Source organism: Raineyella antarctica, assembly GCF_900092135.1.
In the GTDB taxonomy this organism is placed as follows: Bacteria; Actinomycetota; Actinomycetes; order Propionibacteriales; family Propionibacteriaceae; genus Raineyella; species Raineyella antarctica.
The window spans coordinates 56,026-113,212 of record NZ_FMYF01000002.1 but is presented as its reverse complement, the minus strand read 5'-3'; the positions used below and the strand labels follow the sequence as shown (position 1 = coordinate 113,212).

Sequence of the window (57,187 nt, the reverse complement as noted above, 5' to 3'; positions counted from 1 at the left end):
CCCTGCTGCAGGCCCGGCCCGACCTGTGCACCCCGCCGCCGCGGACGGTGGCCGACCTGGTCACCCGGATGTCCACCGGCGGCTCGACGCTGCACGCCCTGCACCGGCTGAACGCCTGGCAGCACGTCGTCGCCGAGGCGCTCGCCGCGCTGCCCGACGGGGCGACGCGCAAGGACGTGGCGACGCTGCTGGGGGCCACCGACGAGCTCGCGGTCCGCCGGGGCATCGCCGACCTGCGCGCCCGGGGGCTGGTCTGGGGCGCCGAGGGGTCCCTGCACCTGGTCGCCCAGGCCCGGACCGCGTTCGGGCCCTGGCCCGGCGGCCTGCCGGAGGAGTCCGCCCACCCGCTGACGGAGCGGCAGATCGGGGCGGCGCTGCAGGCGGCCGGCGAGACCGTCCGCCCGCTGCTGGACCAGCTGGTCTGGGGCCCGCCGACCGGCCGGGTCCGCAACGCCGACCGCCAGGTCACCCCCGAGTCCGCGAACACGCCGATGGAGGTCGCCCTGGCGTATGGCCTGCTGCGCCCCCTGGACCCGGACACCGTGGTAATGCCGCGGGAGGTCGCCCTGCACCTGCGCGGACACCGGCTGGTGCGTACGCTGCCCGCCCCGACCGCGCCCGACCTGGGGACCGGGCACCGCCGCCGCGCCGACCTGATCGACCGGGCCGGCGTCGGAGCCGCGATCACCGTGCTGCGGGACATCGAACAACTGGTCTCCTCGATCGACGACCTGGACGTCCGGCTGTTGCGCGACGGTGGGCTGGGCGCCAAGGACCTGAACGCGGTCGTCACGCTGCTGCGGCTGCCGGGCGTGCATCCTGAGCGCTCCCAGGCGTACGCCGCCCTGCTGGTGGAGCTGGCGTGGGCCGCGGGACTGGTCAACCAGGTGAACGCGGAGACCTTGCTGCCGACCGCCGCGTTCGACCAGTGGCTGGAACGACCGGCGGTCGAGCGCTGGAGCGGACTGGTCCGCACCTGGATCGCCACCCCGCGCTGGTTCGCCTGGTCGGTCCGCCCCAAGGCGCACGCGCTCGGCCCGGACGCCGACTGGCGCGGCGCGGTCGACCTGCGCCACGGCCTGCTCGCGGTGTGCGCCGAGGTGGAGCCCGGCACGGTCGTCGGCGCGGAGGCGCTCGGACGGGCGTACGCCTGGCACCGCCCGGCGCTGGCCTCCCAGCTGGACCTGGCCGAGATGACGGCGCAGTGGTGGGAGGAGGCCGCCGCGCTGGGGCTGCAGGCGCTGGACGCGGTCACCGGCCTGATGGTCGTCGCCGCGGCCGACGCCGAGGTCCCGGCCGTGCTGGCCGAGGAGTTCCCCGAACCGATCGACGAGCTGATCCTGCAGTCCGATCTGACAGCGGTGGCGCCGGGGCCGCTGGCGCACGAGGTGGGCCGGACGATCCGGCTGCTGGCCGCGCAGGAGTCCCGGGGTGCCGGGGGCGTGTTCCGCTTCTCGGCCGCCTCGCTGCGCCGCGCCTTCGATGCCGGCTGGAACGCCGACCGGGTGCTGGCCTGGCTGGCCGAGCACTCGAGCACCGGTGTGCCGCAACCGCTGGAGTACCTGGTCGGCGACGTCGCCCGCCGGCACGGCCGGATCCGGGTCGGCACCGTCGGCTCCTGGATCCAGACCGACGACGACGCGGTGGTCAGCCAGCTGCTGGCCCACCCCGAGGCCGGACCGCTCGGCCTGCGCCGACTCGCCCCGAGCGTGATCGTCGCCGACGCGGAGGCCGACGAGGTGGTCGGGCTGCTGCACCGGCTCGGCCTCTCCCCGGCCGCCGAGGACTCCGCCGGCCGGCTGGTCACCGCGCCCACCCGTCCCCGGGCCCGTCCGCGGCCCGTCGAGCTGCCGCCCGGCCCGCCCGGTCCGGAGGCGATCGCCGAGCTCGCCGAGGAACTGGCCGGCTCGCTGTCCTGACGCGCTGTCCCGACCCCCCGCTGGACCCCGGTGCCACAATGGACCCCATGCCGTCATCCCTGGACCCGACCCGCCCCCCGCGGGGACACCGATGAGGGGCGAGCCCGGCCCGCTGGTGGTCCAGTCGGACCGGACGCTCCTGCTCGAGGTCGACCACCCGCTGGCCGACGAGTGCCGCCTGGCGATCGCCCCGTTCGCCGAGCTCGAGCGTGCCCCCGAGCACATCCACACCTACCGGCTGACCCCGCTGGGGCTGTGGAACGCCCGCGCCGCCGGCCACGATGCCGAGCAGGTCGTCGACGTGCTGCTGACCTACTCGCGCTACCCGGTGCCCAGTTCGCTGCTGGTCGACGTGGCCGAGACGATGGACCGCTACGGCCGGCTGCGGATCGAGAAGCACCCGGTGCACGGGCTGGTGCTGGTCTCCTCCGATCCGGCGGTGCTGACCGAGGTGGTCCTCGCCAAGCAGGTCGCGGGCATGCTCGGCCAGGTGATCGACGCCGAGACCGTCGTCGTCCACCCCTCCGAGCGCGGCCACCTCAAGCAGGTGCTGCTCAAGCTGGGCTGGCCGGCCGAGGACCTGGCCGGCTACGTCAACGGCGAGCGGCACGCGATCGAGCTGGAGCAGGACGACTGGACGCTGCGGACCTACCAGCAGCAGGCCGTCGACTCGTTCTGGCAGGGCGGCTCGGGCGTGGTGGTGCTGCCCTGTGGCGCCGGCAAGACGATCGTCGGGGCCGCCTCGATGGCCCGGGCGGGGGCGACCACGCTGATCCTGGTCACCAACACGGTCTCGGCCCGGCAGTGGCGTGACGAGCTGCTGCGGCGTACGTCGCTGACCCCCGACGAGATCGGCGAGTACTCCGGTGCCCGCAAGGAGATCCGGCCGGTGACGATCGCGACGTACCAGGTGATCACCACCAAGCGCAACGGCGTGCACCCGCACCTGGAGCTGTTCAGCGCCCGCGACTGGGGACTGGTGGTGTACGACGAGGTGCACCTGCTGCCGGCCCCGGTGTTCCGGATGACCGCCGACCTGCAGGCCCGCCGCCGGCTGGGGCTGACCGCGACGCTGGTCCGCGAGGACGGGCACGAGGGCGACGTGTTCTCCCTGATCGGGCCCAAGCGCTTCGACGCGCCGTGGAAGGACCTGGAGAACCAGGGCTGGATCGCGCCCGCCGAGTGCATCGAGGTCCGGGTCACGCTGCGCGACGACGAGCGGCTGGCGTACGCGATGGCCGACGCGGACATGAAGTATCGGCTCGCCGCGACGGCGGAGACCAAGCAGCGGGCGATCCTGGAGCTGGTCGAGCGCCACCGCGGCACGCCGACGCTGGTGATCGGGCAGTACGTCGACCAGCTGGACGAGCTCGCCGAGCAGCTCGGCGCGCCGCTGATCAAGGGATCCACCCCGACGCCACGGCGCGAGGAGCTGTACGCGGCCTTCCGCTCCGGCGAGATCGACCTGCTGGTGGTCTCCAAGGTCGCCAACTTCTCGATCGACCTGCCGACCGCGGAGGTGGCGATCCAGGTCTCGGGTGCGTTCGGGTCCCGGCAGGAGGAGGCCCAGCGCCTCGGCCGGCTGCTGCGACCCTCGGGCGACAAGACCGCGCGCTTCTACGCGGTGGTGTCCCGGGACACCTCGGACGCCGACTTCGCCCAGCACCGCCAGCGGTTCCTGGCCGAGCAGGGCTACAGCTACCGGATCATCGACTCCGAGGACATCGACCAGCTCGACCGGCAGTGAGGGCGGCCCCTCGCGGGGCAGCCCCCACCGGTGCGCTCAGGACTCGATCAGCTCCGCGGCCTGGCGGGCGATCGACAGCTCCTCGTTGGTCGGGACGACCAGCACGGTCACCTTCGACGCCGGGGTGCTGATCGCACGGATGCCGTCGGTGCGCTGGGCGTTGCTCTCCCGGTCCAGCTCGATGCCGAGGAAGCTGAGGCCCTCGAGCACCTCGCGGCGCAGGTCGGAGTCGTTCTCGCCGACGCCGGCGGTGAACGTGATCACGTCCAGGCCGTTCAGGGCCGCGGCGTACGAGCCGATGTACTTGCGGATCCGGTGGCCGTAGATGTCGAGGGCCAGCCGGGCGTCGGCCTGGCCGGCGGCGGCCAGCTCGCGGACCTCGCGCATGTCGTTGTGGCCGCAGACCCCCTTCAGGCCGGAGCGCTCGTTGAACAGCGAGTCGATCTCGCCGACCCGCATGTGCCCGACGCGGGCCAGGTGGAAGGCGATCGCCGGGTCGATGTCACCGGTGCGGGTGCCCATCATCAGGCCCTCCAGCGGGGTCATGCCCATCGAGGTGTCGATCGGGTGGCCCGAGTCGATCGCCGAGGCGGAGGCGCCGTTGCCCAGGTGCAGCACGATCTGCTTGAGGTCGTCGCGGCCGAGGTGGCGGGCCACCTCCCTGGACACGAAGGCGTGCGAGGTGCCATGGAAGCCGTAGCGGCGGATCTTGTAGCGCTCGGCGACGTCCTTGTCGAGGGCGTACGTGGAGGCGTAGGCCGGCATGTCGCTGAAGAACGCGGTGTCGAAGATGGCCACGTGCGGGATGTCGGGGAACACCTCCAGCGCGGTCCGGATGCCGGTCACGTTGGCCGGGTTGTGCAGCGGCGCCAGCGGGATCAGCTCGGCGATCTCGCGGGTCGAGGCCTCGTCCAGCACGATCGCCTTGTCGAAGCGGCTGCCGCCCTGGACCACCCGGTGGCCGACCGCGACGACGCCGGCGGCGGCCAGGTCGGGACCGAACTTCCCGCAGGCCGCGATGACCTGGCGCAGGCCCACCTCGTGGTCGGGGACCGGCGCCTCGAGGGTGTGCTTCTCGCCCGCGTACTTGTGCGTGATCCGGCCCGACTCCTCACCGATCCGCTCGACCACTCCGGAGGACAGGGACTCCCCGGAGTCCGGGTCGATCAGCTGGTACTTGATCGACGACGAACCGGAGTTGATCACGAGAACGGTGCGGGACATGCGAATCCTTACTCGGGTTGGGGTGGGGCTTCGATGACTCAGGCGCCGGCCGCGAGGACCTGGGCCTGGACGGCGGTGATGGCGACGGTGTTCACGATGTCATGCACCAGAGCGCCGCGCGAGAGGTCATTGACCGGCTTGTTGAGTCCCTGCAGCACCGGACCGACGGCGACGGCACCGGCGGAGCGCTGCACCGCCTTGTAGGTGTTGTTGCCGGTGTTCAGGTCGGGGAAGATCAGCACGGTCGCCCGGCCCGCCACGTCGGAGTCCGGCAGCTTGGCCAGCGCCACCGTCGGGTCGACGGCCGCGTCGTACTGGATCGGCCCCTCGACGGCCAGCTGCGGGGCACGCTCGCGGACCAGTCGGGTGGCCTCCCGGACCCGGTCGACGTCCGCACCGCTACCGGAGGAGCCGGTGGAGTAGGACAGCATCGCCACCCGCGGCTCCACCCCGAACCCGGCGGCGGTCTGGGCCGAGGAGATCGCGATGTCGGCCAGCTGCTCGGCGGTCGGCGCAGGGTTGACCGCGCAGTCGCCGAAGACCAGTACCCGGTCCGACATCAGCATCAGGAACACCGAGGAGACGATCGACGTGCCCGGCTGGGTGCGGATGATCTCGAAGGAGGGCCGGATGGTGTGCGCGGTGGTGTGTGTCGCGCCCGAGACCATGCCGTCGGCCAGGCCCAGGTGGACCATCATCGTGCCGAAGTAGGAGCAGTCCTCCATCAGCGGACGGGCCTGCTCGGGGGTCATGCCCTTGTGCGAGCGCATGTGGGCGTACTCGTCGGCGAACCGGTCCAGCAGCTCGGGGTCGTGCAGCGACAGGACCTGGGCGCCGGACAGGTCCAGGCCGAGCTCGGCGGCGCGGGCCAGGATGCTCGCCTCCTCCCCGAGGATGGTCAGGTCGGCGACGTCACGCTCCAGCAGGAGCGCGGCGGCCTTCAGGATCCGGTCGTCCTCGCCCTCGGGCAGCACGATCCGCTTGCGATCGGTGCGGGCGCGTTCCAGCAGCTCGGCCTCGAACATCAGCGGGGTCACCACCGGGGCGTGGTCGGTCGCCAGCAACGCCTGCAGCTGGTCGATCGGGACGTGCGTACGGAAGGTCTGCGAGGCGACCTCGATCTTGCGACGCGACGCGGTGGTCAGTGCGGGACGGACCCGGGAGGCGATCGAGGCGGTCGCGAAGCTGTCCCGGGGCGTGGCCAGGACGGGCAGGTGCTGGCCGAAGCCGCCGACGAGGCGCTCCACCACCTCGGGGGTCTCGTACCCGCCGTACAGGACGACCCCGGAAAGGGAGGGGAAGGACTCCGCGGCGTGCGCGGCGACCAGGGCGACAAGCATCTCCTGGCGGTCGGAGGCCGAGATCACCAGCTGGCCCTCGCGCAGCCGCTCCAGCACGTGCGGGACGTTCATGCCGGCCACCAGCATCGACTCGGCCTCGCGCGCGAACAGCTCCGGATCGCCGGAGACGACCTCGGCGCCGAGCTCGGTGAGGATCTCACCGACCGTCGGAGAGGCCAGCAGCGTCACCTCGGGCAAGGTCCAGACCGGGGTCGAACCGTCGAGGGAGGGGGTGTACGCATCGAGGTGGTCGGGGGCGACCCGGTTGACCACCAGCCCGGCCACCCGGCCGTGCCGGCGGGTCGCGTCGGCGACGGCCAGTTCGATGGTGCGGTTGGTCTCGGCGACCTCGCGGCCGAGGGCGCTGACGACCAGGACGATGGCGGCGCCGATGTTGGCGGCCACGTCGACGTTGAGGTCGAACTCGGACGTGTCGGCGGGTCCGGTGTAGTCGGAACCGAGCACGACGACGCTGTCTGCCCGTCCCGCGAGGCGGCGGTAGCGCTCGATGATGCGCGTGTGTGCCGTCTCGGGATCTGTGTGCACCTCGTCGTACGTGACGCCGATGCATTCTTCATAGCTGAAGCCGGAGGTCTGCTCGAGGAGCACCTCCAGCACGGTGTCGGGTTCGGTGTGGGAGGCCACCACCGGCCGGAAGGGGGCCACCCGGCCCTGGCCGGCGAGACCTTCCATCAGTCCGATCGCCACTGTCGACTTGCCGCTGTCCGCCTCGAGCGACGTGACGTAGACCGACTGCACCATGCTGTGCCCCTTTGCTACCCGACTGGATCTCCCGGGCACGGGAGGCGGAGCGTGTTGCTCCACCTCCCGCGCCGGGTCCGTCGACGGGCTGGCCCCGTCGCCGGCTACTTACTCGTTGTCCCCACCGGTGGCTACAGTAGCGTCGGTCTGGTCGCCGACGACTCCGGCCCAGGTCCACTGCTGGACCTCGGGCAGATCCTCGCCATGGGCGTACGCGTACTCCCTGGCCTCGGTGCGCTGGTCCAGCATCTCCTGCCGGAGGTTCGCATAGCGGGCTCCGAGCGAAGGAACTCGGTCGATCACGTCCATGACCAGGTGGTAGCGGTCCAGGTCGTTGCGCATCAGCATGTCGAAGGGCGTCGTGGTGGTGCCCTCCTCCTTGAAGCCGCGGACGTGGAACTGGCTGCCGAAGTCGTGGCGGTAGACCAGGCGGTGGATCAGCCACGGGTAGCCGTGGTAGGCGAACAGCACCGGCTTGTCGGACGTGAAGTAGTTGTCGAACTCGCGCAGCGACAGGCCGTGCGGGTGCTCCTTCTCGTCCTGCAGGCGCATCAGGTCGACGACGTTCACCACGCGGACCTTCAGCCCGGGGATCCGCTCGCGCAGGATCTTGGCCGCGGCCAGGGTCTCGATGGTCGGGACGTCACCGGCGCAACCCAGCACGACGTCGGGCTCCTCGCCGGCGACCTCGGTGCCGGCCCACTCCCAGATGCCGATGCCACGGGTGACGTGCTTGACGGCCTGGTCCATGGACAGCCAGTTCGGGTTCGGCTGCTTGCCGGCCACGACGACGTTCACCAGCTGGCGCGAGCGCAGGACGTTGTCCCAGGTCGCGAGCAGCGTGTTGGTGTCGCACGGCAGGTAGACCCGGATGACCTCGGACTTCTTGTTCACGACGTGGTCGATGAAGCCCGGGTCCTGGTGCGAGAAGCCGTTGTGGTCCTGGCGCCACACGTGCGAGGACAGCAGGTAGTTCAGCGAGGCGATCGGGCGGCGCCAACCGATGTGGTTGGTGACCTTCAGCCACTTGGCGTGCTGGTTGAACATCGAGTCGACGATGTGGATGAACGCCTCGTAGGAGGACATCATGCCGTGGCGGCCGGTGAGCAGGTAGCCCTCCAGCCAGCCCTCGCACTGGTGCTCGGACAGCATCTCCATCACGCGGCCGGCGCGGACCAGGTGGTCGTCGGAGTCGGTGTCCAGGTACTCGGCGTCCCACTGCTTGCCGGTGACCTCGTACACGTCCTGCAGGCGGTTGGAGGCGGTCTCGTCCGGGCCGAAGATCCGGAAGTTCTCCGGGTTCTTGGCGATCACGTCGCGGAACCAGGTGCCCAGGCGGCGGGTCGCCTCGCTGGTGACGGCGCCCGGGGTGGTGACGTCCACGGCGTAGTCGCGGAAGTCGGGCAGGTCCAGGTCGCGCAGGACCAGGCCGCCGTTGGTGATCGGGTTGGCCGACATGCGCTGCTCGCCGGTCGGGGCCAGCTCGGCGATCTCGGGCCTGAGGGCGCCGGTCTCGTCGAACAGCTCCTCGGGGCGGTAGGACTTCAGCCAGGTCTCGAGGTTGGCCAGGTGCTCGTCGGTGTCGCGGGCGTTGGCCAGCGGCACCTGGTGGGCGCGCCAGGAGTCCTCGGTGCGCTTGCCGTCGATCTCCTTGGGGCCGGTCCAGCCCTTCGGCGTACGGAAGACGATCATCGGCCACGCCGGACGCGGGGCGTCCTCGGGCAGGGCCTTGATCTCGGCGATCATGTCGAGGGCCTGGTCGAGCACCGCGGCGAACCGCTTGTGGGTCTCGATGACGTCCTCGTCGCCGAAGCCGCCGGTGAAGAACAGCGGGGTGTGGCCGTAGCCACGCATCAGCTCGGCCAGCTCCTCCTCCGGGATGCGGGCCAGCACGGTGGGGTTGGCGATCTTGTAGCCGTTGAGGTGCAGGACGGGAAGGACCACGCCGTCCTGCTGCACGTTCACGAACTTGTTCGAGTGCCAGGAGGTGGCCAGCGGGCCGGTCTCGGCCTCGCCGTCACCGATCACCGTGAAGGCGATCTGGTCGGCGTTGTCGAACATGGCGCCGTACGCGTGCGAGAGGGCGTAGCCGAGCTCGCCACCCTCGTGGATCGAGCCGGGGGTCTCGGGCGCGACGTGGGAGGGGATGCCACCCGGGAACGAGAACTGCTTGAAGAGCCGCTGCAGGCCCTCCTCGGTCTTCGTGATGTTCGGGTAGGTCTCGGTGTAGGTGCCCTCGAGGTAGGTGCTCGCCACCAGGCCGGGACCGCCGTGGCCGGGGCCGGTGATGTAGAGGGCGTTCAGGCCGCGCTGCTTGATCGCGCGGTTGAAGTGGGCGTAGAGGAAGGTCAGGCCCGGGGTGGTGCCCCAGTGGCCGAGCAGGCGCGGCTTGACGTCCTCGCGGGTCAGCGGCTTGCGGAGCAGCGGGTTGTCGAGCAGGTAGATCTGTCCCACCGACAGGTAGTTGGCGGCTCGCCACCACGCATCGACGAGGCGGGCCTCGTCATCGCTCAGCGGGCTCGCGGAGCCGGTAGGCCACGAATGTCCCTCGTGCATGCTGTTTCTCCTCGATCGGACGATCTGCTTTCGGTCCGACCATAGCGAGGGGCCTGCCGCGTTCCTATCCTGTTGCCGCGTCTTGCGCAGGCGGGGCGGCGTCCGGGCGCACCGGGACGGTGGACTCGGCGTCGACCAGGCCCAGCTCCAGCGGCCACTCGGCGGGCCGGTCCGCGACTGCGACCAACTCCAGCAGTTCGGCCGGCCAGACCCATTCGTCGGTCCGGGCCAAGGCGCTCAGCGGCCACCACTGCGAGCCGAGCATCGTACGTTGCTCGCGCTCGGTGTGGCCCTCGGTGCTGACCCGGAAGCGGGGTGCGGCCAGCACGAAGAACCACTCCTCCTGCTCCAGCACCCGGTCGCTGTAGCCGTGCCGGGCCACGCGGTGCCCGACCGGGCCGAGCAGGTCGCGGGGGTCGGCGGCGTGCCCGGTCTCCTCGGCCACCTCGCGCAGCGCGGCCTCGGTCGGTCCCTCGCCGGGGTCGATCCCACCGCCGGGGGTGACCCACCAGTGCACGTCCGGTACGCCGGGGTCGCTGTCCTGCATCAACAGGACCTCCGGCTCCCGCTCGCCGGGGCTGACGACGACCACGCGGGCGGCGCTGCGGAAGCGCCGCGGCCGCGGGTCGGGCTGGTGCTCTGGGGTCACGGCGCCAGCCTAGTGCCGGCCACGGACGTCCTCGAGGAGCGCGGCACGGGCCCGGGCCGCCGGCAGGCTCACCTGCTCGAGGTGGTCGGCGCCCGCCCGGTCGCCGAGCTCGCGGCGGCGGGCCACCAGGGCCTCGACGTCGGCGGGGGTCTTGTTCTGCGCCATCTTGGCCTTGCCCTGCCAGCCGGTGATCATGAACTCGACCCCGACCACCGCGCGCAGCATCCGCTCGACGTGGTCCCCCGGCGGGTCGTCGACGCTCCAGCCGTCGGCCGGCTCGTGCCGCTCGGTCAGGCGGGTGACGGCGGCGCGGGTCCAGGCCGGGTCGTCGTGGAACCGCACCTCGCCCTGCAGGTGCACCGTGACGTAGTCCCAGGTCGGCACCACCCGGCCGTGCTCGGCGGTCGAGGGCAGCCCGCTCGGCGAGACGTAGTGGTCGGGGCCGTGCACGATCACCAGCCCGGGGCCGGTGACCGGCGAGGTGGCCTGCGGGTTGTTGCGCTGCACGTGCGCGACGAGCCGGCCGTAGGGTCCCGGCTCCGGGTCATGGAGCACCGGCAGGAAGCTGGCCTGCAGGCCGTCGGCGTGCGGGGTGACCAGGTCGACCACGTCGACGGACGCCAGCAGCGTACGCACCTCGTCGTCGGACATCGAGAAGTGTCGGGGGACATACATGGGGACCATTGTCGCGCAGCCGCTCAGCGCGCCGGCGCCCCGCCCTCGCGCAGCCGCTGCGCGGCCTGCCGGTCGGACCGGTCCAGCAGGGTGCGCCAACTGCGGACCAGGTCGGCGTCGACCCAGGCCTTGTACTGGCCGAGCGGCCGGGCCTGGAGGTCCAGGTGGTAGCCGCGGATTCCGGCCCGGTGCAGCCAGGGGACGTGCTCGGGCTGCAGTCCGCCGGCGACGACCAGGTTCTCCGCGGCCCAGCGGTCGCCCCGGGCCCGGGCCACCAGCCCGTCCAGGCCGTGCTCGACGTCGCGGGCCGAGCCGGCGCTCAGCACCCCGTCCAGGCCGGGCAGCGTACGCAGCGCGATCCAGGCGTGGTCGAAGTCGAGGCAGTAGTCCACCGCCCGGTCGAAGGTCCAGGGCCAGCCGGCCGCCCCGGCGACCGTCGCGCAGACGTCGACGTCGACGGCCGACCACGGGTCCAGGAAGCCCATCACCATGCCCTCGGCGCCGGCATCCACGTACGCCGCCGCGAGGCCGCGCAGCCGGGTGACCTCGCCGCCGTCGGTGGACCAGCCCTCGCGCAGGCGCAGCGTCACCCGGACCGGCAGCCGCGTCGCGGCGCACACCGCGGCGACCAGGTCCGGGGCAGGGCTGAGCGCGCCCTCCTTCGGGTCGGCGACCAGGTGGATCCGGTCGGCACCGCCCTCCTCGGCGCGCCGGGCATCGTCGGCGTGCCCGCACAGCACCTCCAGGAGACTGTCCATCGTGGTCAGGCCGGGCGCATCGACGCCGACTCGTCGGCCGGGGCGCGCTCGGCCGACTGCAGGTCGGTGGCCCGGTCCTCGACGGCGTGCAGCACCCGCGAGATGTTGCGCCAGCCGACCTTCTCCAGGTCGTCCCGGCTCCAGCCGTGCAGGGCGAGGGCGTCCCACAGCCGCGGGTAGCAGGACACGTCGGTGAGGCCCTCGGGCAGCCACGAGGTCCCGTCGAAGTCGCCGCCGACCCCGATGTGGTCGACCCCGACGACCTCGCGCAGGTGGTCGTAGTGCGCGACCACGTCGTCGATCGTGGCCGGGGGCATGTCGAGCGGGTAGGTGTCGTAGAAGGCGGTCATCTGCTCGAAGTCGTGGACGTCGATGCCCTCGTGGTGGGCCTGGTTCTCGGCCCGCTCCCGCCACTCGTACGCCGGCTCGGAGACGAAGGGCGAGACGAAGGTGGCCATGCACACCCCGCCCTGGGCGGCCATGTCGGCGAGGATCTCGTCGGGCACGTTGCGCGGGTGCGGGCAGACCGCCCGGGCCGAGGAGTGCGAGAAGATCACCGGCGCGGTGGTGACGGCGAGGGCATCGGCCATCGTGTCGACCGAGGTGTGCGAGAGGTCGACGATCATGCCGAGCCGGTTCATCTCCCGGATCACCTCGGTGCCGAAGGCGGTCAGGCCGTTGTGGCGCGCCTCGTCGGTGGCCGAGTCGGCCCAGTCGTTGTTCTCGTTGTGGGTCAGCGTCAGGTAGCGCACGCCGAGGCGGTGCAGCGTCCGCAGCACGCCCAGGGAGTTGGCGATCGAGTGCCCGCCCTCGGCGCCCATCAGCGAGGCGATCGGCGCCTCGGGGCCGGCGGTGACCGCCCGGTCGAAGTCGTCGGCGTCGACCACCCGGGTGAGGTGCTCGGGGTAGCGGTCGATGAACGCGTGCACCGCGTCGATCTGCTCCAGGGTCGCCGCCACGGCCGCGTCGCCGGCCAGCGTGCCGGGCACGAAGACCGACCAGAACTGCGCCCGGACCCCTCCCTGCCGCAGCCGCGGGATGTCCGTGTCGAACTCGGGCCGGGGCCGGTCGAGCTCGTGGCCCAGCAGGTCGTACCCGTACTCGCGCAGCGCCCAGGCCAGGTCGTTGTGTCCGTCCACCACAGGGATGAGGTCCATGCCCCCATTGTGCCCACCCGGGCGGTCGCCCTGCCGGGCTCCCTGCCAGAATCCGCCCATGAGCGCATTCGTCCACCTCCCCGCCCTCGCCGCGCCGGTCCTCGCCGTCACGCTCCTGCTGGCCGGCTGCGCCTCCGGCCCGGCCGAGGTCTCGGTGGACGGTCCGGCGCCGGGCCTGGTCGCGCCGGCGCGCTGTATCGGGCCGGCGGTGGCCGGGACCACCCCGCTGCCCGGGGACGTCACCCAGGTCAGCAGCACCGGCCACCTGGAGGTCTGCCTGGTCGGGTACGGCGACGCGTCCCTCCCCGACGACCCGACCCGGCTGGTGTCGGCGCTGGAGTTCACCGTGCAGAACCCGGGCATCGACGCGGTGCGGCTGCCGGCCGACGTCCCGCTGCTGCAGGCTGCCCCGTACGGTCCGGCCGCGGTGCTCGCCCCGAAGGGCAGGGTGCTGCCCGAGATGCTGGAGGGACGCTCCGCCGTGACCGCCCGGGTGCTGTACGACTACACCGCCGATCAGCGCAGCGGCGCGCAGGTGCACTGGGCCGACCTGGTCTTCGAGCTGGCCGGGTAGCTGGACGGGTAGCTGGACGGCGAAGGAGGGCGGCCCCGACGGGACCGCCCTCCTGGCGTGCTGTGGTCGTCGTACGACGACCGGTCGCGATCAGCGCGTCATCGGCTCAGAAGCCGACGCCGCCCATCTCGTCACCGGCGTGGCCGGCCGGCAGCTGCTGCGGCTCGGGCTTGTCGGCGATGACGGCCTCGGTGGTCAGGAACAGGGCCGCGATGGAGGCCGCGTTCTGCAGCGCAGAGCGGGTCACCTTGGCCGGGTCGATGATTCCGGCCTTGACCATGTCGACGTACTCACCGGTGGCCGCGTTGAGGCCCTGGCCGGCGGGCAGGGCCGCGACCTTCTCCACCACGACGCCACCCTCGAGGCCGGCGTTCTCGGCGATCTGGCGCAGCGGGGCCTGGACGGCGCGGAACACGATGGCGGCGCCGACCTTCTCCTCGCCGGTCAGGTCCAGGTGCGTGTTGCGCGCGGCCTGGATCAGTGCGACACCGCCGCCGGGGAGGATGCCCTCCTCGACAGCTGCCTTGGCGTTGCGGACGGCGTCCTCGATGCGGTGCTTGCGCTCGTTGAGCTCGACCTCGGTGGCAGCGCCGACCTTGATCACGGCGACGCCACCGGCCAGCTTGGCCAGGCGCTCCTGCAGCTTCTCGCGGTCGTAGTCGGAGTCGCTGTTCTCGATCTCCGCACGGATCTGGTTGACCCGGCCCTCGATGGCGTCGGTCTCGCCGGCACCCTCGATGATCGTGGTCTCGTCCTTGGTCACGACGACCTGGCGGGCCTGGCCCATCAGGGTGACGTCGGCCTGGTCGAGCTTGAGCCCGACCTCCTCGGAGATGACCTGGCCACCGGTGAGGATGGCGATGTCGGCCAGCATGGCCTTGCGGCGGTCACCGAAGCCCGGGGCCTTGACGGCGACGGACTGGAAGGTGCCACGGATCTTGTTGACGATCAGGCCGGCCAGCGCCTCGCCGTCGACGTCCTCGGCGATCACGACGAGCGGCTTGCCGCCCTGCATGACCTTCTCCAGGACCGGGAGGAGCTCCTTGAGGTTGGAGATCTTCGAGTTCACCAGCAGGATGTACGGGTTGTCGAGGACCGTCTCCATGCGCTCGGTGTTGGTCACGAAGTAGGGCGAGATGTAGCCCTTGTCGAAGCGCATGCCCTCGGTGAGCTCGAGCTCCAGGCCGAAGGTGTTGGACTCGTCGACGGTGATGACACCTTCCTTGCCGACCTTGTCCATCGCCTCGGCGATGATCTCGCCGACCAGCGGGTCAGCGGCCGAGATGGAGGCGGTGGCAGCGATCTGCTCCTTGGTCTCCACGTCGGTCGCCATGGCGAGCAGCTGCTCGTTGATAGCGGCGACGGCCTTCTCGATGCCCTTCTTCAGGCTCATCGGGTTGGCGCCGGCGGTCACGTTCTTCAGGCCCTCGCGGACGATCGCCTGGGCCAGCACGGTTGCGGTGGTGGTGCCGTCACCCGCGACGTCGTCGGTCTTCTTGGCGACCTCCTTGACGAGCTCGGCGCCGATCTTCTCGAAAGGCTCCTCCAGCTCGATCTCCTTGGCGATGGACACGCCGTCGTTGGTGATCGTGGGGGCGCCCCACTTCTTCTCCAGCACGACGTTGCGGCCCTTCGGGCCGAGGGTCACCTTGACGGCGTCGGCCAGCGTGTTCATGCCACGCTCGAGACCTCGACGCGCCTCGACATCAAATTGAATCAGCTTTGCCATGTTGTTCGGGAGTCCTCCCGCAAACCGAGGCACGCAGCCCCGTTGCTTGTCTGTAGTGTCTGGGTGCGCATGCGACCGATGCCCGCGACGGACGGCCGGTTAGGGCCTCACCAGTCCCACGTACGTAGCACTCGTCCAACGAGAGTGCTAAAGCAATTGTTAGCACTCACCCCAAGGGAGTGCAAACATCCGGGCGACCCCGTCGCACGCGGAACCATCGGTGCCACACTGGCGGCATGCACCCATCGCGCCGACTGGCCTCGCTGCAACCCGGCGGCCACACCCCCGCCACCCGGCTGCGCACCGCGGTGAACTGGCTGAACCTGTCGACGCCGTTCGGGCTGGGCGTGGCCGCGCTGGGCGGTGCCCGCACGGTCCGCGGCCCCCGCGGGCTGTGGCTGGCCGAGGGCTACCGGCCCGGCTTCCCGCGGGCCGGGGCGTTCACCGTCGGCTCGGTGGTGCTGACACCCGGACGCTTCGCCGACCTGGCGCGGTCCCGCCCCGACCTGCTGGCCCACGAGGAGCGGCACAGCCGGCAGTGGTGCGCCCTCGGGCTGCCGTTCCTGCCCGCGTACGTTGCGGCGACGGCCTGGTCCTGGCTGCGGACCGGGCACCTGGCGTACGCCAACGTCTTCGAGGTCCGGGCCGGACTGGTCTCGGGCGGCTACCGTCCCGGACCGGGCGTCAGCGACCCTGCAGCCGACGGGCGGAGCGCTCCCGCTGGCGGCGGTCGCGCTCCCGGCGCAGCCGCTTGACCAGCAGGGCGTCGTACGCCATCGCGGCGGGGTCGTCGAGGAGGGCGTTGAGGGCCTGGTAGTAGCGGGTGGTGGACATCCCGAACTGCTCGCGGATGCCCTCGTCCTTGCTGCCGGCGTACTTCCACCAGGCGCGCTCGAAGTCGAGCAGGTGGGTCCCGCGCTCGCCGAGGGCCCCGGTGGAGGGCGCGACGGGCCGCCCGGAGGAGTCGGCGGGGGAAGCTGTCATGGAGCCAGTCTAGGCGCCGTCGCGGTCCGCCGGCCGGTGCGCGAATACGCCCCGGGCGCCGCGCGCGTCTACACTCGTCGGGAACTGCGCGCGCGCCGCAGCCTGCGTCCGCACCAGCCCCGGGGAGACCGTGAAGCACCTGACAGGAGTCGTCAAGGACTACGCGTGGGGCTCCCCCACCGCCATTCCGCAGATCCTGGGGACGGCGGCCAACGGTTCCCCGCAGGCGGAGTACTGGCTCGGGGCGCACCCACTGGCACCCTCCCGGGCGGACGGCCTGGCCCTCGACGCGCTGATCGCCGACCGGCCAGAACTGCTCGGTGCCGAGTGCCGGGAGAGGTTCGGCGGCCGGCTGCCGTTCCTGATGAAGATCCTCGCCGCCGAGCGCCAGCTCTCGCTGCAGGCGCACCCCTCCCGGGCCCAGGCCGAGGCGGGCTTCGCCGAGGAGGACGCCGCGGGCATCCCTCGCGACCACCCGATGCGGACCTACCGGGACAACTGGCCCAAGCCCGAACTGCTCTGCGCGCTGGGCCCGTTCGAGGCGCTGTACGGGTTCCGCGCGCCCGGGGAGTCCTTCGCGCTGTTCGAACAACTGGACCTGGTCGAGGTGACGACGATGGTCGCCCCGCTGCACCGGCCCGAGGACGCCGCCGAGGCGATCCGGTCGGTCTGCGTGTCCTTCCTGCACCTGCCCCACGGCGGCCTGGTCGACGCGGTGGTCGCGGTGGCCGGGACGTACGTGGACGCGGCCGGCCCGCTGGGACTGTTCGCCCGGACGGCCGTGCAGCTGGCCGAGCAGTGCCCCGGCGACCCCGGGATCCTGGTCGCACTGCTGATGAACCGCACCACCCTGCAGCGCTTCGAGGCCCTGTACGTGCCCGCCGGCCTGCTGCACGCGTACCTGCACGGCACCGGGATCGAGGTGATGGCGACCTCCGACAACGTCGTACGCGGCGGGCTGACCGCCAAGCACGTCGACGTCGACGCACTCGCCTCCGTGGTGGACTTCCGCCCGCACGAGCCACTGCTGGTCCGCCACGAGGAGGTCGCCCCCGGCCTGTGGCACTACGACACCCCGGCCCCCGAGTTCGGTGTCTGGCGGACCGACGGGCTGACCGGCCCGGTCGAGCTGCCCGCGACCGGCAGGGCCCGGATCGTGCTGGCCGTCGAGGGCAGCCTGCGGATCGACACCGACCAGGGTCCGGTCGACCTGCCGCAGGGAGGGGCGATCCTGTTCGCCGCCCACGAGCGGGCCACGATCGACGGCACCGGGACGGCGTTCATCGCGGCACCCGGCGTCTGAGCCGGGTCCCCGACAGGGAATTTTCGACATCGGCCCGGCCCCACGGCACAATGGGGCCCTGTGCTCCCGTAGTTCAACGGCCAGAACAGCTCTCTTGTAAAGAGCAGATCAGGGTTCGACTCCCTGTGGGAGCTCCACTCCGTGCGGACCGGCGGTCCCCGGCGCCGCAGGGGGCCCGGGGCGATTACCTTAGTGACATGGTCCCCATTCCCTCCGCTGCCGACTCGGGAGCCTCTGCCGCGTGGTCCCCCGACGCGTACCAGGAACTCGTCCGTCGCGGTCGCCAGTTCGCCGAGTCCGTCCTGATCCACCTCGAGCGCCTCGAGGCGCTGGACCGGCACTCCGACCCGCGGGACCTGGAGGATGCGAACATCCGCCTGGAGGGGGCACTGCTCGACTTCCAGGACGCCCAGGTCGCGTACGCCGGCCGTGGCTTCGACTTCATCCAGGACCAGGACCAGGACGCCGAGGTCGGGCCCGAGCTCCACCAGCCGAGCGCCACGAGCGCGCCGGCCGACCGGCAGCCCACCACCGTCTCCGGCGACGACGTCTCCGAGGTCGCGCTCGGCGACGTGGTCACGGTGCTCACCCGCCACGACTTCGAACTGCTGGACCAGGGGGCCGTCGAGGACACCGCGCAGCAGTTCGCCGAGCTGGCCGGTGCCACGCCGGTGCCGCCGGGCGACCTCGGCTACGCGATGGCGATCCTGAACTACATGGGGCTGGGCCAGCTGACCACCACGGCGGGCCTGCGCCCGCTGCTGGAGGTCAATGCGGTCTCCACCCGCCCCAGCTCCCCCAGCCGCGAGGAGATCGCCGCGACCGAGGGCGTGGACGACCTCTTCGATCCGGGGGACGTGCTGAACTACCAGACGAACTTCTGGGACTCGGGCCAGGAGGGCTGAGGTGACCAACCACGCAGCGGTCAGCCTGGTCCTGGGGGACATCGTCGCCCAGCGGGTCGACGCCATCGTCAACGCCGCCAACCCGAGCCTGCTGGGCGGTGGCGGGGTGGACGGGGCGATCCACCGCGCTGGCGGTCCGGAGATCCTGGCCGCCTGCCAGCGGTTGCGCGAGACCAGCCTGCGCGAGGGCCTGATGCCGGGCCACGCCGTCGCCACGACCGCGGGTAAACTGGCGGCCCAGTGGGTGATCCACACCGTCGGCCCGATCTGGTCCCCGACCGAGGACCGTACGGCCATCCTGATGTCCGCCTACCGCGAGTGCCTGCGGGTGGCCGACGAGCTGGCCGTCACCACGATCGCCTTCCCGGCGATCTCGGCCGGGGCGTACGGCTGGCCGCTGCTCGAGGCGGCCCGGGTGGCCATCACCACCACGTCGACCACGCCGACCCAGGTCGCCGAGGTGACCTTCGTGCTGCGGGACCAGCACGCCTACGACATCTTCCGGCTGGCCCTGGACGAGCTGGGCTCCTGATCGGTCGTCAGGCCGCGTCGGACCTCGCGGCGGCGCGGCGCCTGTTGTTCCACAGCATGCCGACGACCATCACGACCAGGATGACCAGCGACAGCCAGATGCTGTACTTCGCGTACTGCGTCACCAGGTGGACGGCCGGCTCGCCGATCCGGTAGCCCAGGTAGAGGTAGAGCGCCTGCAGGAAGCCGGCGGCCAGGACGTCGACCACCAGGAACCGGCGCCAGGACATCCCGGCCGCCCCCACGGTGGCGTAGATGATCGGGCCGGGCAGCGGGACGGGCAGGTACGTCAGCACCACCGCCGGCACCGACCAGCGCAGCGCGAACCGCTCGGCCCGCTCGTTGCGCCGCCGGGCCCGTTCGGAGTCCCCGGTCATCACCTCGATCAGCCCGCGGCCCCACAGCTTGCCGGCCCAGAAGTAGACCCAGTCGAACTTCACCACGCTGACGGTGGCCAGCAGCCAGCCGAGCCACCACAGGTGGTCGCCGGTGGCGGCCAGCGCGCCGATCATCACCACGGCCGTACGGGACCCGGAGATGCCGGCCAGCACGTACGGGGTGTACCCGAGCAGGATCGGGCGCAGCGGCAGCATCAGCAGCGAGTACACGCCCACGACGGCGATCCCCGTCCAGCAGACGATGTCCTTGCGGGTCGGCTCGTGCGCCCAGGGCAGCGACGGGTCGTCCCACCAGGGCCGCTCCTCCTCCGGGACCGCGTCGGCTCCGTGCGGGTCATCGGGGGTCGGGGTCATGCGGGTCCTTCCAAGGGGATGCGCAGATCATACGGGGCGCCCCGGCACGCCGCCCGAGTCGACAAGCACCCTCCGGCACGAGTAGAACATCCGCATGCGGCGCACCCTCCACACGACCCTCTCCGGCACCATCTCCGGGCCGGCCACCGTCTACGGCATCCTCGCCGCCGCCGCGACGTACGCGCCCGGCCAGGAGTCCCTGCTCGCCACCATCGACGGCCACCGGGTCGAGGTCTGCGAGATCGCCGGGCCGCACGGCACCCGGCTGCACCGGTTCGGCCCGGACGCCCCGACCGAGCGGCCGGTGGACTTCACCCTCGCGTACGACGCCGTGATCGAGGGCCGGGCCCCGGCCGCCCCGGGCGAGCCGGTCGACCTGCCGACGTACCTGCGTCCCAGCCGCTACTGCGAGAGCGACCGGTTCGGCGCGCTCGCCCGGGAGAACTTCGCCGGCCTGTCCGGCCTCGACCTGGCCGACGCGGTCTGCGGCTGGGTCCGCCGGACCCTGGACTACGTCGCCGGCTCGACCGGCCCCTCGGACTCCACCGTCGACGTGCTGCGTACGCACAAGGGGGTCTGCCGGGACTATGCGCACCTGGTGGTGACGATGCTGCGGGCCCGCAACATGCCGGCCCGGTTCGTCGGCGTCTGGGCCCCGGGGCTGGACCCGATGGAGTTCCACGCGGTCGCGGAGGTCTGGGTGGACGGGCGCTGGCTGGTGCTGGACCCCACCGACCTGGCCCCCCGCCAGGCCATGGTGCGGATCGCCACCGGCCGGGACGCGGCCGACACCGCGTTCCTGTCCAGCTACGGGGCGGGCCTGTCGCTGCGCAGGTACCTGGTCCGGGCCGAGGTCGACGAGCTGCCCGTCGACGACCACGTCTCCCCGGTCGTGCTGGCCTGAGGGTTCCTGAGAACAACAACCGACACCGATGGCGGGGCCGCACCCCCGGGTTGCGATACTGGCAGCTCATTCCATTCGGATCGTCGGGCACGTGCCGCCCGTGGAAAGGAACCACCATGGCCTCCGTCTCCTACCGGGACGCCACCCGTGTCTACCCGGGCAGCGATCATGCTGCCGTCTCCGAACTGAACCTCGAGATCGCCGACGGCGAGTTCATGGTCCTCGTGGGCCCCTCCGGATCCGGGAAGTCCACCGCACTGCGGATGCTGGCCGGCCTGGAGGAGGTCACCTCCGGCTCGGTCTGGATCGGTGACCAGGACGTCACCCACCTGCCGCCCAAGGACCGCGAGATCGCGATGGTCTTCCAGAACTACGCGCTCTACCCGCACATGACCGTCGCGGACAACATGGGCTTCGCCCTGAAGATGCAGAACGTCCCCACCGAGGAGCGCAACGCCCGCGTCCTGGAGGCCGCCAAGCTGCTCGGCCTGGAGGACTACCTGGACCGCAAGCCGAAGGCCCTCTCCGGTGGCCAGCGCCAGCGGGTCGCGATGGGCCGCGCGATCGTGCGCGAGCCCGAGGTCTTCCTGATGGACGAGCCGCTCTCCAACCTGGACGCGAAGCTGCGCGTCTCGACGCGTACGCAGATCGCCTCGCTGCAGACCCGGCTGGGGATCACCACCGTCTACGTCACCCACGACCAGATCGAGGCGATGACGCTGGGCGACCGCGTGGCCGTGCTCGAGGACGGCGTGCTGCAGCAGGTCGACAGTCCGATCGCGCTGTACGACACCCCCCACAACCTCTTCGTGGCGAGCTTCATCGGATCGCCGTCGATGAACCTGCTGACCGGGCCGACCGTCGAGGGCGGCGTCCAGCTGGGCGACTGGGTCGTACCGGTCCCCCGCGAGGTGCTCGACCGGGCCGACCCGGTCGCCGGCGTGACCCTCGGCGTACGGCCCGAGCTGCTCACCCTGGCCGAGGACGACCGCGGCATCGCGATGACGGTGGCCGTGGTCGAGGAGCTCGGCTCCGACTCCTACCTGTACGGCACGCCCGCGGCGGGCATCCTCAGCTCCCGGCAGGAGTCCGGGCAGCTGGTGGCCCGGATCGCCGCCCGCCGGACCCCACAGCGCGGCGACCGGCTCCGGCTGGTGGTCGCCCCGTCCGACGTCCACGTCTTCGACAACCGCAGCGGCCTGCGGATCTCCTGACCGGAGACGTGCCATGGACCAGAACAGATCGCGTGGCCCCGGTCACTTTTCCGGGGCACTGGTCGAGCCCCCTTGCGCACCCTGAGACACTGGTAACCGTGCCTCGCTTTCTCTCAGCGCACCCTGACGCCCGGCTGCTCCCGCTGCCGTGGGGAACTCCGTTGGCCGAGTGGCCGGCGGAGCACCTGGTCGCGCTGCCACGGGGCATCTCCCGCCACGTGGTGCGCTTCATCCGGGTCGGCCACGAGGTGTACGCCGCCAAGGAGGTCGTCGAGCACCTGGCGATGCACGAGTACCGGCTGCTGCACGACCTGATGCGGCTGAACACCCCCGCGGTGGAGCCGATGGGCGTGGTGACCAAGCGGATCTCGGCGGACGGGGAGCCGCTGGACCCGATCCTGATCACCAAGCACCTGCAGTTCTCCCTGCCCTACCGGACGCTCTTCTCCAAGGGCGTACGGTCCGACACCGTCACCCGGCTGCTGGACGCCATGGTGGTGCTGCTGGCCCGGCTGCACCTGATCGGGTTCCTGTGGGGCGACGTGTCGCTGTCCAACACGCTGTTCCGCCGCGACGCCTCCGACTTCGCCGCCCACCTGGTCGATGCCGAGACCGGCGAGTTCCACGACCAGCTGTCGCGGGGCCAGCGCGAGCACGACCTGGAGATGGCCCGGATCAACCTGTTCGGCGAGTTCCTGGACCTGGAGGCCGGCGGGATGCTGGACTCCGCGTTGGACCCCCAGGAACTGGTCGAGACGATCGTCACCCGCTACCGCGAGCTGTGGCACGAGCTGACCGGTGTCGAGGAGTTCGACGGCAGCCAGATGCACCGGATCGAGGGCCGCGTCCGCCGCCTCAACGCGCTCGGCTTCGACGTCGCCGAGCTGGACATCACCACCGACATCGACGGATCGACGATCCGGATCCAGCCGAAGGTGGTCGACGCCGGGCACCACTCCCGCCGGCTGATGCGCCTGACCGGCCTGGACACCGAGGAGAACCAGGCCCGCCGGCTGCTCAACGACCTCGACTCCTACCGGGCCCGCACCGGCCAGCAGAACCTGGACGAGTCGGTCGTCGCGCACCAGTGGCTGACCGAGTGCTTCGAGCCGGTGCTGCACCTGGTCCCGCGCGAGTACGCCTCCAAGCTGGAGCCGGCGCAGGTCTACCACGAGATGCTCGACTACCGGTGGTACCGGTCGGAGGCCGCCGGGCACGAGATCCCGTTGCTGGAGGCGACCCAGGGCTACGTCCGCGACATCCTCAGCAAGCTCCCGGACGAGGAGCTCTCGGTCGTCCGCCCCCCGGAGCCGGGCCAGCAGCGCGACTACCTGGCCAGCATCAGCGCCGAGCCGGACGCCGACGACCTCGACGACGTCCCGAACTTCGATGACGGCTGGGAGACCGGCGAGGAGGAGGACCTCCCGCAGGAGTACCTGGACATGTCGGCGATCCGCGCCCGCGCCGTCCGCCGCTCCACCCCGGACCAGTGATCGCCGATTCTCGGTAGGCTGTCCCCCGTGACGCTCCACCTCTATGACTCGATGACGCACCGGACCCGGGAGTTCGTCCCGCTGGTCCCCGGCCGGGTCTCGATCTACCACTGCGGCCTGACCGTCCAGTCGGCCCCGCACCTGGGCCACATCCGCAAGGAGGTGGTCTTCGACGTCCTGCGCCGCTGGCTGACCGCCTCCGGCTACGACGTGAAGATCGTCGCGAACGTCACCGACATCGACGACAAGATCCTGCGCAAGTCCGCCGAGCAGGGCATCGAGTGGTACGCGCTGGCCTACCACTTCGAGCTGGAGCTGCACCGCGCCTACCAGGCCCTCGGTTGCCTGCCGCCCACGTACGAGCCGCGGGCGACCGGCCACATCCCCGAGATGGTCGAACTGGTCCAGCTGCTGATCGAGCGCGGCCACGCGTACGCGGCCGAGGACGGCTCGGGCGACGTCTACTTCGACGTCCAGTCCTGGCCCGACTACGGGATGCTGTCCGGCCAGCGGGTCTCCGACATGGAGCCGGCCGAGGACTCCGACCCGCGCGGCAAGCGCGACCCGCACGACTTCGCCCTCTGGAAGGGCCGCACCGACGACTCCGAGCCGGAGACCGCGTCCTGGCAGACGCCGTGGGGCCGTGGCCGGCCCGGCTGGCACCTGGAGTGCTCGGCGATGGCCGGCAAGTACCTGGGCGACGCGTTCGACATCCACGGCGGCGGCCTGGACCTGCGCTTCCCGCACCACGAGAACGAGCTGGCCCAGTCGGCCGCGGCCGGCCGCCCGTTCGCGAACTTCTGGATGCACAACGCCTGGGTGACCGCCGCCGGGGAGAAGATGTCGAAGTCGCTCGGCAACGGGGCGCTGGTCACCGAGGTGACCCAGCAGTACCCGCCGCGCGCGGTCCGCTTCTACCTGCTGGCGCCGCACTACCGCTCGGCGATCGAGTTCTCCGACACCTCGCTGGCCGAGGCGACCGCCTCGCTGGCGCGGATCGACTCCTTCCTGGACCGGGCCCACGACCTGGTCGGCGACACGGCCCCCGCCGACCCGCTGCCGGAGGCCTTCGTGGCCGCGATGGACGACGACCTGGGCACCCCCACGGCCGTCGCCACGATCTACACCACGATCAAGCAGGGCAACCAGGCGCTGGACGCCGGTGACGCCGATGCGGTCCGGAAGGCGTACGCTGCAGTGCGGGCCATGCTCGGCGTGCTGGGTCTCGACCCGGCCGATCCGATCTGGGCGGCGTACGCCGGAGGCGGCGCCGATCTCACCCCGGTCGTCGACGGCCTGGTGAAGGCCCTGTTGGACCAGCGTCAGGAGGCCCGGGCGCGCAAGGACTACGCGGCTGCCGACGGCATCCGTGACTCGCTGGCCGCACTGGGCGTCCAGGTCGAGGACACCCCCCAGGGCCCGAAGTGGAGCGTGAAGCACTGATGCCAGGTAATTCCCAGCGACGCGGCGCCGTCCGTCACAAGGGCAAGGGCAACACCGCCGGTTCGGGCGGCCGGGTCCGTCGTGGCCTGGAGGGCAAGGGCCCGACCCCCAAGGCCGAGGACCGCACCTACCACCGCGCCTACAAGAGCAAGCAGGCCGCCGTGGCCCGCGACTCGTCCCGCCCGCAGCAGCGTACGCAGCAGCAGCCCCGCGGCGGCGCCGACTGGGTCGCCGGCCGCAACTCGGTGCTCGAGGCGCTGCGCGTCGGCATCCCGGTGGTGGCCGTCTACATCGCCGAGGGCATCGACCGGGACGACCGTGTGCGCGAGGTCTTCAAGACCTGCGCCGAGCAGTCGATCCCGATGCTGCAGACCACCAAGAACGAGCTCGACCGCCTGACCGACGGCGCCGTGCACCAGGGGCTGGCGATCAAGCTGCCCGAGTACGAGTACGCGCACCCGAACGAGCTGATGGACAAGGTGCTGCAGTCTCCGGGCGCTCCGCTGATCGTCGCCCTGGACCAGGTCACCGACCCGCGCAACCTCGGCGCGATCATCCGCTCCGCGGCCGCCTTCGGCGCCCAGGGCGTGGTGATCCCGGAGCGTCGCTCGGCCGGGATGACCGCCGCCGCCTGGAAGTCCTCGTCCGGCGCCGCGGCACGCATCCCGGTGGCCCGGGCGACCAACCTGAACCGGGTCCTGCAGGACTACGCGAAGGCCGGCTTCCTGGTCATCGGGCTGGCCGGCGAGGGTGACACCGACATCGCCGACGTGCCCGACGCCGCCGGCCCGGTGCTGCTCGTGGTCGGTTCGGAGGGCGAGGGCCTGGGACGACTGGTACGCGAGCACTGCGACGTGCTGGCCTCGATCCCGATCGCCAGCGAGGTCGAGTCGCTCAACGCCGGCGTGGCGACGAGCATCGCCCTGTACGAGATCAGCAGGGCCCGGAAGCAGTAGGTCGTGGCCGGCCCCGGGAAGCGGATCACCAGCTCTCTCGGGATCCTTCTCGGGGCCATCACCGCGACCGCCCTGCTGTGCGGAGGCGTGCTGCTGGTGATGAGCCCCGGCAGGGTGGCCCGTACGACTGTCACAGCGCTGGAGGTGCCCACGTACTTCTTCTCGGGGGCGTACGACTACACCGTCAACCACGATATGTCGGAGCAGTACCTCAGGCAGCTCGACGCCCCCGTGAAGGGCTTCTACCTCTTCACCGAGTCCGCGCACAGCCCGATCTTCGAGGAGCCCGACAAGGTCGCCCGGATCATCAAGGACGACGTCTTCAACGGCACCAACGCCCTGGCGGATGCCTCGTAGCGGACCCTGGGTGCCGTGCATCGGGATGCCGAGCGGTCCAGTAAGGGTTGCTTTAGTTTTGAGACGTACGTAAACTCGCCGCGTCGAGCACAACGGCGTCGCCCGTGATACCACCACCGTCGTACGCGAAGGAAGACAGCCATGACCAGGAATCGCCGCAAGGACCAGGACCGGATCATTCTCGCCGGGGCCAGCCCCTTCATGAACGAGGTGCTGCGGGCGGCCTACGAGGAGCTCTCGGAGCTCGAGGACTGACGAGCCCTTCCCGCGCCGCGGCGTACTGAGACCGTACTGAGGTCCCGCCGCGGGCCTCGCGGCAGGCCTCGCCGGCAGGGATTGACCACTCATCCGCGGCGGTGCCACCCTGATCACATGGCTGATCACGGGGGATCACAGCTTCCTGCCCGCTCGACGGACCTGGTGCTCGAGGGTGGCGGGGTCAAGGGCATCGCTCTGGTGGGCGCTCTCGAAGTGCTCGAGGAACACGGCTACGTCTTCCGGCGGGTCGCCGGGTCGTCCGCCGGAGCCATCGCGGGGGCGCTGGTCGCCGCCGGGATCCCGACCTCGACCATGGTCGAGATCCTGCGCAACACCGACTACCGCAAGTTCATGGATGGCGGCAGGTTCAGCAACATCCTGACCGGCAAGGCCATCGACCTGTGGGTCCACAACGGCATCTACCACGGCGACTACCTGAAGCAATGGCTGGACGAACAGCTTCGCACCTATGGCGGCCCCGGCTGGAAGGGCACCTTCGCCGACCTGCCGTACGAGGATCCCGATCCGGACAAGGTGGTGGCCGAGTCGCGGCGCTTCCGCCTGATGGTGACCGGCTCCGACCTCACCAACAACCGGCTGCGCTACTTCCCGTGGGACTTCGGGGACTACGGCCGTGACCCGGGGAGCCAGCGGATCGTCGACTCGGTGCGGGTGTCGATGTCGATCCCGTTCTTCTACCGACCGGTGAAGTGGACCCAGGACGACGGCACGGTCACCTGGCTGGTTGACGGCGGAATGCTGTCGAACTATCCGATCAGCGTGTTCGACGCGCCGATGGGGGTCGCCCCGCGGTGGCCCACGATCGGGGTCAAGCTGTCGGGCAAGCCGCAGGCGGGCCTGGGGATCAAGAACACGATCAAGGGCCCGGTGGGGCTGGCGCGGGCGATGCTGCGCACGATGATGGGCTTCTACGACGGCCAGCACATCGACGCCTCCGACGCTATCGACCGGACCATCTTCGTCGACACCGGCAAGGTCCGTACGACCCAGTTCGACCTGGGCCCTGAGGACCGGGAGATGCTCTACCAGAACGGGCGGAAGGCTGCGACACAGTTCCTCGAGGGCAGCGCGGACCGGCCGGCGTGGGACTTCGACGCGTACGTCGAGAAGCACAGGCAGGTGACCACGAGCTGAGTCGCGACCCCTTGCCGAGCCGCCCGCGGCGGGCGCGCATCCCGCGGCGGCCACCCAGCGGCGCCCGCACATCGGTGAGCAATCGTTCGGGTGTCCGAAAAAATGTCAGAGGCCATTCCTAGGCTCTTTGACATGAGCGGGACACTCTTCGACGCCCCCGAACCCGACCCCGACGACCCCTATGACGACCCCTATCTCGAGCCCTATCTCGAGACCGGCGCCCACCTGGCGGCGGGCTCCGACACCACGCCGCGGCTCGACGCGCCAGAACTCGACACCGGCCCGATCGACGAGGCCGAGACCACTGTCGCCGACGTGGTGATGCCCATCGCCCTCGACCCCGACCGGGTGCTGCCCGGATCGGTACAGGGGGCACTGGACGAGATGGACGCCCTGCGTACGCTGCGGGCCGCCACCGAGGCGCGGCAGTTCGCGCTGATCGGCCACCTCGCCTCGATCGCCCCGCCGCCGGCGCAGGAGCACCTGGAGGGCGGCGAGCAGCTGGTCGACCTCGGTGGCGACGGCTGCCCGACCGTGCCGGAGTTCCTGGTGCTGGAGCTCGCCGCCCTGCTGCGCACGACGCACCAGTCCGCCCGTGGCATGGTCGCCGACGCCCTGTCGGCGAGCTGGCGCCATCCGCGGCTGTGGCAGGCGGTGATGGCGGGCCGCGTGCCGGTCTGGCAGGCGCGGAAGGTCGCCCAGGCGGTGCGCTGGGCCGGTCTGGACCGGACGCGGGCCCTGCAGGTCGACCGCAACGTCGCACCCGCCTTGGGCACGGTCTCCTGGCCGCGGCTCGAGGCGCTGGTGGAGGGCGAGATCGTCAACGCCGACCCCGACCGGGCGGCCGAGGCCGAGCAGCGGGCGCGGACCGGCCGGTTCGCGCGAGTGGCCCGCGACGAGCGCGGTCATGCCGGGGTGCGTACGTTCGTGGCCCGGCTCGGCACGCCCGAGGCGCTGCAGCTGGACGCCACCATCTCCCGGCTGGCCCACCGGCTCGGCCAGAACGGCGACACGGACAGCCTGGACGCCCGCCGCGCGCGGGCCCTGGGCATCCTCGCCACCCCGGAGCGGGCGGCCGCCCTGCTGGCCGGGGACAACGCCTCGGCGGACCGGCTCAAGCCGCCGGTCCGGCTCTACCTGCACCTCAATGCCGAGCGTCTGGGCGCGGACGGTGTCGCCCGGCTGGAGGGCGAGGGCGCGGTCCCGGTCCAGGCCCTGCGCGAGCTGCTGGCGGATTCGAACGTACGAGTGACCTGCGTGATCGACCACCGCACCTCCGAGCCGGTGGACGCGTACGAGATCCCGGAGCGGATGCGCGAGCAGGTGACGCTGGCCAACCCGTACGAGGTGTTCCCCTGGGGAACCCGCCGGGCCCGGCACTCGGACCTGGACCACACCAAGCCGTACGCGGAGGGCGGCGAGACCCGGGTGGAGAACCTGGGGCCGCTCGGCCGGTCCGCGCACCGAGCCAAGACGCATGCGGGCTGGCGGTGCCGGCAGGTCCAACCCGGCCAGTGGCTGTGGCGCTCGCCCTACGGCCGGTGGTACGACGTCGACAACTGGGGCACCCGGACCGCGGTGGCCTCGGCAGCTCCCTCCACCATCGAGCATGAGGCGATCAAGGTCCTGAACACGATCCCCCGCACGTCACCGGGCGATGCTCCGGCACCATCGGCCTCGTCGGCGGCACTGGCCCGGCGAAAGAGCCTAGGACGGGGCCGCCGACGGCCACGGGCAGCCCAGCGGGCAGCGCGGCGGCGCCGCCGGCACTAGTGCCCCGATGCGGGCAGATGCCCTCAGTGACTGTCCAGATCCAGCCGGATGATCCGGACCACCGGATGGGCATCTCCATGCCCACCCCCGGTGAACGCCGCGTTGTACTGGAAGTCGATGCGCCCGGCGCCACTCACCTCGTAGTGGTAGACGGCGGACCAACCGTCTTTGGCGAACTTGTCCGTGCCCTTGAGCTTGGTGCACTGACCGATCCGGGGAGGCTTGTTCGGCGTGTGGGCCAGGTAGTCCCAGGCACGCGTAGCATTCTGGAGCCCGACTCGATCAGGCAACTCGGCCCAGAGGGCGGCGAACTTCCGGTGGACCAAAACTCGCCATTCTGGTGGGTCCTCCGGACGGCCACCCGGGCGCGGCGCAGGTTCGTACGGACTGTACGCGCGAGGTGACACGACCGCTCAGGCTCCTTGAGCGGTCGCCCAGTCATCGGGACCGACCTCGGTCCACTCCTCGATGTCCATCGATTCCTCGAGGATGCCCCTGCTGACGGGATCAGCCATCAGAGAGGCTGTGGCACGCCACTCATCCAGGAGGTCGTCGACCAAGGAGATGGCTTGACCACTGCCAGCCCGGATCAGAGCGTCATTGACCTCTGAGTGGAACTCGGTCAGTTGCCCCTCGTCCAAGGACGCCACGAACGCCCACCCACCGAAGTCGGCAGCTCGGCGCTGTTCGCGCGGACGCGACATGGCATTGTCCAGCATGAGGAAGTTCAGCGCATGGTCCCGCATGCCGGCCAGGTGCTCCAGGTCTGCCGCGGGGAGCATCACCAGCGACTCCCCCTCGGGGGTACGCAGAGTGGTCGGGCCCCGCTGGGCCGCCTCGATGAACTCCTTGCGGCCGCGTCCCGACAGGTCCGATGTCTGGTAGATGCGTCCATTGGTCGTAATCATGACTTCACCCCTATGTGCCAAGATACGTGCACAAATGTTACCAGTGCCTTGCCTGACGACAACCCGCGGTAACGAGGTCCACCTCCGCCGTTTGCCCTGGGTCGTAGATGACTCGTCGCTGGCCCTGGCCTCAGCCGCGACGTGGGGGTGCCGTGGGGTGGTGTCGTGGACGAACCGCAGATAGCCCTGAAGGCCCGCCCCAGGTCAAGCCGGGACGGGCCCTCATTGTGCAGATGTGACCGCCAACGAGCGGCTACAGGCGAATGCTCACCCAGCCGCGGCGGATGGATTCCTGGTGGTTGTTGCTCAGCTCGTGCTCCACCCGGGAAACCAGATCACCAGGGAGGCAGCTTGAGCCGCCGAGGGCTACTCCTCCCCCGTCGCTCAAGGAGCAGCGTAGATCGGGATGGACCCGCCGCCGCACCCGTACGCAGAGTTCGTGCTGATGACCGCTGGGGCAGGTGACTTTGACGTTGGCACCATGATTCGGGCCATACTCACGCTCTGATTCGCTCATGGCGATCACCTCCCCTTGCCGTACGGCGACCGGTTGGTCGGCGCCAGACTGATGCCGAGGTCCGACGCATGCGACCGGACGGCAGCCTCGGTGCGGCCCAGCTGCCAGCCGATCAGCCCTGTCGGGGTGTTCTGATCGGCCAGTTGCGCTAGGCGCCGGTCATCCGGGGCCGACCACTGCTGGCCGTGGTTCTGTGGTTGCTTCGACATACTCTGCCCCTCCTCGGGGCTTCGGCACCCAGACGGCGGCCAACACACCCGTGTTCCGCAGCGTTCACCCTCATGGGTGCCTCGCTGCCGAGTGCTGTACGGTGTCCGAACAACCCGCCAAAGTTGTAATGGACCCCGACCGTTGGCCAACCCCGACGATCGGGGTCTGCTGTTGCCGCTCATCCAGGGCTGAACATCTACCCGTGGATGACACATTCAGTGTGCAAAATCAGTCGGACACATCTCCCGACTGCCCGGCGTACCCCGGTGCCAGCACCTCCATCTGCTCGATCACCAACCGGACCGCCTCCTCCGACTTGTCCGGTGGGTACTTCCGCGACCGCAGCAACCGCTTGATCTTGGCCCGCAGCGCCGCCCGGACGTCGTCTCGTACGGTCCAGTCCGTACGGGTGTCCTTGCGCATGATGCGGACCAACTCGCGGGCGATCTCGGCGAGTACGTCTTGACCGAGGACGTCCATGGCCGACTGGTTGTCGGCGACGGCGTCGTACAGCGACAGCTCGTTGGCGCCCAGTGGCGGATGGAACTGCTCGCCGCGTCGGCTCTCGGCGGCGATGTCCTTGCTCATCTCGTACAGCTCCTGCAGCACCTCGGCCGCAGTCAGCTGGGAGTTGGTGTAGCGGGTCATCAGCGAGGTGAGGCGTTCGCTGAAGTTCCGCTGCCGGACCAGGTTGTGCCCGGTGACCCGTTCCGCCTCGGCGAGGATCGAGTTGCGCAGGGCCTCGATCGCCAGCTGCGACCGGGACGACGCCTTCGCCTGCGCCAGCAGCTGCGGCGAGAGGTGGTCGAAGTTCGGCCGGCTGATCTGCGCGGCCTGGTAGATGTCGACGACCTCCCCACCTTCGGTCGACTCGTCGACGATCTGGCGCAGGAGGCGGGCGACCTCCTCCGGCACCGGCCGACCGCTCGCGGCGCGCTCAGCGGCGTCGAACTTCGCCATCCAGATCCGGACTTCCTCGTAGAACTGGACGTCGACCTTGATGTCCGCCAAGGTGTCCGAGCCCGATGCCAGCGCCCAGGCGCGGCTGAGCTGGCCGGCCAGCAGCCGGTAGCGCTCGGCCAGCGTCGACTCCCCCGCCGGCACCTGGTTGCCCGGGGTCTGGGGCGAACGCAGCCACGCGGTCAGGCCGGTCGCCGCGACGATCCAGCCCTTCGGCCCGGGCATCGCCGCCCGCCAGTCGTACCCGGACGTCAGGACGTTCAGCTGCCCGACCAGGGCACGCGCCAGTTCGACGGCTTCGGACACGTCACGGCCGACCGGTCTGGTGTTCTGGTCCTCGGCGGTGTATTCCGCCAGCGCGGCCGCGAGGTTGTCGGCCAGCGGGGCGTACGCCACCAGCAGCCCGTCCTCCTTGCCGCGGAAGGTGCGGTTGATCCGGGCCAGGGTCTGCATCAGCAGGGCGCCCTTGAGCGGCCGGTCCAGGTAGAGGGTGTGCAGCGGGGGGGAGTCGTAGCCGGTCAGCATCATGTCCTTGACGATGACCAACTCGAGCTCGTCGTCGGGGTCGCGGAGCCGGGCCTTGATCACCTTGTTCTGCGATTCGCGGCGGACATGGTCGCTGACCGGCGGCTGATCGGAGGCCGAACCGGAATAGACGACCTTGATCCGGCCCTTGTCGACCGCCTCGTCGTGCCAGTCCGGGCGCAGTGCCACGATCTGCGCGTACAGGTCGGCGCAGATCTGCCGGGTGCCGGCCACGATCATCGCCTTGCCCGGGCCGTCGATGAACGGTCGCATCCGGGAGCTGCGGGTCTCCCAGTGCTCGACGATGTCGGCGGCCAGCTTGGCGAGCCGGTCCGGGGCGCCGTAGACGGCGTTGATGACCGCGACGGATTGCTCGATCCGTTCGCGCTCGACGTCGTCCAGGCCCGCAGTGGCCTCGTCGGCGGCCGCATCCACCTGCTCCTGGCTGACGCCTTCGGCCAGACCGACCTTGACCAGCCGTGGTTCGAAGTAGACCGGGACGATAGCGCCGTCGGCGACGGCACGGGTCAGGTCGTAGATGTCGATGTAGTCGCCGAAGACCTCGCGGGTGTCGTGGTCGACCTTGCTGACCGGGGTGCCGGTGAACGCGATGAAGGTCGCGTTCGGCACCGCGTCGTGCAGGTGCCGGGCGTAGCCGTCGAGGTCGTCGTAGTGGCTGCGGTGCGCCTCGTCCACGATGATGATGATGTTGCGGCGATCGGAGAGCAGAGGGTGGTCGGCGCCGCTCTGGCGCTCTTGGGCCGAGCGACCGAACTTCTGCAGCGTGGTGAAGTAGATCCCGCCACTCGTACGCCCCGACAGCTCCGTACGCAGCTCGGAGCGCTTGCGGACCTGGACCGGCTTCTCCGGCAGCAGCGTGCTCGCGGCGAACCCGTCGTACAACTGCCCGTCGAGCTCGGTCCGGTCGGTGATCACCACGATGGTCGGGTTGAGCAGCTGCGGGTGCCGGGCGACCTGGTTGGCGTACAGCTCCATCTCCAGCGACTTGCCCGAGCCCTGGGTGTGCCAGACGACGCCGGCCTTGCCGTTGGTGCGCACCGCCTGGATCGTGGTGCCGATGGCCTTGGCGACCGCGAAGTACTGGTGCGGCTTGGCGATCCGCTTGCTCAGCCCGTGCTCCCCCTCGGCGAACGCGGTGTAGAGCCGCATCAGCTGGGTGAACCGCTCGAGGTTGAACAGGCCGTCGAGCGCGATCTCCAGCGCGGTGGCGTGCTCGGTGTCGGGAACGGCCTCCCCCAGCGGGACCGGGTGGCCCTCGTCGTCGACGTTCCACGGCGAGTAGTGGTTCAGCGGGGTGAACGGGGTGCCGTACGAGGCCGAGATCCCGTCGCTGATCACCGTCATCACGCAGGCCCGAAAGGCCATCGGGAACTCGGTGACGTACGTCCCGAGCTGGGCGTGCGCCATCGGGAGGTCAGCGGCGGGCGAGCCCGCGTTCTTGAGTTCCATGATCGCGACCGGCAGGCCGTTGCAGTAGAGCACGACGTCCAGGCGACGCGTACGGTCCCGGTTGCGCAGGGTGACCTGGTTGACGGCCAGCCACTCGTTGCGGTCCGGCTGCGGATCGATCAGCCGGATCGTCGGGTTCTGGTCGACGCCCTCGTGGTCGGTCCAGGTGACGCCGCGGTAGCCGTTCACCATGTACTCGTGCAGGCGCTTGTTCTCCGCGATCGCATCCTGGGAGCGCGGGGTGAGGATCTCGGTGACCGCCTGCTTGAGGTACGTCTGCGGGACCTGCGGGTTCAGGTGCTGGACAGCCGCGACGACCCGCGAGGGGATGACCGGGTCGTCCCAGGTCGTACGCTCCCCCTTCCCCGGGGCAATGTCTGCACCGGAGAGGTGCGCCCAGCCGAGGTCGCCGAGGACCTCCAGTGCCATCAGCTCCCAGTCGGCTTCGCTGAAGCCGGGCATCACACGACCTCCGAGACTGCGGCTTCGGCGTCACGTACGGACAGGCGGCCGGACATGAGCGCGGGGAGGAGGGTGTCCCGGAGGGCGGCGAGGGTGCGGGACTCGAGCTTCGCCTGCCAGATCCGCTGGCTCAGAGCATCGACCAGACTGATGGCCTGATCGCCAAGCGCAGCTGGATCCGGCACCGACAACCTCATGGCGTCTTCAGGCTTCACCCGTTGATGCGATCCAGTGGTCCCGCGAGCCAAGCCCTCAAGTTCACGCTGAACCTCGGGCTGAATCAACAATCCCCACAAGACTCCGGTCGGAATCGATTTGGGCTCCAGCATCAAGAATTCGGTGGACGCCAAGGCGGGTTGCTCCGGGAGCACCGGAACATCCCAAACCCTAGGGATACGCGGATTCAACTTTGAAAGAAGCACACACGGGCGAGACAAGAGCTGCTTATTGCTTAGAATTGATTTACCTTGCACCACCTCAGGAAGACCATTCCCATCAAAAACAGGAAGACTGAAATGCGCAACAGAAGCAAGGGATGCCGGCTTGACGGAGGCCTTCATTAAACGCGCGACTTCACCCAACTCGACCTCATCCGTCGCAGAGGTGCGGCAGATCGCCTGAACCATAGCGCACGCCGATGCCACAACCGCACGATTCGTCGAAATCTTGTCATCCAGGGCACCCAGGACATCCATAATGGCCACCTGCTCACGAACCGGCGGAACAGGTATGAGAATGGAATGCAGCGATCTCTGCGTCAACTTCGGCTGAGTGGATCCAGTAATATATTGGCCAAAATTGACCATCGATAGCACATAGCATACATATTCCGTCCTTGCCAAGGCATTGCCTTGCAGCACGTGAGCATGATTATTGACCCAGAATTTTCCTTCAGCAAGAAAGGCGATAGGAAGGCTCCGACTCCGCAAGTTCTCGCCATCTTCAGCGACTAGCAGGTACCGACCATCAAATAGGTAGTCGTCCACATGATCAACGACCCCTGAAGCCCCGTAATAGGGAAACTCTCCAGCCACCCGATCAGCGCTCTTGACTGGTCGTCGGCGCACGTCGAAGTTGACCGTGACATCACCAAGCGTCATCATGGGCCAGATCACTTGATCCTCCCCAACTGCTCCCGCACCACCCGTTCTAAGCGGACGGATTCCTCGAAGTGCTCCAACAGTTCGTTGGTCAGCCGCTCTATCTTCTCCTCAAGTGGCTCCCCGTCTTCCGCTTCCGCTGCACTCCCGACGTACCGACCCGGCGTCAGCTCGTATCCGGCGGCCTTGATCTCAGCCAGAGTCGCGGACCTGCAGAAGCCTGGGTCGTCCTCGTACGCCATCCTCTCTGCTGATGCGGATCCGCGCCACGCATGATAGGTGCCGGCAATCTTGGCGATGTCCTCGTCGCTCAATGCTCGCTCAGCCCGATCGATCATGTGACCAAGGTTCCGCGCATCGATGAAAAGAACCTCACCGCGCCGGTCCGCACTCCCACGGGCGCCTGCGCCCTTGTCCATGGCGAAGAACCAGAGGCATGCCGGAATGGGAGTGGAGCGGAACAGCTGCATGGGCAGCGCGACCATGCAGCTCACCAGATCGCCTTCGACCAGCTGGGCGCGGATGTCGCCCTCACCGCCGGAGTTCGACGACATCGAGCCGTTCGCCATCACCACACCAGCACTGCCGCCGGGGGCGAGCTTGGAGATGATGTGTTGCATCCACGCGTAGTTCGCGTTGTTCACCGGCGGCACACCGAAGCGCCAGCGGGCGTCGTCCTCGCGACGGGCCCAGTCCTTGATGTTGAAGGGCGGGTTGGCCATCACGTAGTCGGCGCGCAGGTCCGGGTGCAGGTCGCGGGCGAAGGTGTCGCCCCAGCGCGGTCCGAGGTTGCCGTTGATGCCGTGGATCGCCAGGTTCATCTTGGCCATCCGCCAGGTCCGCTCGTTCAGCTCCTGGCCGTAGACCGACAGGTCCGAGCCCTCCCGGCCGTGCGCCTCGAGGAACTTCTCAGCCTGGACGAACATGCCGCCCGATCCGCAGCACGGGTCGTAGACCCGTCCGCTCTTCGGCTCCAGCACCTCGACCAGTACCCGCACCACGCTGGCCGGGGTGTAGAACTCACCACCCCGCTTGCCCTCGGCGCGGGCGAATTTCTCCAAGAAGTACTCGTACACCTCGCCCAGCAGGTCCCGGGCCCGGTGCGCGCCCTGGCCGCTGAACTGGGCGCCGTTGAACAGGTCGACCAGCTCACCGAGGCGGCGCTGGTCGACGCCCTCCCGGTTGTAGGTCCGCGGCAGGGTGCCGGACAGGCCCGGGTTGTCGTCCATGATCAGCTTCATGGCCTCGTTGACCAGTTCGCCGATGGTGGCGGACTCGGTGCCCTTGGCGCGGTCGGCGAGGTACTGCCAGCGGGCCTGCTCGGGCACCCAGAACACCTGGGATCCGGTGTACTCGTCGCGGTCCTCCAGGGTGGCCTCGATGTCGTCCTCGGTGTAGCCGCCGTCGGCCTCGAGTTCGGCGCGGATGTTCTGCTGGCGCTCGACGAAGGCGTCGGAGACGTACTTCAGGAACACCAGGCCGAGGATGACGTCCTTGTACTGGCTGGCATCCATGGACCCGCGCAGCTTGTCGGCGGCCTTCCAGAGGGTGTCCTTCAGTTCCTTCATCGTCGATGGTGTGACGGGAATGAGCGGTTGTGCCGCCATATCAGGCTCCTTCGTTCGGGGTCGGGGGAAGATCAGGTGCGGGGGTGACGAACCGGGCGTGCCCGGTGCCGATGGTCTCGGTGAGCAGCCGGGCCGCACGGTCGAGACCGGCCAGGCGTCGCCGCAGGGCGTCGCGTTCCTCATTCATAGCGGTGAGCACTGACTCCAGTACGGCCCGCTGGTCGGCTGGTGGCTGGGGCACCACCCAGTCGCGCCAGCGCGTACGACCGGCGTCCTGGGAGCGGATCGTCTCGGCGACCGCGTGGGCGCCCAGCGGGCCGCCGGCCCGGGGGCGCAGGATGAAGCCGGGCATCACCACGACCGTGCCGCCCTGCTCGTCGACCCAGGCATCGGGGGCGGGTCGTACGGTCGCCACGATGTCGCCCGGCTCGGTCTGCCGCAGGTCGCGGCCGAGCGCGAGGGTCAACCGGTCGAGGCGGTACACCTGCCAGCCTCCCCGCGCCTGGTCCGGGACGGCCACCGCCAGTTGACCGGCCGGCAGGTCGGCCAGCTCGAGGCGCTGGCCGGGAAGGTGGCGCAGGTGTCCGCGGTCGAGGGCCGCGCCTAGGGTGACGCCACGCGTCCGCGCCTCGTCGGGAGCGGCTTCGACGCTGACTCGACCGGCCAGGCCGGCCGCCTCCAGCGCCGTACGCACCTCCAGCACCCGGTCGGCCACCCCGCGCGGCACCACGGTGCTGTGGCGTACGCCGGCGACCAGTGAGCCTCGCCGGGCGACGAGGTCGGCGGTCGGCAGCCAGGCCAGGTGCGCCCAGGACCGGCGCCGGGCCGCTTCGATGCCGTGCAGGCAGGCGAGCACGTCGTCCACCAGGCCAGACACGGTCGGGGCATCCAGCGCCAGCTCGGCCAGGTCGGCGATCCCCGTCCGCCGCTCGGCCAGGGTGTCGGTGTCCGGATCGGCGAGGACCCAGAACGCCAGGTGCTCGCGCGGCCGGCTGGTCCGCAGCCCGGCGGGCAGGCGCACCGCCACCCGGACGCGTCCGGAGCGCAGCAGCTGGTCGCGGCGTACCTCCTGCGGCTCGGGCAGCGGATCGGTCAGCAGGGCGGCCGGCGCCAGCACGAGGCCTCGCTGGCCGGGGGCGAGCTGGAGGTCGAGTTCGTCGACGAGGTCCCACAGGCGGTCGGGCGCGGCGTCGAGGTCGTCGGCCGCGGGCAGGGTGAGCAGGTGGACGACGGGTTCGAGGCCTGCCCAGGCCTCTCCGGGCCGGACCAGCCCGTACCGACGACCGGCCAGGGCCAGCAGCCGCTGGGTCAGGCGGGCGACGTCACCCTCGCCGCTACGCAGCAGCACCGGATGGTCTCCCCCCTCGACCGCCTCCAGCAGCAGGTCCGCACCGCAGCCGGTGGGGTCCGTCACCGGGCAGTCCTCGCCCAGGTCGCGGGCGAGCGCACCGATGAGTGCCCGGACCAGCGCCCGGGCCGAGGGGCTCACGGCAGAGTCGGCGAGCGGGCGCCACGCGGCGCGGAACCGCTCGTCAAGGACCCGCGCGTGGGCCCGCTCCACGTCCCAGGCAGCCTCCACCAGAGCCTCGGCGGTCGCGGCGTCCCGCACCAGGTCGGTCCTCGACTCGAGCTCGGCCAGCAGGAAGTCGTCGTCCGGGTCGGCCTCGTCCGCCAGGTCGAGGATCTCCTCCGCATCGAGGTCCTGCAGCGGATGGCCGACCAGCTTGCGCAGGGTGAGCAGGGCACTCAGTGCCTGCGCGGTGGCCTCCCGCTCGGCCGCGGTTCCCGACCACATCGCGTACGCCGCGGCATCCGCGCGCACCTCGGGGTTGTTGCCTCGCCCGGTGGCCTCCAGGTAGGCAACCACGTCGTCGACCGCGAAGCGCTCCTGGCCGTCGGGATCGCGCCGGGCGCCGGGGAAAGCAATGGCGGGGGTGCCCCGCTTGCGCCACATGCTGACGACGGGCCGCTGGACGTGGGCGAGCTCGGCGATGTCCTGCAGGGTCATGCGTAGCGTCACCCCTCCACCTCCTCGCGCGAGCAACCGGGTCGTACGGCCTCACCCTAGGGCAGAACGGGTCACATTGGACGTCGATCACTGATAACCCCTGTTATCAGCCCAAATGTGTCTGCGTTCCGGCTCTGGGTTCCACCATGGGATCACCCAGTCACCCCGACCAAGGAGCCCCCAATGAACCGCATCCGCCTCGCCGGGACCAGCCTGCTGGTCACCCTCACCACCGTCGCCGCCCTGACCGGCTGCACCACCCAGGCCGCCACGCCGGTCGAGAGCGCACCGGCCGGGGACAACCGCCCCACCGCGACGGCCACCCAGGTCGCCGATGCCGGGCTGTCCACCTCCACCAGCGAGGCGCCGGCCACCCAGAAGCCTGCCGCCGACGGGACGTCCGAGTTCGGCAAGGCCTACACCTGGGAGGACGGGCTCTCCGTCACCGTCTCCGCTCCCAAGGCATACACCCCCAGCAGCAGCGCATTCGGCCCGGTCGCCGGCCAGAAGGCGGTCTCCTTCCAGATCACCATCGTCAACGGGACGAGCGCCCCGTTCGACCCGGTCATGGCCTCGATCACCGCCCAGTCGGGCAACACCGAGGCTTCCCAGATCTTCGACTCGGCCAAGGCCATGGAGGGCAGCCCCAGCACCAAGATCCTCGCCGGCCGCGAGACCACCTACAAGGTCGCCTTCTCCGTCGCCGACGCCTCCGACATCGTCGTCGAGTTCTCCCCGGACTTCACCCACGAATCGGTGCTGTTCGCCTCCTGAGCAGCCCGCCACAGAACCGCCGCGGTGGCCCTCTGGGGGGAGGGCCACCGCGGCCTGCCGGCTCCGACGACCTCCTGCCTACCCCCTCCGCATCCCGCAGAAGGTCGTCGCCATGATGACCTCGACCACCCGCTCTCATTCCACTGCGGGCGGGTGAAGGACAGCTGAAGCGTGGCGTTGCAGAGCAGGGCGGCGGCATCGAACGCGGACAGGCCGCCGGGGATGGCGTCGAGCGCGAGCTGTTCGGCGCGCTCCTCGAGCAGCGGGGCCAGGATGGCGGGCAGCGGCACCAGCTCCTTCGGGTTCAGCGATTCCGGCGCGGGCACTGCCTCGGTCTGGCTCGCTTCCTCGGTCTCGGTCGAGGTCTCCGTCGCGCGCTCGAGCGTGGCGCTGAACACTCCCTCCAGCAGGGCCGCGGTCAGGGGCACGTCCCTCCTCGCCAGCTCGACCAGCTCCTCCAGGAAGATCTGGACGACCTCCTCGACGGGGGCGGTCCCGCCGAGCGACCGGGCCACCCGACGGAGGGCGGGCAGTCGGTGGGCCCACACCGCGGCAGCGAGCCCGCGGCGGTCGGTGAAGATCCGAACCATCGCGATGCGGTCGACGCCGAGTTCGGCGGCCACGGCCGGGATCGTCAGGCCGTTCCACCCGTGCCGGGCATAGATGCGCTGGACGGCCGCTGTCGCCCGGGCCAGTGACTCCTTCTGGTCGACCCCCAGTGGCTCCTTGCTGAACCGTGCGTGCAGGGCATCCACGGCGTCGGCATCCAGGTCATCGGCGTTCGCGGTGAGCGAGAGGTACAGGCGGAGCAGGGTGTCGGCGAAGACGGCGACCGGCGCCGATCCCGGATCGAACCGTCGAACGCGAAGGAAGCCCTCGACCAGCGCCTGCGTGGCGATGACGAGCTGGTCCGGATCCGCACCCGGCCGCCACGCCCGGCCGGTGATGTCCATCAGGGTCTGGGTGAGCGCCGCGTACCGTTCCCGCTGGTGTGCCGCGAGGGCGGCGACGGTCTGGGCGGCAACGGGATCGTTCGGCGCCACGGCGGCCAGCAGTGCCTCGGCCACGCCGAAGGAGGCGAACAGCCTGCGCTGCCCGTCGTCGGCCTCGGGCGAATCGGGTCCGGGAGCCAGGCGCGCCACCTGCTGGGCCAGCGATCGTGCGACGCCGGCGAGGTCGCCCTCGCCCCGGGCCAGGTCCGCCATCGCCCGGTCGACACCGTCGTACGACCACTCCGTGCCGAACCGCTCGAGGACGTGCTGGAGCACTTCCCGGACGAGTACCTCACGCGAGCCGAAGTAGTAGGTCATCGTGCCGGGGCTCACCGGGACCGCCCGCGCGACCTGCTTCATACCGATGAACGTGGTGACGTCGGTCAGCTCCGCCTGCGCCAGCAGGTCCATGGCCGCCGCCAGGGCACGGCTCCGTCCGTTCCCGTTGTCCTCCGCCATGTGCCTGCTCCTCCACCGTTTCCGTTGCGGCCGGATACGCCTCGTACGTGCGTACGAGGATATCTGCGAACCGTGGTACTGGTGAAGGTTCGCATCCGTCCCCGACCATGGTCATACGGCATGCGCGCGCTCCGGAGCCCTTGCCCACGCGAGAGCCCGGTGACCTTCGGGGGGAAGGTCACCGGGCTCTCCTACGACGTCTCAGCGGCCGTCAGGCCGCACCGATCAGAGCTCCAGGCCCGGGTACAACGGGAACTTCCCGAGCAGCTCCTCGGCCTCGGCCTGCACGCGGTCGGCGATGCCGTCGGCGATCACGTACTTGGCCTTCGAGGCACCACCCTTCGGCGCGTCGGCCGCCGTGGTGTTCGACAGCACCTCCACGATCAGCTCGGCCGTACGGTCGAACTCGTCGGCACCGAAGCCGCGCGAGGTCAGCGCCGGGGTGCCCAGCCGGATGCCGGAGGTGTACCAGGCGCCGTTCGGGTCGGCCGGGACCGAGTTGCGGTTGGTGACCACCCCGGAGTCGACCAGCGCGGACTCGGCCTGGCGACCGGTCAGGCCGAACGAGGCGGCGATGTCGGCGAGCACGATGTGGTTGTCGGTGCCACCGGTGACCAGCTTCACGCCGCGCTTCTGCAGGCCCTCGGCCAGCGCCTTGGCGTTGTCCGCGACGTTCTGCGCGTACTGCTGGAAGGCGGGGGTGCGGGCCTCGGCGAGCGCGACGGCCTTGGCCGCCATCATGTGCGACAGCGGGCCGCCGAGCACCATCGGGCAGCCGCGATCGACCTCGGGGGCGTACTCCTCCTTGGCCAGCACCAGGCCACCGCGCGGGCCGCGCAACGACTTGTGCGTGGTGGTGGTGACGACGTCGGCGTACGGCACCGGGTCCTCCTCGCCCGTGAACACCTTGCCGGCGACCAGACCGGCGAAGTGCGCCATGTCGACCATCAGCACGGCACCGACCTCGTCGGCGATCTCGCGCATCTTGGCGAAGTTCACCCGGCGCGGGTAGGCGGAGTAGCCGGCGACCAGGATCAGCGGCTTGAACTCGCGGGCCTGGGCCAGCAGCGCGTCGTAGTCGATCAGCCCGCTCGTCGGATCGGTCCCGTACGAGCGCTGGTGGAACATCTTGCCGGAGATGTTGGGGCGGAAGCCGTGGGTCAGGTGGCCGCCGGCGTCCAGGCTCATGCCCATCAGCCGCTGCTCACCGAAGCGGTGGCGCAGCGTCTCCCAGTCCTCCTCGGACAGGTCGTTGACGTTCTTGACGCCCTTCTCGGCCAGGCCGGGGCGCTCGACCTTGTGGGCCAGGATCGCCCAGTAGGCGACCAGGTTGGCGTCGATGCCGGAGTGCGGCTGGACGTACGCGTACTCGGCGCCGAACAACTCGCGGGCGTGCTCGGCGGCGACGGACTCCACGGTGTCGACGTTCTGGCAACCGGCGTAGAAGCGGTGCCCCACCGTGCCCTCGGCGTACTTGTCGGAGAACCAGGTGCCCATCGTCAGCAGCACCGGCAGGGAGGCGTAGTTCTCGGAGGCGATCAGCTTCAGCGATCCTCGCTGGTCGGTGAGCTCCTGCCGGGTCGCCGCGGCGATCCGCGGTTCGACGGACTCGATGACGGAGAGCGCCTCCCGGTACGCGCGGTCGGCAGCTGCAGTCATGTCTGACACTGGGTTCTCCTCGGACGAGTTGACGGCACAGTCGTGCCTCAATTTACCCTCTCGTCACCCTGAGGGCTCAGTGCCCGGCGGTCCGTACGAGCAGGGCGGTGGCGATCGCCGCCAGCCCCTCCCCGCGACCGGTGAAGCCCAGCCCGTCGGTGGTGGTGGCGGACACGCTGACCGGGGCGCCCAGGGCCTCCGACATCACCCGCTCGGCCTCGGCCCGCCGCGCCGCCATCCGGGGGCGTACGCCGATGACCTGGACCGCGACGTTGCCGATGGTCCAGCCGGCGGCGGTCACCCGGCGCGCGGTCTCGGCCAGGAACGCGACCCCGGCGGCGCCTGCCCACTGCGGCTCGGAGGTGCCGTAGTTGGAGCCGAGGTCGCCCAGTCCGGCGGCCGACAGCAGCGCGTCGCAGGCGGCGTGGCTGGCCACGTCACCGTCCGAGTGGCCCTCCAGCCCGTACGCCTCGTCCGGGAAGTGCAGCCCGGCCACCCACATCGGCACGCCCTCGGCGAACCGGTGCACGTCGGTGCCGATGCCGGTGCGCAGCGTGGTCATCGGGTCTCTCCGGTCAGGTGGCGGCGCCGCTGCCAGACGGCCTCGGCGATCTCCAGGTCGAAGGGATCGGTCACCTTCAGGGCGTCCCGGGATCCCTCGACCAGCGTCACCGCGGCGCCGATCGCCTCGCAGGCCATCGCATCGTCGGTGACGGCCAGGCCTTCGGACCGTACGTGCTGGTGGGCGCGTACGAGGGTGGCCAGGTCGAAGCCCTGCGGGGTCTGCACCGCGCGCAGCACGGACCGGTCCACCACGGCGGAGGCACCCGGCCCCCCGGAGAGCGCCCGGATGGTGTCGACCACCGGGGTGACCGGGATGACCGCCGGGGCACCGGCGCGCAGCGCGTCGACCACTGCCGCCACGACGGTGGCGGGGACGAAGGGACGGGCGGCGTCGTGCACCAGCACGTGGCGGGCGCCGGGCTCGACCCGGGCCACCTCGGCCAGGCCGTTGGCCACCGAGTCCTGCCGCTCGGCTCCCCCGCCGACGAGGGTCCAGGGGATCGTCGCGTCGGCGAGAGCGCGGTCGAAGTCATCGGCCAGCTCGAGGCGGGAGACGACCACCACCCGGGTCACCCCGCCGGCGGCGAGGGCATTGACCGCATGCGCGACCAGGGCCCGGCCGCCGATCTCCCGGAGTGCCTTGGGGGCCCCGGCCCCCAGACGAACGCCAGAACCGGCCGCCACCACAACGGCGACGACCGGTTCAGGACTTGCAGAGGATGTCATGACACCCACGATTTCATGCGAACGTACCTCAGGACGCGAGAACCTCGTCCAGCAGCTCTTCGGCCCGCGCCTCGTCACAGCTCTCGGCGAGCGCCAGCTCGGAGGTGAGCACCTGGCGGGCCTTCGAGAGCATCCGCTTCTCACCGGCGGACAGGCCGCGATCGTTGCCGCGACGCCACAGGTCGCGGACGACCTCGGCCACCTTCATCACGTTGCCGGAGTGGAGCTTCTCGAGATTTGCCTTGTAGCGGCGCGACCAGTTGGCCGGCTCCTCGGCGTGCTGGGCACGGAGGACGCTGAACACCTTCTCCAGCCCATCGGCGTCGACCACGTCCCGGACACCGACCAGGTCGAGGTTGCACGCAGGCACGCGCACCACGAGGTCATTCTGTCCGACGATACGGAGGACCAGGTACAGCTGGTCCTCACCCTTGATCTTGCGTGTTTCCAAGTCTTCGATGACGGCCGCCCCATGGTTGGGATAGACCACCGTTTCACCCACTGCAAACGTCATACGTGACCCCTTTCGCACCTCGATCCTACCATGCATCCCTGGAACGGGCCGGTTTCGCGGGGGTCTCCGCGGCACGTGAGGGCGCCTGCCGGACACCGGCGCTGCGGGCCGGATGCCCGATCGTGACCCGTAGAACGGTGAACGATGTGCCGACCGACCCGCTTTGCGGATATTCTGTGGCCGAGTCTGACCGGCCCAATGAGGAGTCCTGAATCGTGCCCACCTTGAAGTTCCGTGCCAAGCGCGCCGCCGTCGTGATCGTCGCCGCCGCGTCCCTCGTCGGCCTTGCCGGCTGCCAGATGGGCTTCAAGCACGCCACCCTGACGCAGTACACCCAGGCCGAGGGCATCAACCTCGACCTGGCCAACGGTGGCCCCGTCGCGCAGGGCACGGGCTACGTCAAGGTGCGCAACCTGATGATCATCGCCTTCCCGGACGGCTCGGCCCGTCTCTCCGGCGTCATCTACGGCTCCCCCTCCAGCAGCGCGTACCAGGTGGGCAAGGCCAGCACCCCCGACCCCAAGGTCGACACCCTGCAGTCGGCCAACGGCAAGGCGCTGAAGCCCAACGGCGACCAGGGCGGCGCCCTCACGGTGAGCCTGCCCCAGCCGCTGCCGATCGTGGTCAAGGAGCCGGTCCAGCTCCAGGACCAGAACATCACCGTCACCGGCGCCAAGCTCACCCCGGGCGTCGACGCCGAGCTGACCCTGACCTTCGCCAAGAACGGCCGCGTCACCTCGCGGGTGCCGGTCGTCGACGGCACCAAGCCGGACTTCGCGACCATGACCCCGGTCTCCGCCGCCTCCGGTTCCGCCTCGGCGTCGGCCTCGCCGTCGGCGAGCGCCACCCCGGCACGCTGAGCCGGACCGGTCCGGCTCACCCAGAACGTCTTCACCCCCGGTCGCTGCGGCGGCCGGGGGTGAAGCGTTCCTGCACCGGCCGACCGCCGGCCGGCCGTCAGCCGTCGAACTTGTAGCCCAGGCCGCGGACGGTGACCAGGTGGACCGGATGGGCCGGGTCCTCCTCGATCTTGGCGCGCAACCGCTTGATGTGGACGTCCAGGGTCTTGGTGTCCCCGACGTAGTCGGCCCCCCAGACGCGGTCGATCAGCTGCCCCCGGGTCATCACCCGGCCGGCGTTGCGCAGCAGCATCTCGAGCAGCTCGAACTCCTTCAGCGCCAGCCGGACCGACTCACCGTTCACGGCGACCTCGTGGCGCTCCACGTCCATCCGGACCCCGCCCGCCTCGACGACGTCCGGGACCAGCTCGACCTCCTGGCCGCGGCGCAGCACCGCGCGGATCCGGGCCAGCAGCTCGCGCTGGGAGAAGGGCTTGGTGACGTAGTCGTCGGCGCCGAGCTCCAGCCCGACCACCTTGTCCACCTCCGAGTCCCGGGCGGTGACCATGATCACCGGGACCGAGCTCTGCAGGCGCAGCTGCCGGCACACCTCGGTGCCGGAGATCCCGGGCATCATCAGGTCCAGCAGCACGATGTCGGCACCGCCGCGGTCGAACTCCGCGAGCCCTTCGGTGCCGTCGACGGCCTCGACGACGTCGAAGCCCTCCTTGCGCAGCATGTAGGACAATGCTTCCCGGTAGGACTCCTCGTCCTCGATCACGAGTACACGGGTCATCCGGCAACCTCCTGGGGGTGGTCCCCGCGCGCGGCGTCCGCGACGGGGTCGTACGTGGTGGTCCCGCCGGCGCCCGGTTCGGGCGCCGCCTCGCGGGTGGAGTGCTGGGGAATGCGGACGGTGAAGGTCGAGCCCTGGCCCGGCTTGCTCCACACGTGGACGTAGCCCCCGTGGGCGGCGGCGATGTGCTTGACGATGGACAGTCCGAGTCCGGTGCCGCCATTGTCGCGGCTGCGGGCGTAGTCGACCCGGTAGAAACGCTCGAAGATCCGCTGCACCTCCTCCTCCGGGATGCCGATCCCGTTGTCGGAGACGCTGATGTCGACGAACTCCTCCTCGCCGAGGACCAGCGAACGGGCGGCGACCGCGACCCGGGCCCCCCGCTCGGAGTACATGATGGCGTTCTCGACGAGGTTGGAGACCGCGGTGGCGAGCTGGGCCTCGTCGCCGATCACGTGCAGGCCACCGCGGCCGCCGGCGGTCAGCACGACGTCGCGGTCGTCGGCGTCGACCCGGTTGCGGTCCACCGCCATCCGGATCACCTCGTCGATCGAGACGTCCTTCTGCGCCAGCAGCGGGTCGTCGGACTGCAGCCGGCTGAGGTCGATGATCTGGCGGACCAGGTCGGTGAGCCGACGGCCCTCGATCTGCAGCCGGCGGGCGAAGCGGCGGACGTCCTCCGGGGAGTCCGCGGCGTCCTCCAGGGTCTCGGCGAGCAGGCTGACCGCCCCGATCGGGGTCTTCAGTTCGTGCGAGACGTTGGCGACGAAGTCCCGACGGGTCTCGTCGACACGACGGGCGGCAGTCCGGTCCTCGACCAGGACCAGCAGGCTCCGGTCGTCCAGTGGCGCCACCCGTCCCATCAGGTGCAGGCTGGTGGAGCCCTCGCGCTTGAGGTCGAGCTCCATGTTGCGCGGGTGCCCGTCCTGGCGTACGTCACGGATCAGCGCGAGCACCTCCGGCACGACCACCCGGGAGCCACGGACGACACCGAGCGTACGGGCCTGCGCGGTGGACTGGACCACCTCGTCATGGGGACCGACCACCACGCCCCCGGAGCGCAGCAGGTTGAGCACCCGGGACACCTCCGGCCGTACGGTCACGCGCGCGGCCGCCAGGGCGCGGGTGCGTTCCTCCTCGGCCTGCCTGCTCCGCTGGCGCACCCACATGAACAGCACGCCCAGCAAGAAGCCGACCACGACCCCGATCACGACGTCGAGGGAGGGGTTCACACCGCCGATCATACGGCCGGGGGCCGGGGCACCCGAATCCGCAAACCCCCATTCACCCAGCGTTCACGCCACGTTCAACCGCCACCCCTCGGCGGAACACCAGGGGTGGCTAACGTGCCGGGGGATCGCCCGAGGGGCGGCTCCCGCCAGGTGCCTGCCGAAGGTCCGGGGAGTCCGGGTACTCGCGGGTATAGTTGCTTGCCACGAGGGCAGGCGCACAGGGATCGGGGGGCCCGTGGCCAGGAACGAACAGCTCGGCCCCGATTCGGGCGCCAGACCCTACGTGGCGGTGCCCGGGTGGCGCCGGGGCCGTCGACAGCAGCGCCGACCTCTCGTCGCGCCGCAACCGACGCCAGGGCCGCCGGACCCCCTCGGCCCGCAGGAGCAGGAGGAGGCCGGGACCGTGCGCGCAACGTATCGCGAGCAATTGCACCTGATCGTGATGGACCTCGTCCGGATGCTCGAGCTGGTCCGGATCGCCCTGCACGACGCGACGACGGCGCTGCTCACCGCCGACCTGCAGCTTGCCGAACAGGTCATCTCCAACGACAAGGCGATCGACGACCTGGCCGAGGAGACCGAGCGCCGCAGCTTCTCCACCCTTGCCCGGCAGGCCCCGGTCGCCGGTGAGCTACGGATGGTCTTCTCGGCGATCCGGCTGCTCACCGAGCTGACCCGGATGGGCGACCTGGCCGCCCACGTGGCCAAGATCGCCCGGCTGCGCTTCCCCGAGTGCGCCGTGCCCGAGCCGCTGCATGCCAACTTCCGGCAGATGGCGACGCTCGCCGAGTCGATGGTCGCAGACGCCGCCACGGTGCTCGGCACCACCGACGTCGAGGGTGCCGGCCGGCTCGCCCGGGACGACGAGGAGGTGGACGAGCTCCGGCGCGAGCAGTTCCGTGCCCTCGTGGACGGGAGCTGGGACCACAGCATCGAGGCCGCCGTGGATGTCGCCCTGCTCGGGCGCTACTACGAGCGGATCGCCGACCACGCCGTCGAGGTCGGGCAGCGGCTGATCTACATCGCCACCGGCGAGGAGCCCACCGGCACCGAATGACGCGATCCCACGGAGACACTGGGGGCGCAGGCCGACCGGCCCGCGCCCCCCTGTCCCGTCACCGGCGGAACGCCGGTCCGGGGTGCTACTTCTTGCCCTGGTTCTTCACGGCCTCGATCGACGCCTTGGCGGCCTCGGGATCCAGGTAGCGGCCACCGGTGACGGTGGGCTTCATGTCCTCGTCCAGCTCGTACAGCAGCGGGATGCCGGTCGGGATGTTGAGCCCGGAGATGGCGTCGTCGGAGATGCCGTCCAGGTGCTTGACCAGCGCGCGCAGCGAGTTGCCGTGCGCGGTGACCAGGACGGTCCTGCCGGCGCGCAGCTGCGGGACGATCCGGTCGTACCAGTACGGCAGCATCCGCAGGACGACGTCCTTGAGGCACTCGGTCTGGGGACGGATCTCGCTGGGCAGGTCGGCGTACTGCGGGTCGTTGTACTGCGACCACTTGTCGTCCTTGTCCAGCAGCGGCGGCGGGGTGTCGTACGAACGACGCCAGACCATGAACTGGTCCTCACCGAACTCGTCGCGGATCTCGGTCTTGTTCTTGCCCTGCAGGGCGCCGTAGTGGCGCTCGTTGAGGCGCCAGGAACGCTCGACCGGGATCCAGTGGCGGTCACAGGTGCGCAGCGCGACCTCTGCGGTGTGGATCGCACGCTTCAGGGTCGAGGTGAACAGCAGGTCGGGCAGCAGCCCCTCGGCGGCGAGCAGTTCGCCACCGCGCTGGGCCTCTCCCAGACCCTTCTCGTTGATGTCGACGTCGACCCAACCGGTGAAGAGGTTCTTGGCGTTCCACTCGCTTTCGCCGTGGCGCAACAGGATGAGCTTGGCAGTCATGTGCTGAGCCTAGTGCTCGTCGGATCGCCGGTCCGACCCGCCCCCGGCCTGTGGTGACGTTCCGCCCTGCACCCCCTGCCCTTCCGTGACGGCCGTCACCTCTGAATACTTCGACCATGAGTGAACAAGCACTGTCCGCCCGTCCCATCGCTGTCGTCACCGGTGCCAGCAGCGGCATCGGGGCCGCGACCGCTCGCGCTCTCGCCTCCCAGGGCTACGAGGTGATCTGTGCCGCCCGGCGCGAGGACCGCCTCCGGGAGGTCGCCGACGAGATCGGCGGCCACGTCCAGGTCTGCGACGTCACCGACGACGCGTCCGTCGCCGCACTCGCCGAGGCCGTCGGCCCCCGCCTCGAACTGCTGGTCAACAACGCCGGCGGCGCCCTGGGCCTGGCCCCGGTGGCCGAGGCCGACCTGGACAACTGGCAGAAGATGTACGAGATGAACGTCCTCGGCGCGGCCCGCGTCACCCGTGCACTGGTCCCGGCGCTGCTGGCCGCCGAGGGTGGTCGCGGCCAGGTCGTCTTCGTCACCTCCGTGGCGGCCGACGGCGGCTACGAGGGCGGGGCCGGCTACTGCGGCGTCAAGGCGGCCGAGCGCTCGATGGCCCAGTCGATGCGCCTGGAGACGTACGACCAGCCGCTGCGGGTGGTCGAGATCGTCCCGGGCATGGTGAGGACCGACTTCTCCCTGGTCCGCTTCGAGGGCGACCAGGAGCGCGCCGAGTCCGTCTACCAGGGCGTCGAGGGGGTGCTGGAGGCCGAGGACATCGCCTCCTGCATCGGCTTCGTCGCGGGCCTGCCGGCGCACGTCAACATCGACCGGATGGTCGTTCGGCCCCGGGTCCAGCCGGCCCAGCACAAGATCCACCGCACCGGCGCCTGAGCCGGCCCGCTCCCACACCGGCACGAGGCCGCCGCTCCCGTGGGGGAACGGCGACCTCGTACGTGCCGTGGGCCGTCAGGCCCTCGTCGGTCGGGCCCTCAGGCCATCGCGATCAGCGCCTGGCCACCCTGGACGGCCTCGCCGACCTCGACCAGGACACCGCCCACCGTGCCGTCGGCCGGCGCGGTGATCTCAGTCTCCATCTTCATCGCCTCGAGCAGGACCAGGACCTGGCCGGCCTTGATCTCGTCACCGACCTCGACCATGATCCGGGCGACCGAGCCGGCCAGCGGCGCCACGATCTGGTTGGCGCTGGCGGCGGGCATGGTCGTGGTCACGGGCGCGGTCGGGGCCGGGCCGGTGTAGGCGCCGATCACGCCCATGTCCCCCAGGGAGGGTCGGCTCTGCTCCACCTCGACGTCGACGTCGTAGGCAGTTCCGTTGACAGTCACCTTCAACTTCATGTCTGTTCCTTGTCGTCTCGTCAGTGCAGCGTGATCCGGCTGGGCCGGAGCACCGGCCGCGCCCTGGAGTGGTCCTGGACCTCGGTGAGACCGGCGCGGGTCCAGCCGACGCTGGAGGCCAGCTGGATCTGCTTGACCTTGGCCTTGTGGCCGAGCACAGCGGCCACGGCCGCCGAGATGACCATCATGGTCTCCTCGTCGACCTGCTGGCTCTCCCGGTAGTAGTCGGCCAGGCGCTGCACCTCGGCCAGTTGGGCCTCCATCGCGGCGAGTCGCTCGCCGAGGGCGTCGACCTGCTGCCTGAGCTGGACGATCTCGTTCTCGTCAGTCATGTCCCGTCCCCGATCAGACCGGCCCGAGGCCGTGCTTCTTGTCCGGCCGCAGCTGGCGCTTGGTGCGGAGGATCTCCAGCGCCATCGCCACCTCGCGTCGGGTGTCGGCCGGGTCGATGATGTCGTCGACCAGGCCGCGCGAGGCCGCCATGAACGGCGTGGCGAAGGTCTCGCGGTACTCCTCGACCAGTTCGGCCTTGCGGGTCACCGGGTCGTCGGCCTCGGCGATCTCCTTCTTGAACACGATGTTGGCCGCACCCTCGGCACCCATCACCGCGATCTCGGCGGTCGGCCACGCGAATACGCGGTCGGCGCCCAGGTCCTTGGAGCACATCGCCAGGTACGCGCCGCCGTACGCCTTGCGCAGCACCACCGTCACCTTGGGGACGGTGGCGGCCGAGTAGGCATACAGCATCTTCGCGCCGTGGCGGATGATGCCGTTGTGCTCCTGGGCGACGCCCGGCAGGAAGCCCGGGACGTCGACGAGGGTGACCAGCGGGATGTTGAAGGCGTTGCAGAAGCGGATGAACTGCGAGGCCTTGTCCGAGGAGTTGATGTCCAGCACGCCCGACATCACGCCGGGCTGGTTGGCCACCACCCCGATCGAGTAGCCGTTGATCCGGGCGAAGCCGACGACGATGTTCTGCGCGTAGCCGGCCTGGACCTCGAGGAAGTCGCGGTGGTCGACGATGCCCAGGATGACCTCGCGGACGTCGTAGCCCTTCTTGCCCTCGACCGGCACCACGTCGCGCAGCACCGGGTTCGGCTCGACGATGTCGTCCGGGTTCACCTGCACCGGGTCGGACAGGTTGTTCTGCGGCAGGAAGCTGAGCAGCTTCTTGGCGATCAGGATGGCCTCCTGGTCGTCATTGGCCACGAAGTGGTTGACGCCCGAGCGGGTCATGTGCGCATCGGCGCCACCCAGGTCGTCCTGCGTCACCTTCTCGCCGGTGACCTCCGAGATGACGCCCGGCCCGGTGATGAACATGTGGGCCTTGCGGGTCTGGATGATGAAGTCGGTCAGCGCCGGGGAGTAGGCCGCGCCACCGGCGCAGGGGCCGGCGATGATCGAGATCTGCGGGACGGCGCCCGAGAGCTTGACGTTGGAGTAGAACACCCGGCCGTACCCGGAGAGCGAGTCGATGCCCTCCTGGACCCGGGCGCCGCCCGAGTCGTTGATGAAGACGAAGGGGGTCCCGGTGGAGAGCGAGGCCTCCATCATCTCGACGACCTTCTGCGACTGGGTCTCGCCGGCCGAGCCGCCCATCACCGAGAAGTCCTGGCTGGCCACGTGGACGGCCCGGCCGAGGACGGCACCCGAACCGGTGACCACGCCGTCGGCGGGCGCCTTGGCGGTGTCCATCCCGAACGTGGTGGTGCGGTGGGTGCGGAACATCCCGGTCTCCTGGAAGGTGCCTGGGTCGAGCAGCGCGTCGACGCGCTCGCGCGCGGTCAGCTTGCCCTTCTCATGCTGCTTCTCCAGGCGGGCCTTCCCGCCACCGAGGGAGACCTCCTCCCGGCGGGCCTCGAGCTTCTCCAGCCGTTCAGCCATGCTGTGGGTCTGCTTTGCCATGGTCGTCACCTCACGCCGGCTCGACGGACACCGAACGGGACTGCCCGTTGATGGTGACCGTGTACTTGATGGGTTCGTGCAGGGCCTTGTCGAGGCCGGCGGCCTTGCGCCGCTCCTCCTCGACCTGCTCCTCGGTCATCCCGACGTTGCGCGGGCCCTCGTGGCGCTCCTTGAAGAACTTCGGCGCGACCTGGGGGAACATCGCCATCGTAAGGACGTCCTCCTCGCTGGTGTCGGCACCCTCCAGGGCGCTGGTCTGCTCGACCAGCCCGTCCCACTCGGGGGCCAGCAGGTCGGCCGGCCGCTCGGTGATCGGCTCCTTCTTGGTCTGCGCCTTGGCCATCTCCACGACCTCGGGGTCGCGGTCGCCGGGGCACTCGCCGTAGTAGCCGAGCATCAGGTCGGCGAACTCGCCGGTCATCACCTTGTACTTGCCCATCAGCACGTTGAACACGGCCTGCGTGCCCACGATCTGGGAGGAGGGGGTGACCAGCGGCGGGTAGCCGGCATCGCGACGGACGTTGGGCACCTCCAGCAGCACCTCGTCCATCCGGTCGCCGGCACCCTGGGCCTTCAGCTGGGACTCCATGTTGGAGAGCATCCCGCCGGGGATCTGCGACTGGAAGATGTCGGTCTTGACGCCGGTGACCGCCGACATGAACTTCTTGTACTTGGGGGCCACGGCCGCGAAGTGGTCGCGGATCGGCTTCAGCTTCGTACGGTCGACGGTGGTCGTGTACGGGGTGCCGTCGAGCATCTCGATCACCGACTCGGTCGGGTTGTGGCCCGGGCCGAGCGACATCGAACTGATCGCGGTGTCGACGACGTCGGCGCCGGCCTCGATCGCCTTCATCAGCGAGACCTGGGTGACGCCGGTGGTGGCGTGGCAGTGCACGTTGATCTGCACGTCCTCGCCGTACGTCTCCTTGATGGCACGGACGATGTCGTACGCCGGCTGCGGCTTGAGCAGGGCGGCCATGTCCTTGAGCGCGATCGAGTCGGCACCCATGTCGAGCAGGCGTCCGGCCAGCGCGACGTAGTCCTCGGTGCCGTGCACCGGGCTGACCGTGTAGCAGATCGTGCCCTGGGCGTGCTTGCCGACCTTCTTGACCGACTGCATGGCGTGGGCGAGGTTGCGGGGGTCGTTCAGTGCGTCGAAGACCCGGAAGACATCCATCCCGTTCTCGGCGGACTTCTCCACGAACTTCTCGACCACTCCGTCCTCGTAGTGGCGGTAGCCGAGCAGGTTCTGTCCGCGGAGCAACATCTGCAGACGGCTGTTCGGCATGAGTTCTCGGAAGGTCCTCAGACGCTCCCATGGGTCCTCGTTGAGGAAGCGGATGCACGCGTCATACGTGGCACCGCCCCAGCACTCGACGCTCCAGTAGCCCGCTGCATCGATGTCGGCGCAGGCATCGACCATGTCTTCCATGGCCATGCGCGTCGCCATCAGGCTCTGGTGCGCGTCGCGAAGGACGAGTTCGGTGATACCAATCTCTCGCGGCTTCATGTGCACAATCCTGCCACCCGGACGATCGTCCCAGGGAGGCCCCCGGCCCCGGTTGGCAAGGGGATCCGCAACCTCGGGACCAAGGTCACAACGGGCGCCGCAGAACGGGGCGGACAGCCCCCTCGGGGGAACTACTACAGCACGTAAGAAATGTCACACGAAGTCGGTACTGGAACCGTCAACTGGTCATGACCAGTTGGCCGGTGGGCTCAGTCCCGGGACGGTTTGGGGGCCCGTCGGAGGAACTCGTCGAGGAAGGCCGCGCGCACCTTCTCGTTGTCCAGCAGGCCGTCGATCCCGGCCAGCCTGCCCTCGGCGGCCCGCTGCACCACGGTGAGCCAGGCCTCCCCCATCGCGTACGTGAAGGACGAGGCGATGCCGGCCCCGATCGCCCCGCCGGCGATGGTGCCCGCACCGGGGATCAGCTTGAGCAGCCCGGTCACCGAGGCACGGCCGGCCTGGGTGGCCAGGGTGGTCGAGGCGACCGCGAGCAGGGCCGCCCGGTCGACCGGCACCTGGTAGAGCTGCGCGATCCGCGCCATCATGCCGAGCTGGAGCGGAACCAGGACGGTGGCGTCGGAGAACGGGATGGGCGTCGCCGCGACACCCGCCGCGCCGGCGGCCGTGCCCGCTATGAAGCGCCGCGCCTGCGAAGCCTTGCGCCGATGGTCGATCTGCTGCGCCGCAGTGAGGGCCGCGTGGACCGCCGCCGGTGCGCTGCGAAAGGTCGCCCCGAGCAGGTCCATCAAGCCGTACGACGACTGCCCGCTGAACGGGTCCTCCAGGGCGTAGGTGGGGTAGGGGCGGCCGTCGACGATCGGCAGGCCGAGGTCGGTGACGTACTCGGCGAGGGTGACCGCATCGGGGTGCAGCACCCCGTCCGGGGTGCGGGGTACCTGCGTCAGCACCACGACCACGGGCAGGCCGAGGGAGTCGAGGTGCCGGACGAAGTCGGCCTCGAACGGCTCGAACCGTCGGTCCATCCCCCGGATGCAGTACCAGACGACGTGGACCTGCTCCTCCAGCGGGCCCTTGCGCATCTCCCGGACGTAGGCGTCGAGCTCCTTGAACAACTGCTTGTCGTCCCGGCCGACCTCCAGCCCCCGGGTGTCGAGCAGCCCCAGCCGGCCGCGGTCGTCGAGGTAGAGGTGGGAGTCCCTGGTGACCGGCTCGCCGATCCCGGTGTCCGCCACGGGCTCGCCGAAGACCGCGTTGACGAGGGTGGACTTGCCGACGCCGGTCTTGCCGAAGAGGGCCAGGTTGAAGCGGCCCAGGCTGTCCAGCTGCCGGTCGTACTCCGCTCGGAAGGAATCGGTGAACCAATCGGGCATGCCCCGAGGATAGGCGGGTGCCGTTCGGATTCACGCGCGCACGCCCCCGGCAACTAAGATTGCCCCGTCGTACCCCTCACAACCGGAAGTCCCCCTTATGCCCCAGCGCTCTGACCTGCGCAACATCGCCATCGTCGCCCACGTCGACCACGGCAAGACCACCCTCGTCGATGCCATGCTGTGGCAGTCGGGCGCCTTCCGCGAAGGTCAGGACGTGAACAACCGCGTCATGGACTCCATGGACCTCGAGCGCGAGAAGGGCATCACCATCCTCGCGAAGAACACGGCCGTGAAGCACGTGATCAACGGCGAGGACGTGACGATCAACATCATCGACACCCCCGGCCACGCCGACTTCGGTGGCGAGGTCGAGCGCGGGCTGGAGATGGTCGACGGCGTCGTGCTGCTGGTGGACGCCTCCGAGGGCCCGCTGCCCCAGACCCGCTTCGTGCTGCGCAAGGCGCTGATCAAGAAGCTGCCGCTGATCGTCGTGGTCAACAAGGTCGACCGCCCCGATGCCCGGATCGCCGAGGTCGTCGAGGAGACGTACGACCTGTTCATGGACCTGCTGCCGGAGGACTCCGACGGCGCCGTCCTGGACTTCCCCGTGGTGTACGCGTCGGCGAAGGCCGGCCGCGCCTCGCTGACCCGTCCCGAGGACGCCGGCATGCCCGACCACGAGGACCTCGAACCGCTGTTCGAGACGATCATGTCGACCATCCCGGCCCCGCAGTACGAGGAGGGCGCCACCCTGCAGGCCCACGTGACCAACCTGGACGCGTCCCCCTACCTGGGCCGGCTGGCGCTGTGCCGGATCAAGGCCGGCGAGCTGCACAAGGGCCAGACCGTGGCCTGGTGCAAGCATGACGGGACGATCGAGAACGTCAAGCTCTCCGAGCTGCTGATGACCGAGGCCCTGGACCGCGTCCCCGCCGACTCCGCCGGTCCGGGCGACATCGTGGCGATCGCCGGGATCCCGGACATCACCATCGGTGAGACCCTGTCGGATCCGGAGAACCCCAAGCCGCTGCCGCTGATCACCGTCGACGAGCCGTCGATCTCGATGACGATCGGCATCAACACCGCGCCGCTGTCGGGCAAGTCCGGCAAGAACGTCACCGCCCGCCTACTGAAGGCCCGGCTGGACCGCGAGCTGATCGGCAACGTGTCGATCCGGGTGAACCCGACCGACCGTCCCGACACCTGGGAGGTGCAGGGCCGTGGCGAGCTGCAGCTCGCCGTCCTGGTCGAGCAGATGCGCCGCGAGTCCTTCGAACTGACCGTCGGCAAGCCCGAGGTGGTCACCCGCGAGGTCAACGGCAAGCTGCAGGAGCCGACCGAGTTCCTGACCATCGACGTCCCCGAGGACTACGTCGGCGCGGTCACCCAGATGCTCGGTGTCCGCAAGGGCCAGCTGCGCACCATGACCAACCACGGTTCCGGCTGGGTGCGGGTGGAGTACATCGTCCCCTCCCGTGGCCTGATCGGCTTCCGGACCGAGTTCCTCACCGAGACCCGCGGCACCGGCCTGATGAACCACGTCTTCGAGGGCTACGAGCCGTGGGTCGGCGAGCTGCGTACGCGGCCCAGCGGGTCCATGGTCGCCGACCGTAGCGGCACGACCTCCTCGTACGCCCTGTTCAACCTGCAGGAGCGGGGCACCCTCTTCATCAAGCCCGGCGACGAGGTGTACGAGGGCATGGTCGTCGGCGAGAACTCCCGCCCCGACGACATGGACGTCAACCCGACCAAGGAGAAGCACGTCACCAACGTTCGCTCCGCGACCGGTGACGAGCTCGA

Annotated in this window: 50 protein-coding genes and 1 tRNA gene (2 of these 51 running past the window's edge); 21 read left to right on the top strand and 30 right to left on the bottom strand. The window is 70.2% G+C overall.

The window, feature by feature from the left end:
• Both GA0111570_RS03000 and GA0111570_RS02995 read left to right on the top strand, forming a co-directional pair.
• On the top strand, positions 1–1,919 hold the 3' portion of the coding sequence (locus tag GA0111570_RS03000) for a helicase-associated domain-containing protein (RefSeq protein ID WP_092606232.1). The gene continues 67 nt to the left of window position 1, outside the view; the window shows 1,919 of its 1,986 coding nt (coding positions 68–1,986); its start codon lies off the left edge, out of view; it ends in the stop codon at positions 1,917–1,919.
• Positions 1,920–2,010: 91 nt separating this feature from the next.
• A complete protein-coding gene (locus GA0111570_RS02995) occupies positions 2,011–3,666 on the top strand; it encodes a DNA repair helicase XPB (protein WP_092606230.1) in 1,656 nt (551 codons plus the stop codon).
• Between the two features lie 36 nt (positions 3,667–3,702).
• Here the strand turns inward: GA0111570_RS02995 and GA0111570_RS02990 are convergent, their stop codons facing one another.
• From GA0111570_RS02990 to GA0111570_RS02960, 7 genes are all read right to left on the bottom strand, one after another.
• On the bottom strand, positions 3,703–4,890 hold the full coding sequence (locus tag GA0111570_RS02990) for an acetate/propionate family kinase (protein WP_092606228.1): 1,188 nt from the start codon (positions 4,888–4,890) through the stop codon (positions 3,703–3,705).
• 38 nt (positions 4,891–4,928) lie between these two features.
• Positions 4,929–6,992 (bottom strand): phosphate acetyltransferase, encoded by a 2,064-nt coding sequence (gene pta, locus GA0111570_RS02985; protein ID WP_092606226.1) that lies wholly within the window; start codon positions 6,990–6,992, stop codon positions 4,929–4,931.
• Positions 6,993–7,100: 108 nt separating this feature from the next.
• Complete coding sequence (locus tag GA0111570_RS02980; RefSeq protein WP_092606224.1) at positions 7,101–9,548, bottom strand: phosphoketolase family protein; 2,448 nt, start codon at positions 9,546–9,548, stop codon at positions 7,101–7,103.
• A gap of 64 nt (positions 9,549–9,612) precedes the next feature.
• Positions 9,613–10,197 carry an NUDIX hydrolase gene (locus GA0111570_RS02975; protein ID WP_092606222.1) on the bottom strand — a complete coding sequence of 195 codons (585 nt, stop codon included), beginning with the start codon at positions 10,195–10,197 and terminating at the stop codon, positions 9,613–9,615.
• A 9-nt stretch (positions 10,198–10,206) separates the two neighbouring features.
• Positions 10,207–10,872, bottom strand: coding sequence for an FMN-binding negative transcriptional regulator (locus tag GA0111570_RS02970; protein ID WP_092606220.1), 666 nt, complete (start codon positions 10,870–10,872; stop codon positions 10,207–10,209).
• Positions 10,873–10,895: 23 nt separating this feature from the next.
• Entirely contained in the window at positions 10,896–11,630 is a 735-nt protein-coding gene (locus tag GA0111570_RS02965) for a copper homeostasis protein CutC (protein ID WP_092606218.1), read from the bottom strand.
• A gap of 5 nt (positions 11,631–11,635) precedes the next feature.
• Positions 11,636–12,787, bottom strand: a complete 1,152-nt coding sequence (locus tag GA0111570_RS02960) for a dipeptidase (protein WP_092607101.1) — start codon at positions 12,785–12,787, stop codon at positions 11,636–11,638.
• Positions 12,788–12,845: 58 nt separating this feature from the next.
• Here GA0111570_RS02960 and GA0111570_RS02955 point away from each other — a divergent pair, with 58 nt between their 5' ends.
• Positions 12,846–13,361: a hypothetical protein gene (locus GA0111570_RS02955; RefSeq protein WP_092606216.1), complete on the top strand. Its 516-nt coding sequence runs from the start codon at positions 12,846–12,848 to the stop codon at positions 13,359–13,361.
• Between the two features lie 106 nt (positions 13,362–13,467).
• On the opposite strand, the gene groL is transcribed toward GA0111570_RS02955, so the two are convergent.
• Entirely contained in the window at positions 13,468–15,090 is a 1,623-nt protein-coding gene (gene groL / locus GA0111570_RS02950) for a chaperonin GroEL (RefSeq protein ID WP_092606214.1), read from the bottom strand.
• Between the two features lie 236 nt (positions 15,091–15,326).
• Between groL and GA0111570_RS02945 the strand changes: the two genes are divergently transcribed.
• A complete protein-coding gene (locus GA0111570_RS02945; protein WP_217633995.1) occupies positions 15,327–15,845 on the top strand; it encodes a hypothetical protein in 519 nt (172 codons plus the stop codon).
• On the opposite strand, the gene GA0111570_RS02940 is transcribed toward GA0111570_RS02945, so the two are convergent.
• Positions 15,775–16,074 (bottom strand): DUF3263 domain-containing protein, encoded by a 300-nt coding sequence (locus GA0111570_RS02940; protein WP_092606213.1) that lies wholly within the window; start codon positions 16,072–16,074, stop codon positions 15,775–15,777. The genes GA0111570_RS02945 and GA0111570_RS02940 overlap by 71 nt on opposite strands.
• A 130-nt stretch (positions 16,075–16,204) precedes the next feature.
• Between GA0111570_RS02940 and manA the strand changes: the two genes are divergently transcribed.
• From manA to GA0111570_RS02920, 4 genes are all read left to right on the top strand, one after another.
• Positions 16,205–17,377, top strand: coding sequence for a mannose-6-phosphate isomerase, class I (manA, locus tag GA0111570_RS02935; RefSeq protein ID WP_092606211.1), 1,173 nt, complete (start codon positions 16,205–16,207; stop codon positions 17,375–17,377).
• Between the two features lie 62 nt (positions 17,378–17,439).
• A tRNA-Thr gene (locus GA0111570_RS02930) sits at positions 17,440–17,514 on the top strand.
• Between the two features lie 60 nt (positions 17,515–17,574).
• Positions 17,575–18,282: a hypothetical protein gene (locus GA0111570_RS02925; protein WP_092606210.1), complete on the top strand. Its 708-nt coding sequence runs from the start codon at positions 17,575–17,577 to the stop codon at positions 18,280–18,282.
• Position 18,283: 1 nt separating this feature from the next.
• Entirely contained in the window at positions 18,284–18,814 is a 531-nt protein-coding gene (locus GA0111570_RS02920; protein ID WP_092606208.1) for an O-acetyl-ADP-ribose deacetylase, read from the top strand.
• A gap of 7 nt (positions 18,815–18,821) precedes the next feature.
• Here GA0111570_RS02920 and GA0111570_RS02915 read toward each other — a convergent pair whose 3' ends face one another.
• Positions 18,822–19,565 carry a DedA family protein gene (locus tag GA0111570_RS02915; protein ID WP_092606207.1) on the bottom strand — a complete coding sequence of 248 codons (744 nt, stop codon included), beginning with the start codon at positions 19,563–19,565 and terminating at the stop codon, positions 18,822–18,824.
• A 94-nt stretch (positions 19,566–19,659) separates the two neighbouring features.
• On the opposite strand from GA0111570_RS02915, the gene GA0111570_RS02910 reads away from it, so the two are divergent.
• The 8 genes from GA0111570_RS02910 to GA0111570_RS02875 all read left to right on the top strand — a co-directional run bounded on the left by GA0111570_RS02910 (position 19,660) and on the right by GA0111570_RS02875 (position 29,118).
• Positions 19,660–20,469, top strand: a complete 810-nt coding sequence (locus GA0111570_RS02910) for a transglutaminase-like domain-containing protein (protein ID WP_092606205.1) — start codon at positions 19,660–19,662, stop codon at positions 20,467–20,469.
• Positions 20,470–20,585: 116 nt separating this feature from the next.
• Complete coding sequence (locus tag GA0111570_RS02905; RefSeq protein WP_092606203.1) at positions 20,586–21,683, top strand: ABC transporter ATP-binding protein; 1,098 nt, start codon at positions 20,586–20,588, stop codon at positions 21,681–21,683.
• A 98-nt stretch (positions 21,684–21,781) separates the two neighbouring features.
• On the top strand, positions 21,782–23,176 hold the full coding sequence (locus tag GA0111570_RS02900) for a DUF4032 domain-containing protein (protein ID WP_092606201.1): 1,395 nt from the start codon (positions 21,782–21,784) through the stop codon (positions 23,174–23,176).
• Positions 23,177–23,203: 27 nt separating this feature from the next.
• On the top strand, positions 23,204–24,619 hold the full coding sequence (cysS, locus tag GA0111570_RS02895) for a cysteine--tRNA ligase (protein WP_092606199.1): 1,416 nt from the start codon (positions 23,204–23,206) through the stop codon (positions 24,617–24,619).
• On the top strand, positions 24,619–25,575 hold the full coding sequence (rlmB, locus tag GA0111570_RS02890) for a 23S rRNA (guanosine(2251)-2'-O)-methyltransferase RlmB (RefSeq protein WP_092606197.1): 957 nt from the start codon (positions 24,619–24,621) through the stop codon (positions 25,573–25,575). Before cysS ends, rlmB begins: the two co-directional genes overlap by 1 nt.
• Positions 25,576–25,578: 3 nt before the next feature.
• On the top strand, positions 25,579–25,932 hold the full coding sequence (locus GA0111570_RS02885; protein WP_092606195.1) for an alpha/beta fold hydrolase: 354 nt from the start codon (positions 25,579–25,581) through the stop codon (positions 25,930–25,932).
• Between the two features lie 372 nt (positions 25,933–26,304).
• Positions 26,305–27,345, top strand: a complete 1,041-nt coding sequence (locus GA0111570_RS02880) for a patatin-like phospholipase family protein (protein WP_092606193.1) — start codon at positions 26,305–26,307, stop codon at positions 27,343–27,345.
• A gap of 132 nt (positions 27,346–27,477) precedes the next feature.
• The gene (locus GA0111570_RS02875; protein ID WP_092606191.1) at positions 27,478–29,118 is read left to right on the top strand and encodes an HNH endonuclease signature motif containing protein; all 1,641 of its coding nucleotides are present in this window, start codon (positions 27,478–27,480) and stop codon (positions 29,116–29,118) included.
• 23 nt (positions 29,119–29,141) lie between these two features.
• Here the strand turns inward: GA0111570_RS02875 and GA0111570_RS02870 are convergent, their stop codons facing one another.
• From GA0111570_RS02870 to GA0111570_RS02840, 7 genes are all read right to left on the bottom strand, one after another.
• Entirely contained in the window at positions 29,142–29,444 is a 303-nt protein-coding gene (locus GA0111570_RS02870) for a hypothetical protein (protein ID WP_092606189.1), read from the bottom strand.
• 87 nt (positions 29,445–29,531) lie between these two features.
• Positions 29,532–30,026 carry a hypothetical protein gene (locus GA0111570_RS02865; RefSeq protein WP_092606187.1) on the bottom strand — a complete coding sequence of 165 codons (495 nt, stop codon included), beginning with the start codon at positions 30,024–30,026 and terminating at the stop codon, positions 29,532–29,534.
• 522 nt (positions 30,027–30,548) lie between these two features.
• Positions 30,549–30,752, bottom strand: a complete 204-nt coding sequence (locus GA0111570_RS02860) for a hypothetical protein (RefSeq protein WP_092606185.1) — start codon at positions 30,750–30,752, stop codon at positions 30,549–30,551.
• A 229-nt stretch (positions 30,753–30,981) separates the two neighbouring features.
• Entirely contained in the window at positions 30,982–34,170 is a 3,189-nt protein-coding gene (locus GA0111570_RS02855; protein ID WP_092606183.1) for a type I restriction endonuclease subunit R, read from the bottom strand.
• Positions 34,170–35,285, bottom strand: coding sequence for a restriction endonuclease subunit S (locus GA0111570_RS02850; protein WP_092606181.1), 1,116 nt, complete (start codon positions 35,283–35,285; stop codon positions 34,170–34,172). The genes GA0111570_RS02855 and GA0111570_RS02850 overlap by 1 nt, the downstream gene beginning before the upstream one ends.
• Positions 35,282–36,877: a class I SAM-dependent DNA methyltransferase gene (locus GA0111570_RS02845; protein WP_217633994.1), complete on the bottom strand. Its 1,596-nt coding sequence runs from the start codon at positions 36,875–36,877 to the stop codon at positions 35,282–35,284. The genes GA0111570_RS02850 and GA0111570_RS02845 overlap by 4 nt, the downstream gene beginning before the upstream one ends.
• Position 36,878: 1 nt before the next feature.
• Complete coding sequence (locus GA0111570_RS02840; protein ID WP_139283124.1) at positions 36,879–38,858, bottom strand: hypothetical protein; 1,980 nt, start codon at positions 38,856–38,858, stop codon at positions 36,879–36,881.
• A gap of 171 nt (positions 38,859–39,029) precedes the next feature.
• On the opposite strand from GA0111570_RS02840, the gene GA0111570_RS02835 reads away from it, so the two are divergent.
• On the top strand, positions 39,030–39,620 hold the full coding sequence (locus GA0111570_RS02835; protein WP_092606177.1) for a hypothetical protein: 591 nt from the start codon (positions 39,030–39,032) through the stop codon (positions 39,618–39,620).
• On the opposite strand, the gene GA0111570_RS02830 is transcribed toward GA0111570_RS02835, so the two are convergent.
• The 5 genes from GA0111570_RS02830 to GA0111570_RS02810 all read right to left on the bottom strand — a co-directional run bounded on the left by GA0111570_RS02830 (position 39,527) and on the right by GA0111570_RS02810 (position 44,534).
• Positions 39,527–41,071, bottom strand: coding sequence for a TetR family transcriptional regulator (locus GA0111570_RS02830; protein WP_092606175.1), 1,545 nt, complete (start codon positions 41,069–41,071; stop codon positions 39,527–39,529). The genes GA0111570_RS02835 and GA0111570_RS02830 overlap by 94 nt on opposite strands.
• Before the next feature lie 225 nt (positions 41,072–41,296).
• The gene (locus tag GA0111570_RS02825) at positions 41,297–42,739 is read right to left on the bottom strand and encodes a glycine hydroxymethyltransferase (RefSeq protein WP_092606173.1); all 1,443 of its coding nucleotides are present in this window, start codon (positions 42,737–42,739) and stop codon (positions 41,297–41,299) included.
• Between the two features lie 67 nt (positions 42,740–42,806).
• Positions 42,807–43,292 (bottom strand): 2-C-methyl-D-erythritol 2,4-cyclodiphosphate synthase, encoded by a 486-nt coding sequence (gene ispF, locus GA0111570_RS02820; protein WP_092606171.1) that lies wholly within the window; start codon positions 43,290–43,292, stop codon positions 42,807–42,809.
• A complete protein-coding gene (gene ispD / locus GA0111570_RS02815) occupies positions 43,289–44,020 on the bottom strand; it encodes a 2-C-methyl-D-erythritol 4-phosphate cytidylyltransferase (RefSeq protein WP_092606170.1) in 732 nt (243 codons plus the stop codon). Before ispD ends, ispF begins: the two co-directional genes overlap by 4 nt.
• A gap of 28 nt (positions 44,021–44,048) precedes the next feature.
• Positions 44,049–44,534 carry a CarD family transcriptional regulator gene (locus tag GA0111570_RS02810; protein WP_092606168.1) on the bottom strand — a complete coding sequence of 162 codons (486 nt, stop codon included), beginning with the start codon at positions 44,532–44,534 and terminating at the stop codon, positions 44,049–44,051.
• A gap of 215 nt (positions 44,535–44,749) precedes the next feature.
• On the opposite strand from GA0111570_RS02810, the gene GA0111570_RS02805 reads away from it, so the two are divergent.
• On the top strand, positions 44,750–45,394 hold the full coding sequence (locus GA0111570_RS02805; RefSeq protein WP_092606167.1) for a hypothetical protein: 645 nt from the start codon (positions 44,750–44,752) through the stop codon (positions 45,392–45,394).
• Between the two features lie 97 nt (positions 45,395–45,491).
• Here the strand turns inward: GA0111570_RS02805 and GA0111570_RS02800 are convergent, their stop codons facing one another.
• Together GA0111570_RS02800 and GA0111570_RS02795 are read right to left on the bottom strand one after the other, a co-directional pair.
• Positions 45,492–46,169 carry a response regulator transcription factor gene (locus tag GA0111570_RS02800; RefSeq protein WP_092606165.1) on the bottom strand — a complete coding sequence of 226 codons (678 nt, stop codon included), beginning with the start codon at positions 46,167–46,169 and terminating at the stop codon, positions 45,492–45,494.
• Positions 46,166–47,410, bottom strand: a complete 1,245-nt coding sequence (locus GA0111570_RS02795) for a sensor histidine kinase (protein ID WP_425438606.1) — start codon at positions 47,408–47,410, stop codon at positions 46,166–46,168. Before GA0111570_RS02795 ends, GA0111570_RS02800 begins: the two co-directional genes overlap by 4 nt.
• Before the next feature lie 394 nt (positions 47,411–47,804).
• Here GA0111570_RS02795 and phoU point away from each other — a divergent pair, with 394 nt between their 5' ends.
• Positions 47,805–48,458, top strand: a complete 654-nt coding sequence (gene phoU / locus GA0111570_RS02790; RefSeq protein ID WP_092606161.1) for a phosphate signaling complex protein PhoU — start codon at positions 47,805–47,807, stop codon at positions 48,456–48,458.
• A gap of 85 nt (positions 48,459–48,543) precedes the next feature.
• On the opposite strand, the gene GA0111570_RS02785 is transcribed toward phoU, so the two are convergent.
• A complete protein-coding gene (locus GA0111570_RS02785; protein ID WP_092606159.1) occupies positions 48,544–49,293 on the bottom strand; it encodes a phosphoglyceromutase in 750 nt (249 codons plus the stop codon).
• 116 nt (positions 49,294–49,409) lie between these two features.
• On the opposite strand from GA0111570_RS02785, the gene GA0111570_RS02780 reads away from it, so the two are divergent.
• Positions 49,410–50,177: an SDR family NAD(P)-dependent oxidoreductase gene (locus GA0111570_RS02780; RefSeq protein WP_092606157.1), complete on the top strand. Its 768-nt coding sequence runs from the start codon at positions 49,410–49,412 to the stop codon at positions 50,175–50,177.
• 98 nt (positions 50,178–50,275) lie between these two features.
• Here GA0111570_RS02780 and GA0111570_RS02775 read toward each other — a convergent pair whose 3' ends face one another.
• The 5 genes from GA0111570_RS02775 to GA0111570_RS02755 all read right to left on the bottom strand — a co-directional run bounded on the left by GA0111570_RS02775 (position 50,276) and on the right by GA0111570_RS02755 (position 55,387).
• Positions 50,276–50,641: a biotin/lipoyl-containing protein gene (locus GA0111570_RS02775; protein ID WP_092606155.1), complete on the bottom strand. Its 366-nt coding sequence runs from the start codon at positions 50,639–50,641 to the stop codon at positions 50,276–50,278.
• A gap of 20 nt (positions 50,642–50,661) precedes the next feature.
• Entirely contained in the window at positions 50,662–50,973 is a 312-nt protein-coding gene (locus GA0111570_RS02770; RefSeq protein WP_092606153.1) for a hypothetical protein, read from the bottom strand.
• Positions 50,974–50,986: 13 nt separating this feature from the next.
• Positions 50,987–52,546: an acyl-CoA carboxylase subunit beta gene (locus GA0111570_RS02765; RefSeq protein ID WP_092607094.1), complete on the bottom strand. Its 1,560-nt coding sequence runs from the start codon at positions 52,544–52,546 to the stop codon at positions 50,987–50,989.
• A 10-nt stretch (positions 52,547–52,556) separates the two neighbouring features.
• The gene (locus tag GA0111570_RS02760) at positions 52,557–54,056 is read right to left on the bottom strand and encodes a methylmalonyl-CoA carboxytransferase subunit 5S (RefSeq protein ID WP_092606152.1); all 1,500 of its coding nucleotides are present in this window, start codon (positions 54,054–54,056) and stop codon (positions 52,557–52,559) included.
• Positions 54,057–54,265: 209 nt separating this feature from the next.
• A complete protein-coding gene (locus tag GA0111570_RS02755; RefSeq protein WP_092606150.1) occupies positions 54,266–55,387 on the bottom strand; it encodes a GTPase family protein in 1,122 nt (373 codons plus the stop codon).
• 97 nt (positions 55,388–55,484) lie between these two features.
• Between GA0111570_RS02755 and typA the strand changes: the two genes are divergently transcribed.
• Positions 55,485–57,187: the 5' portion of a translational GTPase TypA gene (gene typA, locus GA0111570_RS02750; protein WP_092606148.1), read on the top strand. 157 nt of this gene lie beyond the right edge of the window; only the first 1,703 of its 1,860 coding nucleotides appear in the window; its start codon is at positions 55,485–55,487; its stop codon lies beyond the right edge, outside the window.

Bases quoted from the DNA above. Each gene is read 5' to 3' on its own strand.
- GA0111570_RS02855 (WP_092606183.1), bottom strand. From the start codon at position 34,170: ATGCCCGGCTTCAGCGAAGCCGACTGGGAGCTGATGGCACTGGAGGTC.
- GA0111570_RS02905 (WP_092606203.1), top strand. From the start codon at position 20,586: ATGGCCTCCGTCTCCTACCGGGACGCCACCCGTGTCTACCCGGGCAGC.
- GA0111570_RS02765 (WP_092607094.1), bottom strand. From the start codon at position 52,546: ATGGCAAAGCAGACCCACAGCATGGCTGAACGGCTGGAGAAGCTCGAG.
- ispD (WP_092606170.1), bottom strand. From the start codon at position 44,020: ATGACATCCTCTGCAAGTCCTGAACCGGTCGTCGCCGTTGTGGTGGCG.
- GA0111570_RS02945 (WP_217633995.1), top strand. From the start codon at position 15,327: ATGCACCCATCGCGCCGACTGGCCTCGCTGCAACCCGGCGGCCACACC.
- GA0111570_RS02780 (WP_092606157.1), top strand. From the start codon at position 49,410: ATGAGTGAACAAGCACTGTCCGCCCGTCCCATCGCTGTCGTCACCGGT.
- GA0111570_RS02910 (WP_092606205.1), top strand. From the start codon at position 19,660: ATGCGGCGCACCCTCCACACGACCCTCTCCGGCACCATCTCCGGGCCG.
- GA0111570_RS02785 (WP_092606159.1), bottom strand. From the start codon at position 49,293: ATGACTGCCAAGCTCATCCTGTTGCGCCACGGCGAAAGCGAGTGGAAC.
- GA0111570_RS02830 (WP_092606175.1), bottom strand. From the start codon at position 41,071: ATGGCGGAGGACAACGGGAACGGACGGAGCCGTGCCCTGGCGGCGGCC.
- GA0111570_RS02770 (WP_092606153.1), bottom strand. From the start codon at position 50,973: ATGACTGACGAGAACGAGATCGTCCAGCTCAGGCAGCAGGTCGACGCC.
- GA0111570_RS02755 (WP_092606150.1), bottom strand. From the start codon at position 55,387: ATGCCCGATTGGTTCACCGATTCCTTCCGAGCGGAGTACGACCGGCAG.
- GA0111570_RS02955 (WP_092606216.1), top strand. From the start codon at position 12,846: ATGAGCGCATTCGTCCACCTCCCCGCCCTCGCCGCGCCGGTCCTCGCC.
- GA0111570_RS02940 (WP_092606213.1), bottom strand. From the start codon at position 16,074: ATGACAGCTTCCCCCGCCGACTCCTCCGGGCGGCCCGTCGCGCCCTCC.
- GA0111570_RS02875 (WP_092606191.1), top strand. From the start codon at position 27,478: ATGAGCGGGACACTCTTCGACGCCCCCGAACCCGACCCCGACGACCCC.
- GA0111570_RS02915 (WP_092606207.1), bottom strand. From the start codon at position 19,565: ATGACCCCGACCCCCGATGACCCGCACGGAGCCGACGCGGTCCCGGAG.
- GA0111570_RS02970 (WP_092606220.1), bottom strand. From the start codon at position 10,872: ATGTATGTCCCCCGACACTTCTCGATGTCCGACGACGAGGTGCGTACG.
- GA0111570_RS02775 (WP_092606155.1), bottom strand. From the start codon at position 50,641: ATGAAGTTGAAGGTGACTGTCAACGGAACTGCCTACGACGTCGACGTC.
- GA0111570_RS02865 (WP_092606187.1), bottom strand. From the start codon at position 30,026: ATGATTACGACCAATGGACGCATCTACCAGACATCGGACCTGTCGGGA.
- ispF (WP_092606171.1), bottom strand. From the start codon at position 43,292: ATGACCACGCTGCGCACCGGCATCGGCACCGACGTGCACCGGTTCGCC.
- GA0111570_RS02990 (WP_092606228.1), bottom strand. From the start codon at position 4,890: ATGTCCCGCACCGTTCTCGTGATCAACTCCGGTTCGTCGTCGATCAAG.
- GA0111570_RS02960 (WP_092607101.1), bottom strand. From the start codon at position 12,787: ATGGACCTCATCCCTGTGGTGGACGGACACAACGACCTGGCCTGGGCG.
- rlmB (WP_092606197.1), top strand. From the start codon at position 24,619: ATGCCAGGTAATTCCCAGCGACGCGGCGCCGTCCGTCACAAGGGCAAG.
- pta (WP_092606226.1), bottom strand. From the start codon at position 6,992: ATGGTGCAGTCGGTCTACGTCACGTCGCTCGAGGCGGACAGCGGCAAG.
- GA0111570_RS02995 (WP_092606230.1), top strand. From the start codon at position 2,011: ATGAGGGGCGAGCCCGGCCCGCTGGTGGTCCAGTCGGACCGGACGCTC.
- GA0111570_RS02760 (WP_092606152.1), bottom strand. From the start codon at position 54,056: ATGAAGCCGCGAGAGATTGGTATCACCGAACTCGTCCTTCGCGACGCG.
- GA0111570_RS02845 (WP_217633994.1), bottom strand. From the start codon at position 36,877: ATGGCGGCACAACCGCTCATTCCCGTCACACCATCGACGATGAAGGAA.
- GA0111570_RS02880 (WP_092606193.1), top strand. From the start codon at position 26,305: ATGGCTGATCACGGGGGATCACAGCTTCCTGCCCGCTCGACGGACCTG.
- groL (WP_092606214.1), bottom strand. From the start codon at position 15,090: ATGGCAAAGCTGATTCAATTTGATGTCGAGGCGCGTCGAGGTCTCGAG.
- GA0111570_RS02810 (WP_092606168.1), bottom strand. From the start codon at position 44,534: ATGACGTTTGCAGTGGGTGAAACGGTGGTCTATCCCAACCATGGGGCG.
- GA0111570_RS02860 (WP_092606185.1), bottom strand. From the start codon at position 30,752: ATGTCGAAGCAACCACAGAACCACGGCCAGCAGTGGTCGGCCCCGGAT.
- GA0111570_RS02980 (WP_092606224.1), bottom strand. From the start codon at position 9,548: ATGCACGAGGGACATTCGTGGCCTACCGGCTCCGCGAGCCCGCTGAGC.
- GA0111570_RS02925 (WP_092606210.1), top strand. From the start codon at position 17,575: ATGGTCCCCATTCCCTCCGCTGCCGACTCGGGAGCCTCTGCCGCGTGG.
- GA0111570_RS02800 (WP_092606165.1), bottom strand. From the start codon at position 46,169: ATGACCCGTGTACTCGTGATCGAGGACGAGGAGTCCTACCGGGAAGCA.
- GA0111570_RS02835 (WP_092606177.1), top strand. From the start codon at position 39,030: ATGAACCGCATCCGCCTCGCCGGGACCAGCCTGCTGGTCACCCTCACC.
- GA0111570_RS02965 (WP_092606218.1), bottom strand. From the start codon at position 11,630: ATGGACAGTCTCCTGGAGGTGCTGTGCGGGCACGCCGACGATGCCCGG.